General features: G+C 43.5%; 66 protein-coding genes and 1 tRNA gene (2 of these 67 only partly in view). 59 read left to right on the forward strand and 8 right to left on the reverse strand.

Going from position 1 to position 57,108, the window contains the following annotated elements; translation table 11 throughout:
• The 3 genes from H5647_RS10910 to H5647_RS10920 all read left to right on the forward strand — a co-directional run.
• Positions 1-1,983 carry the 3' portion of a DEAD/DEAH box helicase gene (locus tag H5647_RS10910; RefSeq protein WP_200911579.1) on the forward strand. It extends 837 nt beyond the left edge of the window, so 1,983 of the gene's 2,820 nt are visible here — the last part of the coding sequence; its start codon lies beyond the left edge, outside the window; the stop codon is at positions 1,981-1,983.
• An 85-nt stretch (positions 1,984-2,068) separates the two neighbouring features.
• Positions 2,069-2,632: a hypothetical protein gene (locus H5647_RS10915; RefSeq protein ID WP_162926361.1), complete on the forward strand. Its 564-nt coding sequence runs from the start codon at positions 2,069-2,071 to the stop codon at positions 2,630-2,632.
• 235 nt (positions 2,633-2,867) lie between these two features.
• Complete coding sequence (locus tag H5647_RS10920; RefSeq protein WP_162926362.1) at positions 2,868-3,044, forward strand: hypothetical protein; 177 nt, start codon at positions 2,868-2,870, stop codon at positions 3,042-3,044.
• Between the two features lie 212 nt (positions 3,045-3,256).
• Here the strand turns inward: H5647_RS10920 and H5647_RS10925 are convergent, their stop codons facing one another.
• Positions 3,257-4,060, reverse strand: coding sequence for a LytR/AlgR family response regulator transcription factor (locus H5647_RS10925; protein ID WP_162926363.1), 804 nt, complete (start codon positions 4,058-4,060; stop codon positions 3,257-3,259).
• A 307-nt stretch (positions 4,061-4,367) separates the two neighbouring features.
• On the opposite strand from H5647_RS10925, the gene H5647_RS10930 reads away from it, so the two are divergent.
• From H5647_RS10930 to H5647_RS11000, 15 genes are all read left to right on the forward strand, one after another.
• Complete coding sequence (locus tag H5647_RS10930) at positions 4,368-5,546, forward strand: acyltransferase family protein (RefSeq protein ID WP_045858548.1); 1,179 nt, start codon at positions 4,368-4,370, stop codon at positions 5,544-5,546.
• Positions 5,547-6,749: 1,203 nt separating this feature from the next.
• Positions 6,750-7,181, forward strand: a complete 432-nt coding sequence (locus H5647_RS10935; RefSeq protein ID WP_045858553.1) for a hypothetical protein — start codon at positions 6,750-6,752, stop codon at positions 7,179-7,181.
• 591 nt (positions 7,182-7,772) lie between these two features.
• A complete protein-coding gene (locus H5647_RS10940) occupies positions 7,773-10,760 on the forward strand; it encodes a bifunctional serine/threonine-protein kinase/formylglycine-generating enzyme family protein (RefSeq protein ID WP_052692022.1) in 2,988 nt (995 codons plus the stop codon).
• A gap of 240 nt (positions 10,761-11,000) precedes the next feature.
• Positions 11,001-11,792 (forward strand): sigma-70 family RNA polymerase sigma factor, encoded by a 792-nt coding sequence (locus H5647_RS10945; protein ID WP_162926364.1) that lies wholly within the window; start codon positions 11,001-11,003, stop codon positions 11,790-11,792.
• A gap of 77 nt (positions 11,793-11,869) precedes the next feature.
• On the forward strand, positions 11,870-12,571 hold the full coding sequence (locus H5647_RS10950; RefSeq protein WP_045858556.1) for a hypothetical protein: 702 nt from the start codon (positions 11,870-11,872) through the stop codon (positions 12,569-12,571).
• Between the two features lie 7 nt (positions 12,572-12,578).
• Positions 12,579-13,961 carry a PP2C family protein-serine/threonine phosphatase gene (locus H5647_RS10955; protein ID WP_052692023.1) on the forward strand — a complete coding sequence of 461 codons (1,383 nt, stop codon included), beginning with the start codon at positions 12,579-12,581 and terminating at the stop codon, positions 13,959-13,961.
• A 205-nt stretch (positions 13,962-14,166) separates the two neighbouring features.
• A complete protein-coding gene (locus H5647_RS10960) occupies positions 14,167-14,985 on the forward strand; it encodes a formylglycine-generating enzyme family protein (protein WP_052692024.1) in 819 nt (272 codons plus the stop codon).
• Positions 14,982-15,620 (forward strand): hypothetical protein, encoded by a 639-nt coding sequence (locus H5647_RS10965; protein WP_045858558.1) that lies wholly within the window; start codon positions 14,982-14,984, stop codon positions 15,618-15,620. Before H5647_RS10960 ends, H5647_RS10965 begins: the two co-directional genes overlap by 4 nt.
• 2 nt (positions 15,621-15,622) lie before the next feature.
• Positions 15,623-17,284 (forward strand): FHA domain-containing protein, encoded by a 1,662-nt coding sequence (locus H5647_RS10970; protein ID WP_052692025.1) that lies wholly within the window; start codon positions 15,623-15,625, stop codon positions 17,282-17,284.
• 5 nt (positions 17,285-17,289) lie between these two features.
• Positions 17,290-17,652, forward strand: coding sequence for an FHA domain-containing protein (locus H5647_RS10975; protein WP_045858560.1), 363 nt, complete (start codon positions 17,290-17,292; stop codon positions 17,650-17,652).
• Complete coding sequence (locus H5647_RS10980) at positions 17,649-18,485, forward strand: MotA/TolQ/ExbB proton channel family protein (protein WP_045858562.1); 837 nt, start codon at positions 17,649-17,651, stop codon at positions 18,483-18,485. Before H5647_RS10975 ends, H5647_RS10980 begins: the two co-directional genes overlap by 4 nt.
• A gap of 13 nt (positions 18,486-18,498) precedes the next feature.
• Positions 18,499-19,161, forward strand: a complete 663-nt coding sequence (locus H5647_RS10985) for an FHA domain-containing protein (protein WP_052692026.1) — start codon at positions 18,499-18,501, stop codon at positions 19,159-19,161.
• Position 19,162: 1 nt separating this feature from the next.
• Positions 19,163-20,026: a PP2C family protein-serine/threonine phosphatase gene (locus H5647_RS10990; protein ID WP_045858564.1), complete on the forward strand. Its 864-nt coding sequence runs from the start codon at positions 19,163-19,165 to the stop codon at positions 20,024-20,026.
• A gap of 198 nt (positions 20,027-20,224) precedes the next feature.
• A complete protein-coding gene (locus tag H5647_RS10995) occupies positions 20,225-20,989 on the forward strand; it encodes a hypothetical protein (RefSeq protein ID WP_045858565.1) in 765 nt (254 codons plus the stop codon).
• A complete protein-coding gene (locus tag H5647_RS11000) occupies positions 20,989-22,737 on the forward strand; it encodes a M4 family metallopeptidase (protein ID WP_045858567.1) in 1,749 nt (582 codons plus the stop codon). Before H5647_RS10995 ends, H5647_RS11000 begins: the two co-directional genes overlap by 1 nt.
• A gap of 65 nt (positions 22,738-22,802) precedes the next feature.
• Here the strand turns inward: H5647_RS11000 and H5647_RS11005 are convergent, their stop codons facing one another.
• Entirely contained in the window at positions 22,803-23,261 is a 459-nt protein-coding gene (locus H5647_RS11005; RefSeq protein ID WP_052692027.1) for a DUF4124 domain-containing protein, read from the reverse strand.
• 128 nt (positions 23,262-23,389) lie between these two features.
• On the opposite strand from H5647_RS11005, the gene H5647_RS11010 reads away from it, so the two are divergent.
• The 3 genes from H5647_RS11010 (at position 23,390) to H5647_RS11020 (ending at position 25,679) form a co-directional block, all read left to right on the forward strand.
• The gene (locus tag H5647_RS11010) at positions 23,390-23,896 is read left to right on the forward strand and encodes a CinA family protein (RefSeq protein ID WP_045858569.1); all 507 of its coding nucleotides are present in this window, start codon (positions 23,390-23,392) and stop codon (positions 23,894-23,896) included.
• A 135-nt stretch (positions 23,897-24,031) separates the two neighbouring features.
• On the forward strand, positions 24,032-25,078 hold the full coding sequence (recA, locus tag H5647_RS11015) for a recombinase RecA (protein WP_045858570.1): 1,047 nt from the start codon (positions 24,032-24,034) through the stop codon (positions 25,076-25,078).
• 106 nt (positions 25,079-25,184) lie between these two features.
• Positions 25,185-25,679: a regulatory protein RecX gene (locus H5647_RS11020; RefSeq protein WP_045858572.1), complete on the forward strand. Its 495-nt coding sequence runs from the start codon at positions 25,185-25,187 to the stop codon at positions 25,677-25,679.
• A 26-nt stretch (positions 25,680-25,705) separates the two neighbouring features.
• On the opposite strand, the gene H5647_RS11025 is transcribed toward H5647_RS11020, so the two are convergent.
• The gene (locus H5647_RS11025) at positions 25,706-26,743 is read right to left on the reverse strand and encodes a YheT family hydrolase (protein WP_236074872.1); all 1,038 of its coding nucleotides are present in this window, start codon (positions 26,741-26,743) and stop codon (positions 25,706-25,708) included.
• Between the two features lie 101 nt (positions 26,744-26,844).
• On the opposite strand from H5647_RS11025, the gene H5647_RS11030 reads away from it, so the two are divergent.
• From H5647_RS11030 to H5647_RS11065, 8 genes are all read left to right on the forward strand, one after another.
• On the forward strand, positions 26,845-27,711 hold the full coding sequence (locus tag H5647_RS11030; RefSeq protein ID WP_082087034.1) for a M23 family metallopeptidase: 867 nt from the start codon (positions 26,845-26,847) through the stop codon (positions 27,709-27,711).
• A gap of 96 nt (positions 27,712-27,807) precedes the next feature.
• Entirely contained in the window at positions 27,808-28,008 is a 201-nt protein-coding gene (locus H5647_RS11035) for a Trm112 family protein (protein WP_045858574.1), read from the forward strand.
• 83 nt (positions 28,009-28,091) lie between these two features.
• Positions 28,092-28,445: a histidine triad nucleotide-binding protein gene (locus tag H5647_RS11040; RefSeq protein ID WP_045858576.1), complete on the forward strand. Its 354-nt coding sequence runs from the start codon at positions 28,092-28,094 to the stop codon at positions 28,443-28,445.
• Positions 28,446-28,532: 87 nt separating this feature from the next.
• Complete coding sequence (alaS, locus tag H5647_RS11045; protein ID WP_045858578.1) at positions 28,533-31,127, forward strand: alanine--tRNA ligase; 2,595 nt, start codon at positions 28,533-28,535, stop codon at positions 31,125-31,127.
• A 129-nt stretch (positions 31,128-31,256) separates the two neighbouring features.
• Positions 31,257-32,483, forward strand: coding sequence for an aspartate kinase (locus H5647_RS11050; protein ID WP_045858580.1), 1,227 nt, complete (start codon positions 31,257-31,259; stop codon positions 32,481-32,483).
• Positions 32,484-32,742: 259 nt separating this feature from the next.
• The gene (csrA, locus tag H5647_RS11055; protein WP_045858582.1) at positions 32,743-32,937 is read left to right on the forward strand and encodes a carbon storage regulator CsrA; all 195 of its coding nucleotides are present in this window, start codon (positions 32,743-32,745) and stop codon (positions 32,935-32,937) included.
• A gap of 202 nt (positions 32,938-33,139) precedes the next feature.
• Positions 33,140-33,229, forward strand: a tRNA-Ser gene (locus H5647_RS11060).
• 518 nt (positions 33,230-33,747) lie between these two features.
• Positions 33,748-34,056, forward strand: coding sequence for a hypothetical protein (locus H5647_RS11065; protein ID WP_045858583.1), 309 nt, complete (start codon positions 33,748-33,750; stop codon positions 34,054-34,056).
• A gap of 224 nt (positions 34,057-34,280) precedes the next feature.
• On the opposite strand, the gene H5647_RS11070 is transcribed toward H5647_RS11065, so the two are convergent.
• The 3 genes from H5647_RS11070 to H5647_RS11080 form a co-directional block, all read right to left on the reverse strand.
• On the reverse strand, positions 34,281-34,421 hold the full coding sequence (locus H5647_RS11070) for a hypothetical protein (RefSeq protein ID WP_162926365.1): 141 nt from the start codon (positions 34,419-34,421) through the stop codon (positions 34,281-34,283).
• A gap of 144 nt (positions 34,422-34,565) precedes the next feature.
• Positions 34,566-34,721 (reverse strand): hypothetical protein, encoded by a 156-nt coding sequence (locus tag H5647_RS11075; RefSeq protein WP_200911580.1) that lies wholly within the window; start codon positions 34,719-34,721, stop codon positions 34,566-34,568.
• Positions 34,722-34,793: 72 nt separating this feature from the next.
• Positions 34,794-35,027, reverse strand: coding sequence for a hypothetical protein (locus H5647_RS11080; RefSeq protein ID WP_052692030.1), 234 nt, complete (start codon positions 35,025-35,027; stop codon positions 34,794-34,796).
• Positions 35,028-35,041: 14 nt separating this feature from the next.
• On the opposite strand from H5647_RS11080, the gene H5647_RS22420 reads away from it, so the two are divergent.
• Complete coding sequence (locus H5647_RS22420; RefSeq protein WP_121495368.1) at positions 35,042-35,302, forward strand: transposase; 261 nt, start codon at positions 35,042-35,044, stop codon at positions 35,300-35,302.
• A gap of 173 nt (positions 35,303-35,475) precedes the next feature.
• On the opposite strand, the gene H5647_RS11090 is transcribed toward H5647_RS22420, so the two are convergent.
• A complete protein-coding gene (locus tag H5647_RS11090) occupies positions 35,476-35,718 on the reverse strand; it encodes a helix-turn-helix transcriptional regulator (protein ID WP_045858585.1) in 243 nt (80 codons plus the stop codon).
• A gap of 3 nt (positions 35,719-35,721) precedes the next feature.
• On the reverse strand, positions 35,722-36,135 hold the full coding sequence (locus H5647_RS11095) for a hypothetical protein (RefSeq protein WP_045858587.1): 414 nt from the start codon (positions 36,133-36,135) through the stop codon (positions 35,722-35,724).
• Positions 36,136-36,859: 724 nt separating this feature from the next.
• Here H5647_RS11095 and H5647_RS11100 point away from each other — a divergent pair.
• From H5647_RS11100 to H5647_RS11240, 29 genes are all read left to right on the forward strand, one after another.
• Positions 36,860-37,237 (forward strand): ankyrin repeat domain-containing protein, encoded by a 378-nt coding sequence (locus H5647_RS11100; protein ID WP_162926366.1) that lies wholly within the window; start codon positions 36,860-36,862, stop codon positions 37,235-37,237.
• A gap of 122 nt (positions 37,238-37,359) precedes the next feature.
• Positions 37,360-37,614, forward strand: coding sequence for a hypothetical protein (locus tag H5647_RS11105; RefSeq protein ID WP_045858591.1), 255 nt, complete (start codon positions 37,360-37,362; stop codon positions 37,612-37,614).
• A gap of 165 nt (positions 37,615-37,779) precedes the next feature.
• Positions 37,780-38,121: a hypothetical protein gene (locus tag H5647_RS11110; protein ID WP_045857954.1), complete on the forward strand. Its 342-nt coding sequence runs from the start codon at positions 37,780-37,782 to the stop codon at positions 38,119-38,121.
• An 81-nt stretch (positions 38,122-38,202) separates the two neighbouring features.
• Positions 38,203-38,526 (forward strand): hypothetical protein, encoded by a 324-nt coding sequence (locus tag H5647_RS11115; RefSeq protein WP_045856755.1) that lies wholly within the window; start codon positions 38,203-38,205, stop codon positions 38,524-38,526.
• Between the two features lie 583 nt (positions 38,527-39,109).
• Complete coding sequence (locus tag H5647_RS11120; RefSeq protein WP_162926367.1) at positions 39,110-39,583, forward strand: hypothetical protein; 474 nt, start codon at positions 39,110-39,112, stop codon at positions 39,581-39,583.
• A 91-nt stretch (positions 39,584-39,674) separates the two neighbouring features.
• Entirely contained in the window at positions 39,675-40,103 is a 429-nt protein-coding gene (locus H5647_RS11125; RefSeq protein WP_045858597.1) for a hypothetical protein, read from the forward strand.
• A gap of 540 nt (positions 40,104-40,643) precedes the next feature.
• Entirely contained in the window at positions 40,644-41,729 is a 1,086-nt protein-coding gene (locus H5647_RS22155) for a CHAT domain-containing protein (protein ID WP_121495369.1), read from the forward strand.
• Between the two features lie 85 nt (positions 41,730-41,814).
• Positions 41,815-42,276: a hypothetical protein gene (locus tag H5647_RS11135; RefSeq protein ID WP_162926368.1), complete on the forward strand. Its 462-nt coding sequence runs from the start codon at positions 41,815-41,817 to the stop codon at positions 42,274-42,276.
• A gap of 87 nt (positions 42,277-42,363) precedes the next feature.
• Positions 42,364-42,792, forward strand: coding sequence for a hypothetical protein (locus H5647_RS11140; RefSeq protein WP_045858600.1), 429 nt, complete (start codon positions 42,364-42,366; stop codon positions 42,790-42,792).
• 539 nt (positions 42,793-43,331) lie between these two features.
• Positions 43,332-43,925, forward strand: a complete 594-nt coding sequence (locus tag H5647_RS11145; RefSeq protein WP_045858604.1) for a cytochrome c oxidase assembly factor Coa1 family protein — start codon at positions 43,332-43,334, stop codon at positions 43,923-43,925.
• Positions 43,926-45,584: 1,659 nt separating this feature from the next.
• Entirely contained in the window at positions 45,585-46,007 is a 423-nt protein-coding gene (locus H5647_RS11150) for a hypothetical protein (protein ID WP_045857268.1), read from the forward strand.
• Between the two features lie 610 nt (positions 46,008-46,617).
• Positions 46,618-47,196: a cell cycle checkpoint control RAD9 family protein gene (locus tag H5647_RS11155; RefSeq protein WP_052692121.1), complete on the forward strand. Its 579-nt coding sequence runs from the start codon at positions 46,618-46,620 to the stop codon at positions 47,194-47,196.
• 96 nt (positions 47,197-47,292) lie between these two features.
• Positions 47,293-47,730 carry a DUF3592 domain-containing protein gene (locus tag H5647_RS11160; RefSeq protein ID WP_045856527.1) on the forward strand — a complete coding sequence of 146 codons (438 nt, stop codon included), beginning with the start codon at positions 47,293-47,295 and terminating at the stop codon, positions 47,728-47,730.
• 113 nt (positions 47,731-47,843) lie between these two features.
• A complete protein-coding gene (locus H5647_RS11165; RefSeq protein ID WP_045858609.1) occupies positions 47,844-48,260 on the forward strand; it encodes a DUF4279 domain-containing protein in 417 nt (138 codons plus the stop codon).
• A gap of 96 nt (positions 48,261-48,356) precedes the next feature.
• Complete coding sequence (locus tag H5647_RS11170) at positions 48,357-48,599, forward strand: hypothetical protein (protein ID WP_045857270.1); 243 nt, start codon at positions 48,357-48,359, stop codon at positions 48,597-48,599.
• A 157-nt stretch (positions 48,600-48,756) separates the two neighbouring features.
• Positions 48,757-49,134 (forward strand): hypothetical protein, encoded by a 378-nt coding sequence (locus H5647_RS11175; protein ID WP_045856711.1) that lies wholly within the window; start codon positions 48,757-48,759, stop codon positions 49,132-49,134.
• A gap of 96 nt (positions 49,135-49,230) precedes the next feature.
• Complete coding sequence (locus H5647_RS11180; RefSeq protein ID WP_045858610.1) at positions 49,231-49,623, forward strand: hypothetical protein; 393 nt, start codon at positions 49,231-49,233, stop codon at positions 49,621-49,623.
• Between the two features lie 151 nt (positions 49,624-49,774).
• Complete coding sequence (locus H5647_RS11185) at positions 49,775-50,080, forward strand: hypothetical protein (RefSeq protein WP_045856761.1); 306 nt, start codon at positions 49,775-49,777, stop codon at positions 50,078-50,080.
• A gap of 126 nt (positions 50,081-50,206) precedes the next feature.
• Positions 50,207-50,563 carry a hypothetical protein gene (locus H5647_RS11190; RefSeq protein WP_045857974.1) on the forward strand — a complete coding sequence of 119 codons (357 nt, stop codon included), beginning with the start codon at positions 50,207-50,209 and terminating at the stop codon, positions 50,561-50,563.
• Between the two features lie 528 nt (positions 50,564-51,091).
• Entirely contained in the window at positions 51,092-51,379 is a 288-nt protein-coding gene (locus tag H5647_RS11195; protein WP_045858613.1) for a hypothetical protein, read from the forward strand.
• 116 nt (positions 51,380-51,495) lie between these two features.
• Positions 51,496-51,768: a hypothetical protein gene (locus H5647_RS11200; protein ID WP_045858615.1), complete on the forward strand. Its 273-nt coding sequence runs from the start codon at positions 51,496-51,498 to the stop codon at positions 51,766-51,768.
• Positions 51,769-52,406: 638 nt separating this feature from the next.
• A complete protein-coding gene (locus tag H5647_RS11205; protein ID WP_045858617.1) occupies positions 52,407-52,787 on the forward strand; it encodes a hypothetical protein in 381 nt (126 codons plus the stop codon).
• A gap of 140 nt (positions 52,788-52,927) precedes the next feature.
• A complete protein-coding gene (locus H5647_RS11210) occupies positions 52,928-53,488 on the forward strand; it encodes a hypothetical protein (protein WP_045858619.1) in 561 nt (186 codons plus the stop codon).
• Positions 53,489-53,627: 139 nt separating this feature from the next.
• Complete coding sequence (locus H5647_RS11215; protein WP_045858621.1) at positions 53,628-54,128, forward strand: rod shape-determining protein; 501 nt, start codon at positions 53,628-53,630, stop codon at positions 54,126-54,128.
• 152 nt (positions 54,129-54,280) lie between these two features.
• The gene (locus H5647_RS11220) at positions 54,281-54,847 is read left to right on the forward strand and encodes a hypothetical protein (protein WP_045858623.1); all 567 of its coding nucleotides are present in this window, start codon (positions 54,281-54,283) and stop codon (positions 54,845-54,847) included.
• Positions 54,848-54,912: 65 nt separating this feature from the next.
• Complete coding sequence (locus H5647_RS11225; RefSeq protein ID WP_236074873.1) at positions 54,913-55,377, forward strand: outer membrane protein assembly factor BamE; 465 nt, start codon at positions 54,913-54,915, stop codon at positions 55,375-55,377.
• Positions 55,378-55,525: 148 nt separating this feature from the next.
• Positions 55,526-56,122 (forward strand): glutathione S-transferase family protein, encoded by a 597-nt coding sequence (locus H5647_RS11230; protein WP_045856337.1) that lies wholly within the window; start codon positions 55,526-55,528, stop codon positions 56,120-56,122.
• 170 nt (positions 56,123-56,292) lie between these two features.
• On the forward strand, positions 56,293-56,589 hold the full coding sequence (locus H5647_RS11235) for a hypothetical protein (RefSeq protein ID WP_045858627.1): 297 nt from the start codon (positions 56,293-56,295) through the stop codon (positions 56,587-56,589).
• Positions 56,590-57,065: 476 nt separating this feature from the next.
• Positions 57,066-57,108, forward strand: partial view of an AbiJ-NTD4 domain-containing protein gene (locus H5647_RS11240; protein ID WP_045858629.1) — the start only. It continues 1,022 nt past the right edge of the window; only the first 43 of its 1,065 coding nucleotides appear in the window; the start codon lies at positions 57,066-57,068; its stop codon lies beyond the right edge, outside the window.

Consider the following 57,108-nt stretch of genomic DNA (forward strand, 5'->3'; position numbering starts at 1 on the left):
TGGGATCTAGTTATATTTGATGAAGCCCATCGTTTAAGTCGACGCCAGTACGGAATGCGTTTTGATTCATCGCAGCGATTTGATTTAGCGAATAGATTACGCCAAAGAACAAAAGCAATGGTGCTTTTAAGTGCAACGCCTCACCAAGGGAAGCAAGATAAATTTCAAAGCTTACTGATGCTTCTAAATCCAGATCGGAGTTCAGATATTGAAACTATAGGGTTAAATCCAGAAGTGCTATCTGAAATGATGATTCGAAATAATAAGTCTGATGTCACTGACGCTGAAGGAAATTTCATATTCAAAGGTAAGACATCTACAGCGCTTACAGTAGAAAGTAATGATCAAATGAGGGTGTTTGATGAGTCATTACAAGCCTATTTAAGGCAAGGCTATTCGGCAGCTGAATCACTTGGTCAAACAGGTAATGCAATTGGGTTTGTGATGACTGTATATCGAAAGCTAGCTGCTTCCAGTGCAAAGGCAATTCACACCGCATTGCATCGTAGAAAACAACGTTTAATTGATGAGTTTAATGAAGAAAACAATAACCCTTTACTGGAAGTCACCGATGAACGTTACTGGGGGGAATTTGAAGAACGCTTAGAGTCTTCGAATAGGGAGTTCTTTGACGGTGAAATGGATTTACTTGATGAACTTATTCAAGAAAGCGAGTCTGTTCTTGGGAATGATCTAAAAATTAAAAAGTTTAACGAGGTTGTTATTCCTAAAATACTAGGCTCTAACCCGAAAGAAAAGGTTCTAATTTTTACAGAATATCGTTCTACTCAGGAATATTTGAAACAAGCGTTAGAGGAAAAATATGGCGATGACTGTACTGGTCTGATCAATGGGTCGATGAGGCATCAGGATAGAAAAACAGCGATACAGCATTTTGAAGAAGGCGGTCAATTTTTAATATCGACAGAAGCCGGTGGTGAGGGTATTAACTTACAGCGCAAATGTCACATTATGGTTAACTACGATCTACCATGGAACCCAATGCGCTTAGTTCAGAGAATAGGGCGTTTGTATCGATACGGTCAACAAAAAAGGGTGGTTGTATTTAATTTACACTCGCCCGATTCGGCAGATGAACAAATAATGGAGTTAATGTATGAGCGAATTGGGCAAGTTGTTGAAGATTTAGCTCAGGTAAGTGGAGAGTATAACGAGCGGTTAGGTGAGGATATCTTGGGTGAAATCGCCGACTTGGCGGATATAGAATCGATTCTTCAGCAAGCAACTACCGAAGGGATTAAGCGAACAACTGAGCGTATTGAAGAAGCCTTGAATAAAGCGAAAGGGGCCGCGAGTAAACAAAGAGAGTTATTTGAGTACGCCGCAGCGTTTGACCCCAACGAACAAAAGAAAGAGCTTAATATCACCTCTGATCATGCAATGTCGTTTGTTGAGGGAATGTTTGAGCTTTTCGGTGTGGAAATTATAGAGAAGACGCACAAAGATCAGGTTTGGCATATTCGATTACCAGAAAATATTAAGCTTGATTTGGGGGTTGGAAAAACTCGCTTTGAAGTTACATTTGACCGATTCATTTCGATCAATCGCGAGAATACGGAAATGATGGACCTTGATAACTTTATTTTTAAATATCTTTTATTCAAGGCCAAAGATTTTGATTTTGATGGTTTGACAGCCGTTATAAAGTCTGATCAATTTACTGGTGATGCAATTATCTGTTCCTATCTGCAATGGCAAAATGAGCTTGGAATTCGACAAAGGCAGGAACTTTATGCATGGCAATCCGGAGGAGAAGACGAGGTTATCGAATGCTTTAATGAACTCGATGAATGGCTTAAAGAGAAAGCCGTACCAGGCAGTGTTGATATAGTTAGAGATCAAAATAAAATAGCTTATGAATCTGTTGAAAATGTAGCTAATAAACAGCTTTCTTTAAAGTCGAATAAATGGCTATTTCCGGAAGGTGTTCATCCAGTATCTGCTGCTTGGGTGGATAAGTAGAGGGTTGATTCACGTAGTAATATCAGAGCATAGAACTATAAAACTAAGGAAAAGGTAAATTGAAAAATTTTAGGATTGCTAATCAATGACAGCCAGAGTTCAGATGATAATAGAAACCTTAGAGGCTAATTCTGATAGGCAATTCACCGCTCGCCAATTAGCTGAAGAGTTCGTGAATCGATACCCCGAAGAAATAGCTGAAAAAAGTAAAAACCCTAATTACGACACTCAAGAAAAGCTGCTAGGACAATTGGCGGCGGAAGTGGCAGGGCAACGTATCAGAAGGGCTAAAGCTATTTGCCCAAATGTGGGTACACGTGATGAACCAAGGCCACGCCTTTATTATTGGCTTGAAGATGCAGACGTGAATCGTGATGCAGTGTCTTCAGCCGAAGCCGCAAGCAGTGTAGACGATGACATTGATCAACCGTTGATTGCATTAAAGCAGGGCGAATTATCTGAAAAAGATTTGTACCCTTTGCTATCAAAATACTTAAACGAAGATTACGGTCTGTATTGTTTAAGGATTGATGAGAAGCGATCTAGAAACAGTAAGGGTAAAGGTGGTAATCACTGGTTGCATCCCGACTTGGTGGCGTTCGAAAATAATCGGACAGCCACGTTACCCATGCGGCCACGCATCTGGTGATGAACCGATTGATTTTGATCTGGCATCTGCCAAACAAATCGGCTTCGTATTGCTGATTTCCGCGGCTGGTGGGAAGGTAGGAAAGATTCTTTCGAAGAATCCAAAATGGAAGAAATACTTTAAAGAGAGAACATTGTACAGAGGAGTATCAAATGTTCGGCGACAATCGGTACCTTGTTTCCAATGTGGAGTTCAAGGTGCCTGGTTTACACATCACCAACCGACAAGAGCGCACATGAAGACTGACGTGGGCAAATATATGCGCTACTACAATGTACATCGTTTTCATTCGGCGAATGAAGATTTATCGCCAATAAAATACGAAGAATCCAAGTATGTTCTGCAAAATGGAAGAGTCGGTTCTGCTCGAACAGAGCAGGTTCGACACTTCGATTCTGCAGTCAACAAGTGAAGCGTGTTAGCAGGGAATTTATAAAAATAGGTGTCCGGTTTTACTTGACCAGAACAATGGTGACGGTGTTGTTTAATTATATCTAAGCACTCATTCTTTGAATTTTGTAAGAATAGCGAAATTAGACATACTTAACTGCTTGGTAGATATTGAGGCTAATGTAAAAACTTTTACTCCTCGGTCTGTTAGGTGATGCGTTGATTGCTATACCTTTAATGAAAGCTCACAACAGCTTTAAATTTCTCACGGTATCGGCGGGACAAATTGAGGTCTTTGCCATTATTAAGTGTTACCTCAAAGTCACCCGTTTCAAGAGCTTGAACTTCCCGGATCTGACTTAGGTTGACAATATGAGAGCGGTGAATCCTAATAAACTCCTGAGGGGGTAGTAATTTCTCGAGTTTGGCCATTGTGATGCGCATTGGGTATGTACGGTCTTTGATGTGTAAATTGGCATAGTTACCGCAAGCCTCAACCCATTCGAGGTCTCGAACCTGGATAAGAAACTCTTTGCCTAGTTTCTTTACCAATAAGCGTTCTGGGTGTTCGCTCTCTTCCTTGTTGTTGGTCGTACTTTCTCCCATTTTATCATTCTCGCAGGGTTCCTCCAGTTCACTCGGCGCTAGATAGCACGCCTCTCCCTGTACGCGTCGCAGGACAAATCGATAGCCAAAGATAACCACCAGAATCGTAATATATGTGAGTACGTCCTTGCGATACTCATACAAAAATTCATAAGGTAAGCCTTGCAGGCTGTTCACGAAAATATAGTGGCTGTCATTGATCAAGTAACACGCTTTACGAATTGTGACCATGCCTGCGACATGAATTATTGAAAATGGCACAGTAGCGATTAGGTGTAATAAAATCTGGTTACGTAAAGAACTGGGCTCGATATATTTGTCAGTGACGGCAATGATCAAGGGAATTAGGAGCAATATCATAAGGCTGCTGGAAAATTCCCAGCAAAATGGCATCCACCATTCAAGGTTTCCTGCACCGCGTGAATTTTCCATAAGGACGCTAGTCGCGTTTACTAACGCCCCCATCGTCACCCAAGTGATTAGGAGCCACTTACCTTTATACTTCAAAAATAACGGCGGAAAATTTTGCTTTTTTGAGCCGTGCATTGGCATTAAACCTCAATAGAAAAATCCAGTTTCTTATTTTAACCACCCAATACAGGCAATCTCATCACAGCTATTGTCCGCTTATCACAACTCTTTGTGTATCAATCACTTAGCCATCTCAATCAAAGCCATTCTATGTGAGGCTTATAGATATCGCAAACGACATCACTATCCATTTGATCAGGAATTCGGCATGCAAGCATCAAGCACAGCAACATCCAATTGGGTAAGCAGAAGGCATTTAGAGTTAGATTGGCTACGTGTTTTGGCCTTCGGATTACTTATTCTTTTTCACATAGGAATGCTCTATGCTCAAGATTGGGGCTGGCACTATAAGAGTGGCTATCGAAGTGAATTTTTACAGAACATTATGCTCTGGTCTAATCAGTGGCGAATGTCCTTATTGTTTCTGATTAGCGGCGTTGCCATCTCCTACATGCTAGAGAAAATGACTTTCTGGCAATTTTGGCGAAACCGACACGCTAAGATCTTAGTCCCGCTGCTTTTTGGCATGGCAGTTGTTGTCGTGCCACAAGTTTATATAGAACAGCACTCCCTTGGTGAGCTTGAAGGTACGAGTTACTGGCGATTGTGGCAGACCTATTTTGACGTTGAGCAAGGCTTAATTACTTGGAATCACTTGTGGTACTTGAGCTATATTTTTGTGTACTCGCTTATCATATGGCTTTTATATCCCATTATCCGGTCAGCGTTCTCGCGACAGCTGTTCTTAAAATTGAGTACAAAGATAGCTCCATGGGCTCTTATTGTAGGGCCAATATTCACCCTCTATTTATGCGCGCATTTATTGTACGAAAAATACCCTAGTACAGGGGCACTTATCGATGATTGGTATAACAACGCGCGCTACTTCAGTGTATTCCTACTGGGTTTTGCACTAGTTCGTGCTCCGCACTTATGGACTAGCTTCGTAAATATGCGACATGCGTTATTAGCGTTGGCCATCTGTAGTTATTGTTATATTCTCTACAGCTTTAATGGCGGGAGTATTCCTGAAGGTAAGGTATATGATGAGCTATCTAGTCTTCTATGGAGTGCGAATAGCTGGTTATGGATAGCAACAATCGTTGCTTGGGCACAAGCTAAACTAAATTTTTCGAATGCGTATATTCGTTATTTGAATGGTGGGGTGTATTGCTACTATATTCTACACCAAACACTTATTCTCATTGTTGCGTTTTATCTTGTTCCCCTCTCTTTGGGGCCTATAGTCGAACCTTTAGTTATTGTCGTCGCTACATTTAGCGTTTGCCTAATCAGCTACGAGTTGATTAAACGTATGCCAATACTTAGACACGCTTTTGGGGTCAAGGTATTAAAAAAGCAGCGTAATGAAGGTGGTTTTCAATAGATTGTTATTCGGCCGTATCTATAGGCGGCAGTCTAGACGCTCTTGATGGCGTTCATATTGGGGGCGTTATCAGAACGCTATTTACTGGGTAGTGAAGTCAATGTATAAATTTCGCGATGACCGTAGTTGGAATGAAAAGATAGTTGTCTGTAGGGGGATGGCATTGGGGTTTGATAAAACATATTCTGGTTATGATATCGATCGCCAACCCAATCCCAGTCTACACGCCGTTTAGGTGACGAATTCCAATGTTTAGATTGGGATAGGGCTGTGCTATCAATTAGCTTGGCCTTGTTACTGCGTTTGCCCCTGGTAGTGAAGTCCATATTCACCTTGGCAATAACGGCTTTTGGCATGGTTGTGTAACGCTCTTCGGCATCCTTTCGCAGGAACGGATGCACATTGGTCAGCCTACAGCAAACTACGGTTAGTTAGCTCATCGTTGGCGCAATTGGATTCGTTGAGAGAGTCTATTTGTGGGGTGTAGCTGTATTTCTATGGATTAAGGGCCGTTTTCTGTGAGGCGAACCTGGTTTGAGCTCTTTCGGGTGAGAGTAGTTATGACACTCATTTGGCACCCTAAATCCCTCGTAATCAACCTGTCAGAGCCGTTTGTAGCTCTTAGTCAAAGTATGTGCTCAGAGTGAGTGAGGGGCTTTTGGTCGCTCAAAAGTCAATAGAAGTGCTGGTTCGTTCTATTGGAGCGTAAAACGTGAAGGCATTATATCAATGAAAATGAGCAGGACAGTTTTCGCTGTTGCGAATAGTGAACAAACATCGCAAGTGTGTACTTTTAGGGTGTTTTGGCGTGCGCATGTTTAATAAGGAGATATGTATAGTCGCGAACAGCTGTGGAGCTAAATTCTAGTACTACAAATGCCGAAGACCTCGGCTAGTATATCGCTTTAAGGGGCGTGACATTTGGCTACTACCCCGTAATACGTTTTGTGGCGCCCCGGCGTTATGGGGGCGGATGTTGGGTGCCGCCGCGCGGCATGGACATAAATCATAGATTGGAAGGCCCGCGGTGTCTTCCAATGTTTGCCGTGAATATGTACGTTATTACATTTAATCTTTGTTGTAGCTTTTAAATTGTTTTGTTTAGTTTCGGCTGTCCGGTGTTAATGTTGGGTGGCACGGCGATTATCTGGCGTCGTTTTTTTAGCAAAATGAAGGAGAGTTTTCTCCATAGGTAATGAGTGTATGAATGTCACCATTGAAGGGTATGTGAGTTATACCTGCACCCGCTGTAAAGAAAAGTATAACGTTGATGGCCAGTCTTTAATCTTTCACGAGGATGCTAGCCCAGAATCAGAAGATGATGACTATATACGGTATATCACGCAGTTAGAGGCTCCTTGCACGTCCTGTGCTCAGCATATGCTTGTTACGTTAGAGGTTTGGGAATATCCGGAATCTGTTGCTAATTACTCTTATTTTTGTGGGGAAAGTGTAAGTGCCGTAGCGTGCGAATTTACAATTGAGCACTATTTTAATGACGAAACAGCGATGAAAGAGGGTGGTCACGACGATCCAAGGGTGGACGCTTTAAGTGAAGAGGATACCGAGGATAAGGTATTCAACGAATCAACCAAGGAGCAGGGTTATACCGATCAATATGATTTTGAAGACTAAGTTTCTTCAGCGTTTGTTGGGGGCTTAACGGCAAGATTACTTTTGTGGGTAGCGCAAAAGACCAGAAGTGATGGACTGCTAGCAGCGGAGACCGTATATGCCGAGGATAAGCGGTGCAGCAGGTTAGGCGGTGTAGCACTGTCTAGTGGGGGTAGAGCGGTTTAGGGTGGAATGGGTATAAATGAGCCTTTAATACAGCCGTACGGGCTTAGCGGCAGTTCTTGAGGTTTTTATTTACAGGGTTAGGCGGAAGATTCTACACGTTGTCCGTCTAAGAGGTACAGCGTCTACTATATAAAGGGCGCGGCTTAAAAGTTTGTTTGTTTTTTTTGATCTTTCCCGGTTGCTGTAAACCACTACGATGGTTTCAGAGTGGGCGAAATTGGTGCGCAAACGAGTGGGTTTTGGGGGAGATTGCTTAAATTGGAACTTTGTTCTTGGCGCGATTTCCCTTAACATGCTTTACGGTACGGTGACTTTTTGAGCATGTATTTGGGTTAGCAGTTGTGGGTAGCTCAGATGGTGGTTGAATAATAGTGTGCTAAAAAGCGCAAACGGCGTTAATACGATAGCTTTGGGGAAATGGGAACGATGAATTTACACGCTTTACAGCCTGGGTATATGTTGGGCGAATACCAAATTGAAAAACTGTTGGGTGAAGGTGGTTTTGGCCTTACTTACCTTGCCGTTGACACTAACGTAAAGCGTAAAGTTGCGATAAAAGAATATATGCCTAGCGATTTTGCTTGGCGAAAAGACGGTACAACGGTCGTTGCGAAAACCCAAGACACTGAAAACGACTATCGTTGGGGTTTAGATGCCTTCCTTAAAGAATCCCAGACGGTTGCTAAATTTGACGACCCTAATATTGTTCGTGTGCATCGTTTTTTTCAGGCGAATGGTACAGCTTATTTGGTAATGGAATATTGCGAAGGGGGTTGTCTTTCCGACCGTTTCTCCAAGGGGAATTCCCTTAGCGAAGAAGCGGTACGCAGTATTTTAACGCCGATTATGAACGGGCTACAGTTGGTTCATGATGCTGGCGTACTTCATCGAGACATTAAACCTGACAATATTATGTTCCGTACCGACGGTACGCCCGTGCTTATTGATTTTGGCGCTGCACGCCAAGCTATCGGGGCGAAAAGTCGTTCTATTACAACCATTATTAGCCCTGGTTACGCACCAAGAGAACAGTATGCCAGCAAAGGGCAGATGGGCGCTTATACCGACATCTACGCCTTGGCCGCTGTGGCCTACGCCTGCTTAACGGGCGGCGAGCCGGAAGATGCAATGGATCGTATGGATAACGATACAACGGTTAAGTTTGGAGAGCGCCCAGGCGCGTCTGCTTTTCTAAAATCGATTGATTGGGGGCTGGCTATGTCGCCAAGTGCGCGTCCTCAAACATTGGGTGATTGGTTTGCTTCGTGGGGAGGCATGGGTGGTCAAGGTGAGAGTTTAACTTCGCTTATCGATATCGCTGGGGCCGACGGTATTATTACATCAGCCGAAATGAACTCTATTTTAACTCAAGCTGAAAAGCTGGGTATTGAACAGGCTGCGGCACAGCAGCAGGTTGTTGCAAGGGCAAGAGCCAAAGGTTGGACCTTAAAAGGGAATGGGGTGAGTAGCCCAGCCCCTGCGCCAAAAGCTAAAGCAACCGTTAAGTTATCGACGCCGCAAAAGCCTGAAAAAACAGGCGGTGCAGCAGCCGCTGTTATGATTGTGCTCATTATTTTATTCGCGGGCGCAGCAGCGGCAGCCGTTTATTACTTTAAGTATATGAAGCCGGCTCAACAATACATGGCGTTTTTAATACACAGTACTGATGAAAGCTACCTTGAAAGTGATTTTGCACTGCTTGATTTTGACAAAGGGTTGGTGGTTGATGATTCGGGCTACCAAAATGCCGAGCCATATATCGTTTCGCGTACCGATAGCCAATTAATATTTACCGTTAATGTTGATGGCGAGGAGATGCGCGGTCGCATCAGTAAAACAGACGATGGCTACTTCGCAAAAGTTGACGGGGATGAAGAAATTTACGCCGCGGTGCCGATGGAAATCGCCGATGCCGCGTGGAAAAGTGATCATACTGACGATTATTTTTCTTCTGATGATTATATTGATGATGGCGAAGAAGTGTGTGTTGATCATCGTTACAGATGGTTGTCAGAGACGAATTTGGAAACGGTCTATGAAAATGGCGGCAGTATAAATTCTGAAAACTATACGAATGAAAATGATTTTATGCGGTCTCCCGATGGCGAATTTTATATTCGTGAGTATTACGATGCTGAAAAAGCCGTAATTGTCTCTCTGGAAGATTATGTGGACGATAGCGATAGAACAGAAATAGACTACGAAAACCTAGAGTTTTATTTTATGTTTCGTTGTGACCGTGTTGGTGGCGAATTTGTGTTGCCAATGGAGTACGCCATGCTATCAACCAGTATGGATGATGAAGAAACTTATGAAGAGGAGGCTACACCGCCACCTACGCCTAGCCCTACCCCAGAGCCTCTTTATAGCCTATGGATAGAAACTACGCCAAATAACGCGCGCGTGGTATTACCAGATCAACCTTCAAATGTTACCTATTACGACGGTATCGATTTATCGGCGGGTCAGCATCGTGTTGTCATAAAGGCAACAGGGTATCGCTCGCAAACACTGACGGTAGATTTGAGTTCAGAGAGTCGTTCTATTGCGGTTGAATTGTTGCCTTTGCGACAGGATTACGAGCCCATAATGGTGAATATTTCGGGCGGTAGTTTCCGTATGGGGGATACAACGGGTGATGGCCATGATGACGAAAAACCTGCTCATACGGTCAATGTTTCAAATTTTAGTATGGGTAAGTATGAAGTTACGCGGGGGCAGTTCCGTCAATTTGTAGATGCAACGGGTTATGTCACTGATGCTGAAAATAATACCGGCGATGTTATTGGTTGCGATACCGCTAGAGATGGGCGTGATGATTGGTGGGACTGGACGAGCGGAGTGAATTGGAAAAATGCTGATTTTGAGGAAGCGCGTCAAGGCGGCGATAATCATCCGGTTGTGTGCGTGAGCTGGAATGATGTAAACGCTTATATCGACTGGCTAAACAAAGGAACGTCTGGTGGTTATCGATTACCTTCAGAAGCTGAGTGGGAGTATGCCGCACGTGCAGGCTCTAGCAACAAGTTCCACTTTGGTAACGAAGTAACGGATATTTGTACGTACGGTAATATTGCCGACACCACAGACTTAGCTAATGACTTTAATTGGTCGAAAAAGATTGAGTGTGATGATAACTACTCTTACACCTCGCCCGTAGGGCGGTATGCGTCGAACGGGTTCGGGCTTTACGATATCTACGGAAACGTATTTGAGTGGACAGCCGACTGTTGGAATGAAAACTACGAAGGCGCACCTACGGATGGCAGCGCTTGGGATTCGGGTAACTGCGGTCGTCGCGTTCGACGAGGGGGTTCTTTTGATACCGTTAATATCGGTTCTTCTTACCGTAACTGGAGTGGTAGAGCATTCCGGTCGAGCCGCTATGGATTCCGAGTGGTACAAGATAAATAGGGTGTAGCCCTTCGGGTGTTTATTCGACTCTTTTTAAAACGCGCTTTTTAATGGCGCGTTTTTTTTAGGCGATAAAAGCGTTTGGTTTGATCGTTGAGTGCGGTGTTGGTAACCGAGGGGGTTTTTACCTAAAGAACCTGTTTACATGAGGGCGGAAGTGAAAATGAGTGGCGGCGGAGAGCCTCAATAGTTCAACTTGTTAGCACGGTATGCTAGTCTCTGCTGTCACTAAAAGAACGTATGAGTATGGATTGGCAAGCCTTTATATTTGACCCTTCAGAGAACTGGATCCATCGTTTGGAGCAGGTCTGTCGCAAGCGATTTTTCGATGATGTTCTTGCCGAAGAAGCTTTTGTTTGGGCTTTTGAACGTCTTCAAAACGAAGAGTTTTCGCGGCTTCACCGATTTCAAGGGAAATCTAGCCCCAGCACCTTTCTAATAGCGGTTTTCCGCAACCTAGTCGAAGATTTTGCCATAAGCCGTTTTGGTAAGTGTCGTCCCCCTGTTTGGGTGCAACGTATGGGCGAGTTGTGGGGGGCGCTATTTAAAAAACTGTGTTGTGAGCACCGAGAACCGAATGCTATTGCCGAGATGTTTCCTTTAGCCGAGGGTGGTGAAGAAAGTGTTCTATCAATATGCCAGACGATAAAAGCACGCCACGCAAAGTGTGGGCATAAAGTTACGGAAGTGAGTGTTGATGGCGAGAGAGGCGGCCAATTATTGGATGAGCATTCAAGCCAGTCGCTCGAAGACGAGCTTGAATCCAGCGCTTTCGACCAAGTACTAATGGCGCTGAATCATTGGCTCTCCGCCGATGTATGCGCTAAAAATGACACCCACGGGCCGCTTCTAAAGCACCTAAAATCAATTCAGTTAGAGGCCGATACGATGCTGTTGGTTCGCTTGGTGTATCAGGAAGGTGTGCCGGTATCGAAGGCCGCAGCTGATCTCGGCATTCCTGCACACTCCGCGCGACGACAGCTTAAAAAAGCATTGGCATCACTCAATGATGTACTTAAATACTATCAATAATCGTTGTGATCACATTAATGTTGTTCATATTTCGTGGCATGTCCGTCTAACCAATAACACCTGTAAAGTTGAGAGCTATGGCAAAAGACAATCGTGATACTGCTGCTGCACACTTGCTGGTTGCGGCTAAAGCCGATGGTGAGCGGTTAACAGAAGTGGACCTCGAGCTTCTATCAGCCTTTGTGGATGGTCGTTTAAACCGTGAGGAAGCGAATAAGGTCAAAATACTATTGGCGTCTGAGCGTGCATGGTACGAAAACTGGCGTCAATTATTGCAGGCCAAAGGCGTTGCGGCCCCCTTAGTGGAAGCCTCAATTCCCTCAAAAGCGAGAGGCACGGGCCTATGGCGTTGGTGGCTTGGCAGTGGTTTAGCAACAGCATGCGTGTTATCCGTTGCGCTTATGATACGCCCGCCGAGCTTGTCTTCAGTAGAGAAAGACCTGGCCTTTTTAGAGTCTGAATACCCAATAACATTGGGAGCGCCTTTAGCGTCGGCAAAAGGGGCTTTTAGCGCCATTGACGCTGAATCTTCTAGTCTTACGAGAGTCGAGCGCCTCTATAGCCGTTGGCAGCGTTTTACGTTAAAGCATTGTGCTGCGGAAACGGATCACAGCAGCCCGTTATGGGTGAAACTAGAACACATTTATCAAACGCTGCAAATTGAGGACAATTCCAATCTGCAGCGCCTAGTGTCACATGGTCGCAAGGCGCTATGTGCAATAACCAATTCAGACGTACCGAAAACGTCTTTTCCGTCTTCAACGGAAAAACAGGAGTAATTGTTTAATGGGTAAAACTTTATCCCACGGTGGCCAGCTTAGCCGCGATGTTTTTGCCGGCCAGATTATTGGGGCACGAAATTCACAGCAAGATACTTATGCAGAGCCGTTAAACTTTTCTTTTGGGCATCGCCAAGCGGTTCTTTATGTTGTATCCGACGGTATGGGTGGCCATGCCGGTGGGGAGTTGGCGAGCCAAACGGTCATTGCCGCTTTCACGGATGTATTTGCTCGTGGTGGCGACAGCCTAGAAACGCTGTTTGATGATGCTTTGACAGCTGCGAATAGCCAAGTCGCAGCGGAAGGCCAGCGTGATGCGGCGTTAGACGGAATGGGGGCAACCGTTGTCGCGATAGTAATAGTGGATGATGAGTTATATCTATTCAGTGTGGGTGATTCCCCTCTTTGGTTAATACGAGAAAGTGAGATGTCTCGATTAAACGAAGATCATTCGATGCTACCTGTATTGATGAAAATGGCGGATATGGGCGAAATTTCGGCTGAAGATGCTCTCAATGATCCAAAGCGCCATGTTTTACGTTCGGTGATTCATGGTAAAGAAATAAAACTGAAAAATAGGACGAGCGAGCCACTTGTGTTGCAGCGTGGTGATTCGTTGGTGTTGGGTAGTGACGGCATAGAATCACTTTCTGAGAGCAAGCTAATTGCGTTAACGGAAAATAGGCCGCGCTATTGTGCCAAAGCCGCCGTTGAGAGTGTTTTGGACGAAATCGAACGATTGGCTTTACCCAATCAAGATAACGCCACGCTGGTAGTGGTGCATATTGGAAAGGGCCGAAAAACGAGTGTTATTAAACATGAAACTGAAGTGCAGTCAGCACCGCCCAATAAAAATCTTCTTATTGCCGGTATTGCTGTTCTCGCCTTGCTCATTGTGCTCGCCATAGCAATATTCACGCGTTCTGATAAAAAAAACGAGGTACTAAATAACGATGATCCTGCTGAGGTGGGTGTTCAGGTATTACCTGCCGAGGGTGCAGGTTCGTCAGAGAATACACAAAGTAGCTCTCGCCCCACGCGTCGTGATCCTAATGTTTTGTCTTCACCGCTAGAAGGGAATGCAGGCATTGACGCTGGCATCGATTCCAGTGGCGATAAGCCAAGAGTAAAACCCAGTATACCTATAAAAAATAGCTCGCTTTCCAGCGACGATGCTATGACGAGTGATAGCGAGTCGGGTTCTGTTGAATTGGATGAGGGCGAAAAAGAAGTGCACCCTCGCCGTGCGGCACAGAACGAAGAACTGCTCGATAACACGGAGAATGAAAGAGACATTATGGATGACAGTGTTGATGTTAGCCCTGAAGTTAAAAAGGAATCTGAGGGCAAACCGGTGAAAAGTAGTGACGGCAACTTGCCGCCATCTTAATGAGTATTTTAAGTGTGAAAGGCAAATAAGCGGGCTTTCTCGAGCGGCCAACAAATGAGGCGTATAGGGAAGAGGTTGGTGTGAGGAAAAAGGCAATTGGACAATTGGGATTGTTTTTTCGTGGTTTTTCGCGCCAAAATGACAGGTTCAAATGGATGAACCTACACAATAAACAAAGGTTTTGATTTAAATGAGGTTGCCCTGAATGAATCGTTTACTGCCCGTATTGGGCATTTGTCTATTGGCATTGTCTGGATGCACCCCATCAGAAGAGCCGGCCGCTGTGAAAATTCCAGTACTCGTTAGTATTCCGGCGGGTATATTTATTATGGGCGATCAAGCGGCTATAGGTGATACCGATGAGCGTCCCGCTCATACGGTCAGCGTGCCCGCATTCGCAATGAGCCAATATGAAGTGACGCAGTCTGAATATGCTGAATTTGTACACGACACCGGCCGCACCACTACGCTTGAGTTTAGCGATAGCGATGCCCGTCATCCGGTCGTTAATATTAGCCTGCGAGATGCGTATGATTATGCTCAATGGCTTTCGGATAAAACGGGAAAATCTTTTAGAATTCCGAGTGAAGCACAATGGGAATACGCGGCTAAAGCCGGCAGTGTAAGTTTGTTCTCAACGGGAAATCGCGAAGAAGACGTATGCAGAGTAGGGAATATTGCCGACGAGTCAGTGAATGAGGCTGGTCTAAATTGGTCGAGCATAACGGCGTGCAACGACACGGCAGTGTCGGTCTCAGCCGTTGGCCAATATGCACCCAATGTTTTTGGTTTATACGATATGCATGGCAATGTGTGGGAGTGGATTTTGGATTGTGCAAATGAAAATTACGAACAAGCGCCTACCGATGGTACTGTTTGGGAAGAGGGCGATTGCGCACGTAGAGGTATAAGAGGTGGCAGTTTTGAAACACCTGCGAGCAGTGCACGCTCGAGTAATCGTGAATTTATTGCGCCTAGAACGAAAAGCCCTCAAATAGGTTTTCGTGTGGTGAGGCAAGGATGAAAAGACAAAACCGCGAAATAAATATTTTCTCTATGTCGGCGCTGGACCTATTCGCGTCTGCGATGGGAGCCTTTATTTTAATTACCCTTATTTTGATGCCGTACTACCTGAAGAAGACACCGGCAGAGCCGGTTCAAGAAACGCAGCAAAGTTGTCCCGAACCTATTTTACCTGCGTGTCCGGTTTGCCCTACGCCACCGTCTCCCGAACCGACTATTACGTGCCCACCACCGCAGCCACCCGTAAAAGAGGTTGTCGATAATTTGCTGATTATGCAAATGGAATGGTCGCGTGAAGCCGACGTGGATTTACACGTTCTAACGCCTGATGGCCTTTATAAATATGACCAGCGAACAATACCGGGAAAACCGGGTAAATTTACACTGGACAACACTAAAGGCGGAGAAAAATCCTTAGAAATTTGGATGGCTTATAATCCAACGCCAGGCAACTACGAAATTTGTTATCACTTGTATTCGGGCTCTCCTCCTGTTGCAGTTAAGGGACGATTGGATAAACCTCATGGCCCCGCGATTCTCCCAGTGCAAACTTTAAGGCAAACAAAGCAAAAATTATGTCCCTTAAAATTCAGAATTGGTACCGATTATACCTACCACGAAATTAGTCGAGGATAAGCGTGAATATTATCGAAAAGAGAAACGTGTTTACGCGTGTAGCGTTGTTTGTTGTTAGTTTGGTTTTTTCGTTAGGAGTTTCGGCCAGCGAGTTGTGGACGTGGGTAGACGAGTGTCACTCTCGTGAAAATAAAACACAGTGTTCCGTTTGGTTCGATAGTGCTTTGGCGGTTGAAAATATCTCGGCTTCCTATAATGGCCAAGTGTTGGACGTTCAGGTTGAGCCATTTGCTGCCAATGACGAGGAATCGGTTAATATCGTTTTCGTGCAACTTGATAATGTCAGGGGCGAGGGATCGGTAGCAAGTGTAAAAAAAGGTTTGAAGAATTTTGTGAATTCTCACGCGGCCAACCAATTAGTGGGGATTTATGCCGATGGAGACAACCTTCAGGTTATCGCCGCTCTGGGTTCTAATCGTTCCGCTTTAGATGCGTCGATAGAGACGTTGGCATGGTCGGAGGGTTCACACAATACAGCGGGTCACCTGCAATCGTTGGTCGCTATTTTAGATGGAACACCGCATAAGCGGAAAGTCATTCACTGGGTAACAACAGGTTTAAATCTCAACGACGATGAAATACATCGCGTAACCTCTATTTTGAATGATGCTGGTATTCATTTAGCCGTTGTGTTGCTCCAAAAAAGTGAGCTCGATAGCAATTTAAGCGCACAATTCAATCCGGTACTTTCAGTTGTTAACGGCGTATTAGTCAGTGGAACGCCTAATACTTGGGACGCTATTATTGAGATCTCTGCGCCGTATAGTAATAACGGCGCACATCTTACTATCGCAACGCCTGAATTTTGCGGGGACCGTCTACTACAATTTGCTGCTACAGCAGGCGAAGCTATAGAGCGTTCGGTATTGGTTAACTATACGGCGTGTGAAGTTCTGGCCACATCTGAGCCTGTACCTGTGTCGACATCCGAGGCTGTTGCAGAGGTTACCCCAGTAGAGCCAAGCTCGTCATCAAACGAAGTTGCTGCAGACGTTAGCGAGGGAAATGGGAGCCTAGTTGAGGGCGTAGTAGATGGCGGAGTAGAACGTATCGATACTGAAGCCCCTGTGCCTGTGGACGAAACGACAGAAGAGGGTGTGAATGCTGACGAGCCGCTAGTGACATCGCCGGAAGGGGAACAGCCTGAAGCAACTACGCTAGAAGCAACGCTAGAAACAACACCGGAATCCGATGTGACACCCGAGTTAGATCCTAATATGCCGGTTGAGGAAGAGCTGCCGATAGACGGCGTGCTGTTAATGGAGGACAACACAACTGTTATTGTCGTAGCGAGCGTACTGCTTTTGGCTGTATTGATAGGGGGCGTGCTGTTAGTTCGAAAAAACAAGAAATCTACCGATAGCCCTGTGGTTTTCGCCTACCTCTATGAATACGCGAGCACGGGAGAAATTAAGCATGAAGTGTCTTCTACTACTACGCGTTTAGGTAGAGGGAGTAGTAACGATATTGTGCTGATGGGCGATACGGTATCGTCAGTTCATGCCGTGTTAAAGCGCGAGCGAGATGATTCGCTTACACTCGTAGATCTTAATTCGAGCAATGGAACCAAAGTGAATAATCGCCCCATAACGCAAGAGACAATTGAGTCAGGTGATGTGATTATGTTGGGCGAATACAGTATTAAAATTCAACGAATAGGGTAATCGTTATGACGGCTTATACAGTAGGGCGCGGTGAAGATGCGCATATCGTAATCAACGACGCTAGCGTGTCATCTCGTCATCTCACGGTCGAACGAGTGTCCGAAAATTATGTGAGAGTTATAGATTTGGGCTCAACTAACGGTACCTATGTGTCGAGTGGGGCAGGCAAAGAAAAAATCACGCAAATTGACGTACAGACTTCCGACACCTTATTCCTTGGTGCTTTTAGTATAAAAGTGGCCGATTTAATGGGCAAAATTGCACAGGCGGATGTTAAACCGTCCGCCGCGGGTGAAAGAGATAACGAAAAAGGCTTCAGTCGTTATATTCGTACTGAAGATGGGCGATACGTAAGGAAAGAATCATGAGTATTTCTAACGCGGTGTTAATCCGTATTTTAGGTTTTGTCGTCGCAATTTTGTGGCTTGTTTTATTAAGTTTTGGTCTCCCCAATACGATGGAAGAAGGTAATCTTGCAGGCTTTTCTTGGCATCAGTTTTTAATTGCCACGGACGACCCTATGTACCCACTTAATGTTCAAGTACTTATGTGGATAGCGTTTTTCTATTGTCTTTCCGAAGTAGCCATAAAGTGGATGGGTCAAATGGAACAGTCACAATGGTTGGGAGAGTTTTCGCTTTTTCGCAACCCTTCCTCTGTGAATGTATACACGCCCAAGGGCGAAATGCGTGTCGATCTAGACTCCAATGAGGCACTTAAACCTGAATTGCTGGCAGCAATATTTTATGCGAAGCGCAAGGCGCTGCATCCCAACGCCTTGATCACCTCAATATTTAAGAAGGTGAATCATCAGTTTCAAAGTACGAATGATGTTGGCGATGTGTACAGCGTAGTGAATGCGAGTTTAGAGCTGGAATTGCATAAAGTTGATATTGGTTACACGGTCATTCGTTACTTAGCGTGGTTAATTCCAACGCTGGGTTTTATTGGTACCGTGATAGGTGTTGCGCTTGCGTTAGGTAAGGCCGCAAGCATGGGGTCTACAGACCCACGATTACTTGAAGAAGTGATTCCTCGATTGGGGACAGCTTTCTATACCACTTTATTGTCTTTGCTGCTGTCGGCAATCGTCATGATTTTAATTCAAATTGTACAGGCTAAAGAAGAAGCTCTGGTTAATAAAATTGGTAGCTTTTGTATGGACAATATTGTAACTAATTTAAAACCGAGAGCACATTAAGAGGATACCGAGCATGAGCAGATTTGGTGGTAAGAGCGGCAATGATGCACCAACACGTTTGGTGAGAAACGACCCAACAAAAAAAGTTGGCTTCGGTGGGGATGATGGCAATGATGGTGCCACACAGAAAATTGATGCTAGCGATAATCTAATTCGAAATAAAGTCGACATTGATAATAATCTCCGCTCTGCGGTCAACGCCGCACAAGCGAATGAGAATACAGGGAATATTGGTGGTTCTACTTTTGAGTCAGTCGCTAAATCGGCAAACCCAAAAACGGTTGTATTCCGCCCGAGTGAGGGCGATAAGGTTGCGACCGCTACCGACTTGCCGGTTGTTGCATGGTTAGTGGTGGTGGAGGGTGCAGGAAAAGGCAAAGGTATTGCCCTGAGTTATGGTATGCAAAAGATCGGGAGAGAAGCATCCCAAAACGTTGTGCTCGATTTTGGTGACGAAACCATTTCCCGCGAACATCATGCCGCTATCGAATATGACCCTAAAACGCGCACTTTCTATTTGAGTAAGGGCGAAAATTTGGTGTATCTCAATGGTGCTCGTGTTGGTCAAGGCTCTGAAGAAAACTTATCGGTCGGCGATATGATAGAAATCGGTAATACCAAGCTTAAATTTATGCCTTTTTGTGGCCCTGACTTTTGTTGGCAGTCGGATAGTTAGTATGCAAGCACTTTGGAGTGTTTCCCAAATTCAGGGAAAACGTGATTATCAGGAAGACGTATTTGCGGCCGTTGAAAGTGATTGTATCTTCTACGCGGGTGAACAATACCCTCTCGAAAATGGGGTGTTACCTGCGCAATATACTTTGCTTGTTATTGCGGATGGCATGGGTGGTATGGGCCACGGAGATATAGCTGCATCTATTATTGTGGAATCGTTTATCGAATGCTTTCTGAATATATTCAATCAAAAAAATAGTATGGAAGCGCGCTTTAGCGAAGCATTGGAGTCAGCGAATACTGCCGTCGCAGACAAAATTAGAGAAAACGCTGAATTTGATGGTATGGGGGCTACGTTAATTGCCGTACTTTGGGACGCGCAAGATAACAAAGCGTACTGGGTAAGTGTTGGCGATTCGCTATTGCTAGCCTCTACAGCCTCTCGACCTTTGCTACAGGTTAATGAAAAACATACGTGGGGCATGCAAGCAGAGGCATTGCGTGCTCGCGGAAATACATTGCCAGATGATGTGTTGCAGAAACGTTTTCATGCACTTTGCAGTGCTGTGGATGGGCAGCCAATGGCATTTGTTGATTTGCAAACCGAAGGTTGTCACCTCACCGACGGTGACTTTCTCGTGCTCGCATCGGACGGGGTTGAATCACTAGATTCAGACGTGTTACAGGAAAGTGTTCAGGCGGCGAGACGTTCTTTTATGCAATACGAAACGCTTAAAGAACAAAGTGATAGTCTCGCTGCCTGTACGTTAGCGTTGTTAGAAGATACCGAAAATTCAGGCAATGAGTATCAAGATAATACGACAGTCGCATTATTGGGCGTAACGAAGGTTACTACCGTTTCGTAGCCGTTCTTTCTATGATTTTTGCAATCGCATATATAATGCCGGTTGCATGTATCGTAAAACGGCGCTAGTGCACTACAGTTGTTCAGCCCAGCGCGAATAGTCATAATGCCGCTATGTTTTACTGGTTTACTTGTAATTGGGTAGGCCTACCTCTTCAGTTGTTACTGCACTATAAATATTTTATGGAGATTAAGCACAATGAAAAAACCGTTAATAGCTGGGGCGTTAATTATAATTGTGCTTTTAATTGCAGCGGCCATTTGGTTTAGTGAAAGTAGAAAAAGTTGTGCTACCCAACATGGCGATTGCGGAGCAGTGCAACTCGAGGAAAATACAGCAGCTCACGCTGACGGAGCGGAGCCAGCTATTGAAGGGCTTGCTCCGGGTAAGTCGCCAGACCATACCTCCCCCGACACAGACAAAGACACGTCAGCCATTGTTCCAGGTGAACAGGGGCTGGTGGGCGCGCGTACTATTAGTATCCCAGCGGGCACATCGGTAGCCTCTGCTGACGAAGCCCAGTCGCTTGTAGATGCTCAAGCTCAGGGCCTCGGCTTAAACGTTGTTACAGATAGCCGCGATAATTATGGCAATAGTTATTATCAGCTTACTCAGCGTATTAACGGTGTTCCTGTCTACGGTGCGAATGCAGTGCTTGAAGTTATTCAGGGTGATGCAGAATCTATTTACGGCGCTTGGCAAGACGAAGCCGATATAGATGTAACCCCGACATTTACGGCTGAGCAAGCGCTAATTCAAGCGGCTGAAAATATGGGCGGCACAGCCGAAGTGAATGTTAAATTAACACGAGAACCTGAACTTGTAATCTATGTGTCAACGCAAAAAACGCATTTAGCATGGCATGTTACTGCGTTTATCTCGCCTACCACTCAAGAAGAAGTTGTTATTGTCGATGCAAACGAACCGCAGTTCTTGTTGCGTACTACAACGAGGGTTCATTAATGCGTTTTTTAGTTGCAAGCTTATTATTGGTTGCGAGTGTTTGTACGGTAGCATCTGACTATAAAATTTATCATTTAGATCTCGACGGCGAATGTGTTGATGGTGAAACCGTACACGGTATTTGGGAATTGTGGGCCAGCTCTTACGGAACGTCTGCATTTAGAGAATCGTTAGGCGATTATGATGTTACTGATGGTTCCGGCATGTCCCCTAAATCTCGATTTGCACTGGAGCAGCTAGAGTTAACGGTTAAATTCTTTGAGAAAGAATTAGATTGGAACGTTATTGGTGGCCGAGAAAAAATATTATTAGTTTCAAACTTTGAAAGCGGCGATGGTGGCGGCTGTAGCGGTTTAAATGCTTTCTATAATGGCTACAATGGGTTTCATCTGATGGGGATTGAATTGGGCCATCAGAATAGCCGACAAAGCATGGCGGACGATCTCGATAATGCGAGCCATGAATATGGCCACGGTTACTATCGAGAATACAAACGCGAGCAAACCCATGAAGATGAAGCGATAAATGAATCCGTCGCCGACATGTTTGGAGCTGCCTTTAAAGCGTGGGCTCAGTCTGGAAAGAATTTAAGCACCACACGAATTCGAGAGAATACTTTTTGGGTGGGAGAAGTATGGGCGCAACTCGTTAATAATTATTATGGCGGTAATGTGCAGTTAATGCGCGACATGACCGACCCAGCCAGCGGCGGTGATCCAGATTATTACGACCGTCGTGAGGCCGCGAATACTGAAATTCACTCCTTGGGTGGTGTTACTAACTTAGCATTTGCCCTAATGGCGCAAGGGGGTACACACCCTACTCACGATACCGGTATTAATGTGCAAGGTATTGGTATGGAAAAATCAATTAAGCTTGTTGCGTATATTCTAAAGCACCGTATTCCATTTAATTCGATGCCAGAATTTGGCGATGCAATGCGCAAGGGCGCAATGCGAATACACGGTCGAGATAGTCAGGAACTTCGGTCTGTGGATGCGGCCTTTCGAGCAGTGGGATTGAACTCTTCGCTTCCAGAACCCAGACAAGAACCTGCTACAGATACCACGCCAGAGGAGACCGTCCAAGAACAGGGCGCTCAAAGGGAAACACCAACCGCTGCACCAAGGCCAACGGTGGCGCCTACTCCTATACCGGATACGCATGGAAAGCTCACAATAACGGGCCCTACTTTTATCATTGTATTGCTAGCGGGTATTAGCCTTATCATCGCTGTTGTAGTGATAATTGCGGGGCGCCGGACGAAATCCATTATGCCAATGGTTGATGAAGCTGGCCAAGCACCACCACCACCAGGGCCTAACTTATACAAAAAAACATCACAACCCTCGGCTGAAAAGGTTGCAACTGAGAAAATAACACCGGTAAAAGTGGTTGCTACGGAGAAAATATCAGAGGAGCGATCGGCGGCAATAGAGGCTGTATTGGCTGTTGGCGGTCAATCGTTTCCACTTGAACTGGATGCTACCCAACTTATTTTGGGGCGAAGTAGCGAGCTTGATTTACCGTCAAAACTCTTACGCTTGCTGGGTGACGATACTTACATTTCTCGCAAGCACTGTGCTATTTGGTATAAAAGCCATACAGGAGAGCTTTATGTTCAGTCGGTCAGTGACAATGGCGTTACAGTGAACGGTAATAAAGTTAGTGGCAAAGCCAAGCTTAAGTTTAACAGGCCAATATCAATCAAAATGGGTAAAACAACGGTGGATATCTCGCCAGCCTAAAATGCTTTTAGGCGTTGGGGCGGGATAGCTCTCCCGCTTTGCCCCTTACCGCAGTAGTGCAACGATTATTCTGCATCGATAATGGCTTTTTGCCTTTCGAAACGCTCGTCGAGAATACGCTGTACATCTTTAGCATCTTCGAGTAATTTTTGGGCGCCGGTAGGAGTGTAAGGTGTCACCAATGTATCGTTAGACGGGGTGGCAGTAGGGGCGACCCCTTCCGGTACGTCCAACCCTTGTATTAGGTTAACGTTTGGGTCTACTTCTAGTTTTTTGACCTGCTGTGTTGTTTCCGGTGGTGGTTCAGAGGAATAATGAACAACGCCCTTCTCATCGGTCCATTTGTATGCGGTGTCTTTAGTGCTAGGTAAGGCTGAGTCTGTATTCAGAATGGAGGGTATGGAGAGTGACGGCATTTCCGCGCTAAAGGGCGATTTTCCGGTCATTACATACATAATGTAATTGGATACTCCAAACATTAAGCCAACCATTACGAGTATTTTTGCTACAAGCTTGTAAACCATTCCAACGCCTCTTAGATTATTGTTCTAGCCGCAGCGAGATTGTAGGCGAATATTGCACTGGGTGCGAGCTGGCGTATTCCTGCTAGAAACGCATTGCATATTCCGTCCTATTCGCCTATTTTCCTTCCATGAATACATCAGCGACTCTACATAATCTGGCAACCCTTCTCGGTGAAACGTTAGCAAACAGGGGCTGGCAAGCAGCAACTGCAGAATCTTGCACTGGCGGTGGTGTTGCCCAAGCCATCACTGATGTTATGGGTAGTTCCGCATGGTTTCAATTGGGTTTGGTCACCTACAGCGACCAAATGAAAACCGACCTTTTAGGGGTTTCCCCAGCATTACTTAAGCAGCATGGGGCTGTAAGCGAACCCGTGGTGCGCGCGATGGTACAAGGGGCATTGACGCATTCTAAGGCGGATATAGCAGTAGCGGTGAGTGGAATCGCGGGGCCAGGTGGCGCGGTGGAAGGTAAACCCGTAGGTATGGTGTGCTTCGCTTGGGGAGGTTCTCAAAACTGCGAATCGAGTACACTGTATCTAAAGGGTGATCGACGGAGTGTTAGAGAGCATTCTATTGGTTATGCGCTCGAGCGTTTAATCGCACTTGGGCAGAGCGAAGTACTGTATAAGTAACTATTACTGTTTGCGTGTACAGTATTTTTGTCGTATGCTGCATTCGTACTTTGGCGAGGGGTGTGTCTCGCAGATTATCATTCTTCATGGCGGACGGGATGTCGGCTCTGAAAAGGCATATTTAAGGGGTTATTTATGGACGCAAATAAAGAGAAAGCTTTACAGGCAGCGTTAACACAGATCGATCGCCAATTCGGCAAAGGCACAGTAATGCGCATGGGCGACAAAGAACTGGAAAAAATTCCTTCCATTTCAACGGGCTCATTAGGGCTCGATGTTGCACTGGGTATTGGCGGGCTACCAAAAGGCCGAATAGTAGAAATTTATGGCCCAGAATCATCGGGTAAAACAACGCTCACATTACAAGTAATTGCTGAAGCTCAGAAAAAAGGTGGAACATGTGCGTTTATTGATGCTGAGCATGCGTTGGATCCTATTTATGCTGGCAAGCTGGGTGTTAATGTCGACGATCTAATTGTTTCCCAACCAGATACTGGTGAGCAGGCATTGGAAGTGGCGGATATGTTAGTGCGTTCTGGTGCAGTCGATGTATTGGTTGTGGACTCTGTTGCAGCCCTTACCCCGAAAGCAGAAATAGAAGGCGATATGGGCGATCACCATGTTGGGTTGCAAGCCCGCTTAATGTCTCAAGCACTTCGAAAAATAACAGGCAATATCAAAAATGCAAATTGCTTGGCGATTTTTATTAACCAAATTCGCATGAAAATTGGCGTAATGTTTGGTAACCCAGAGACCACTACGGGTGGTAACGCATTAAAATTTTACTCATCCGTACGTTTGGATATTCGCCGTATTGGATCTGTGAAAGATGGCGACGAAGTTACTGGGTCAGAAACGCGCGTTAAAGTGGTTAAAAATAAAGTAGCTCCACCTTTTAAGCAGGCAGAGTTTCAAATTCTTTACGGTCACGGCATTAACCGTTATGGCGAAGTAATTGACTATGGTGTAAAGCTAGGTTTGGTCGATAAAGCCGGTGCTTGGTATAGCTATAATGGCGATAAAATAGGGCAGGGTAAAAGTAATGCAATGCAGTACTTAAAAGAACGCCCGGAAATTGCAGAGTTCTTAGAGGCAAAAATTAAGGAAGAATTACTTGGTGATTTGGAGCCTGTAAGCGAAACTACAGATGATATAAAAGGCGAAGATGTCGTCGAGTCTTAATTAGGGCTATTCTGTAAAAATAAAAAAGCTGCCAGCTGCATAGCTGGCAGCGTTAGTTTTTCGCCTTACAACTTTTTTATTACCATTCTACGTTACAAGTTTTTTCATGCCTGAATATCCTCCCAGTTTTGATGCCGTGTTCGAAGAAGCGGAAAAAAAAGCCTATCATGCGGCAGTTGTTTTACTGACGCGTCGCGAGCATTCGAAAAAAGAGATTTCCGTAAAACTGGCCTCCAAGTTGGCTTCTATAGCGTGTGATGCAGATAGCGTCATTGCTTCGGTAGTCAGCCGTTTAGCCGCGAATGGGTATTTATCTGATGAGCGTTTTGCCGAATCTTATTGTCGTGCCCGAATACAAAAGGGATTTGGGCGTGAGCGGCTGGAAATGGAGCTGTCTGAAAAAGGGGTGGGCTCTTCTCTTATCTCTCTTGTTGTCGAACAGTTCGATACGGATTACCCCGCTGTTTTAGCAAAGGTCTGGCATAAAAAATTTAAAAACTTTCCCGTAGATCACGCAGAGAAAATAAAACAGCAAAATTTCTTACGCTATCGTGGGTTTTCGTTTGATGAGATCGATGCGCTATTTCGTTCCATCTCGTAACTCACAGGCAAGTGTTGTAAGGGTTTTTAGCTTTGGCGAAAGCAGTCTTCAAAAAAGGCTTGTGCGTATGTGTCGGCCCAGCTTGGCTTTTTTATACCTCGGATAAATGCACAGTGCGAGCCATGCGCTTGCAGAGATACGGATAAGTGTGCGGGACGCGCAATTTTGGATAAGTCGGCCGGCGGGATTACGGGGTCGTCCTGTGTCGCGATGATGCTGGTTTTACTGAGTGTGAATGCGAGTTTATGGCCTGTAATAGTATAGGACTGAAAGTAGTCCTCTACCGTTTGGTATTGAGTGTAACGTGGGATAAAGAACTCATTCATTTCTTTCAGGCGTGACATTGGTGTTAAAGCTTTTGCGTAATCATAGTCAGGGAAATACTCTAGCTTTTTAAATAAAGAGCGCTTCCATTTTTTTACAAAGTATTGTTCGTACCAGAATGGCCCACTTTCCAGCACTTTCATTGTTTCGGCGGGATCGAGCACAGGGCAAATCGCTAATATGGCGTCTAAAGGCTTCGCGAGAGATTGAGGCAGTAAGCCAACACGTAACGCAAAATTCCCACCTAACGAAAACCCCATTAATCCTGTTTTACTATACTCATACGTTAATTGAAGCGTCTTGATCGCGCCTGCAACCTCCTCTACGAGAGATGAGTTGAATAGGCCGCGGTTTAAGTGATGGCTGTTACCGTGATCACGCAAATTTAATCGGCATACGTCGTGTCCGGCCGCTAGAAATTGCGCTGCTGCAGAAAGTATATAATTTGATCGGCTGGAGCCTTCCCACCCGTGGAGCAATATAATCAATGATTGAGCGTTAGAAGACGTTGTAGCGCGATTGAGTTCAGCACTAAGTCTTACCCCATTTCCACAATCAAGTATGAGTTGCTCTGCATTCTGCTCTAGGGTTGGGTGTTGTAGGGTGAGATAATGCTTACGAATACGTGAACTTGATAATATCGCTTGGAGATGAGGGTTCTTTAGGTACCAAGGTGCGCAGAAATACGTAGGTTCGGCGCCGAACTGAGGGGCTTGATCTGATGAGTTACGAATATTCACAATAAGATGAGTCTACTTTTCTGTGAAGGCATGTGTTGTAATTTTATTTGGCACGAATTTAAACGCGTTAGCGATTTTTCGCAATTTGAGTATGTATATAAATGGGTATCGATCACAAAAACAAAAGTTGGAACGTAAGGCAGCTTGAATTCACCGCCAGCGTATGCGCGGCGATTCTGGTCATTATACCGGTTGTAGCGAGTGCATTCGAGGTGAGTGGCGATTGGTTGCCTGGCGCGCTGTTGCAGGGTAAAGCGACGCCGCACGCAAAAGTTGAAGTTTTAGGCAGGGTCGTTGAAGCCGATAGCGACGGAAATTTTGTGTTTGGGCTTGGGCGAGATACCCAAGGAGAAGTGATTATTCGATTGGAGGCGGCGGGCCAGTCTAAGCGCTTTGCGTACGCAGTAAAGCCACGTGAATATAAACTCCAGAGGGTAAATGGCGTAGATAAAAAGTATGTTTCGCCACCGCAAGAAGTGAAGGCACGTATCAGTCGCGAGGCTGCACAAATTTGGGCTGCGCGACAAATAGTCTCTACAGAGCCTAATTATCGACAAGGTTTTATTTGGCCCGCAGAGGGGCCTATCACCGGTGTTTACGGCAGCCAACGCGTGTTCAACGGTGAACCCAAAAGGCCGCATTACGGTTTGGATATTGCGGGCCCTGTTGGCACGGAGATTATCGCGCCAGCGTCCGGCGTCGTTACCTTAGCGGAAAGCGACCTGTATTACTCGGGCGGCACACTTATTATCGACCATGGATATGGTATCTCATCGACATTTATTCACCTTAGTAAACTATTGGTTTCGAAGGGCCAAAAAGTTAAACAAGGCAGCCTTATTGCGTTGATGGGCGCTACTGGTCGTGTAACGGGGCCGCATCTTGACTGGCGTGTTAACTGGTTCAATCAAAGGCTCGACCCTGAATTACTGTTACCTGTAAAGCCCTCGGCACCGCATTCTCAATGAGGCCCATAGCGGGCCGTCTGCAGACAAAAGAGACTTTGCGGTGTAACATTCCACCCGATTTCCTATTAGATGAAAATAGTGTTTGTAAGGTAAATTATGATCGATCAAAAATTGCTCAGCATTCTTGTGTGTCCCGTTACCAAGGCTCCTCTGGACTATGTAGAAGAAACGCAAGAATTAGTTTGTGTTGCCAGCGCTTTAGCTTATCCCATTCGCGATGGCATTCCTGTGATGCTAGAGAGCGAAGCTCGACAGTTGACCATCGAAGAAAAAGAAATGTACCAACAAAAACATTAGATGTGCCCTTCATTCAGAGACATCGTCTCGTAACAAAAAATGGATAGTAAGCGCGCTTAATCAAGTCTTCTAAGGAGCGGTGTATGAGTGAAGAAACACTATTTACAAAAATTATAAACGGAGATATTCCTGCCGATGTACTGTTCGAAGATGAACAGTGTATTTGTATTAAGGACATTCATCCGCAAGCGCCTACCCATGTGTTGGTAATTCCACGTAAACCAATCCCTCGACTATCAGACGCTAGCGAAGCAGATAAAGCCCTCTTAGGGCATTTAATGTTACAGGTTGGTGAGATAGCCCGAAAGTTAGGGGTAGACGATGCTTTTCGGGTTGTGATTAACAACGGAGAATCGGCGGGCCAAACGGTCTTTCATCTGCACCTTCATATATTAGGGAATAAAACATTTGATGAGGGATCGTTAGGCATGCATTAGGTGTGCTGTAGGCATCTTTCAAATACATAATACCTGTGAACCACCTGTATCGATTTTATCGATAAGTTAACTGATTAAAGAGATTGTATGAAAAGCTCAGAAATTCGAGAAGCGTTTTTAAATTACTTTGCCGAAAACGGCCATGAAATAGTGGGTAGTAGCTCATTGGTTCCTGGTAATGACCCAACGTTGTTGTTTACAAATGCAGGTATGGTGCAGTTTAAAGATGTATTTCTAGGGGATGACAAGCGTAGTTATCGCCGAGCGACCAGTTCTCAACGTTGTGTTCGTGCTGGCGGAAAGCATAATGATCTCGAAAATGTCGGTTACACCGCTCGTCACCATACGTTTTTTGAAATGCTGGGCAACTTTAGCTTTGGGGACTACTTTAAGCGTGATGCGATACGGTTTGGCTGGGAATTTTTAACTAAAACACTAGGTTTGTCGCCTGAACGTCTCTGGGTAACAGTACATACTAGTGATGATGAAGCGGCTGATATTTGGCTAAATGAAATGGGTGTGAGTGCTGAGCGCTTTTCTCGGCTAGATGAAGATAATTTTTGGCAGATGGGTGATACAGGGCCATGCGGGCCGAGTTCAGAGATATTTTATGATCACGGTGCGCACGTACCGGGCGGCCCTCCCGGAAGCGAAAACGATGACCTTGATCGGTATATCGAAATTTGGAACCTTGTGTTTATGCAGTATGAGCGCCAAACGGATGGCACTCTTATTCCGTTACCTAAGCCTTCCGTTGATACGGGAATGGGGCTCGAGCGTATTGCAGCCGTTATGCAAGGCGTACATAGCAATTATGAAATTGATCTGTTTCAAGCGCTATTGAAAGCCGCCGCTAGTGCAACGGGCTGTACCGATTTAGAGAACAAATCATTGCGTGTTATTGCAGACCATATCCGGTCGTGCTCGTTTTTGGTGTGTGATGGTGTGCTTCCGTCAAACGAGGGGCGCGGTTATGTCTTGCGTCGAATCATACGAAGAGCCGTTCGACATGGTCATCAGCTAGGTCAGAGTGAGGCTTTTTTCAGTACGCTAGTAGCCGCTCTCGTGGAGCAAATGGGCGAGGCGTATCCGGAACTTGTAGAACTGCAATCACAAATAGAGCGTGTTTTGCGCGCAGAAGAAGAGCAGTTTGCAAAAACCCTTGATAAGGGAATAGGTGTGCTAGAAGAGCATCTAAAAACGTTGAAAACATCGGTCATTCCTGGTGAAACGGTATTTACGCTTTACGACACCTACGGCTTCCCCGTCGACCTTACCAACGATATCGCTCGGGAGCGCGATCTAACGTTAGATATGCCAGCCTACCAGGCATTAATGGAAGAGCAGAAGCAACGGGCGCGCGCCTCTGGCGCTTTTAAAGTCGATTACACGGAGAATTTGGCCGTGGATGGAGACACCGCATTTGTAGGCTATTCTAATTTAGAAAGCGTGGGCGACGTCACGGCGCTGTTAAAAGGCGAATTGTCTGTAACACAACTAAACGAGGGAGATGAGGGCGTCATTGTTCTCGCTCAAACCGCGTTTTACGGCGAATCTGGCGGCCAAGTTGGCGACACAGGCTATATCTCAACTGTTGCGGGTAAGTTTGAAGTTAGAGATTGCCAAAAAAGTGGTAACAACCATTTACATATTGGCGTGATGCTAAGTGGCAGTATCGGTATGGGCAATACTGTAACGGCAACCGTGGATGAAAACGTGCGTGGGGCGACGGTCTTAAATCACTCTGCGACGCATTTGTTGCACGCGGCCCTCAGGCAGGTTCTTGGGAGTCACGTCGCCCAGAAAGGTTCGCTTGTAGACTCCCAGCGTTTACGTTTTGACTTTTCTCACTTCGAAGCGGTTAGTGCCGAAGAGCTTGCAGAAATTGAAACGATCGTAAATGCGCAAATACGTGCAAATACACCGGTTACTACTGACCTGTGTGATATGGACGCCGCCCAAGAGAAGGGCGCAATGATGTTGTTTGGTGAGAAATACGGAGAGGAAGTGCGGGTGTTATCAATGGGGAATGGTTTCTCTGTTGAATTGTGTGGAGGAACTCATGCAAAACGAACGGGTGATATCGGCGTAATGCGTATAACGGCTGAGTCTGGTATTGCTGCTGGCGTTCGACGCATAGAAGCGGTTACAGGGGCTGAAGCATTGGCTGTTATCGATCTTCAGGCGAATGCACTGCACAACGCCGCTCGTAGTCTTAAGGCTTCCCCAGAAACATTATCGGAAAAGCTAGACCAGTTAGTTAGCCACAACAAGCAGTTAGAAAAAGATTTGGCTGCATTGAAAAGTCAATTGGCTGCAGCTTCTGCTGATGATTGGTTAAGCGAAGCTGTTGAAATTAAAGGTATTAAAGTTTTAGCGAAAACCTTAGACGGTGTAGATGCAAAATCACTTCGCGATACGCTAGATCAACTAAAAAATAAATTGGGTACTGCAGCGGTTATTCTTGCGGCCGTTAACGAAGGGAAGATTTCTCTCGCGGCGGGTGTTAGCAAAGATGCTACATCTCGTATTAAGGCCGGTGATATTGTTAAGTATGTAGCGAGCCAGGTGGACGGAAAAGGGGGCGGTAGGCCAGACATGGCGCAAGGTGGCGGAACAAATGTTGATGCGCTCCCCACGGTAATGGCTGGTGTTGTGAGTTGGATAGAAAGTAGTCTTTAAATTTAATGTGCGGCTCGATATTAATACGTTAAATTTAATTAATGTAACAAGTTAATGTTTAATTTTCGCTCTATCACTTTTTAGTGAAAGGGCTATTAATAATTTAAGTGTGTCGAGTGTGTTAACAGTATGAGTGTATTCGTACAAAAATTTGGTGGTACCTCTGTTGGCACCACAGAAAAGATTAAGGCCGTTGCGGAAAAAATAATCAATTTTCGTCAGCAGGGTCATGAAATTGTCGCAGTAGTTTCCGCAATGAGTGGAGAAACCAATAGACTCATCGCGTTGGCAAGCGAAATGCAAGGACAACCAGAGCCAAGGGAAATGGACGTACTCGTCTCCACTGGCGAGCAAGTGACCATTGCGCTCTTGTGTATGGCATTGCGAGAAAAAGGCTACGACGCGCGGTCGTATACTGGCGGTCAAGTCCGTATTCTTACGGATAATGCGCACATGAAGGCGAGAATCCAAGACATAGACGTGGCCAATATGCGGGCGGATTTGGATGCAGGGCGTGTAGTTGTGGTTGCTGGCTTTCAAGGCGTGGATGAAAGGGGCAATATCACGACATTAGGCCGAGGAGGCTCTGATACAACAGGTGTTGCTTTGGCGGCTGCATTAGATGCGGATGAATGCCAGATTTATACTGACGTTGACGGCGTTTATACCACGGACCCACGAGTGGTTGATGGCGCTAGACGGCTTGAGCGTATTACATTCGAGGAAATGCTAGAAATGGCCAGCCTTGGATCGAAGGTGTTGCAAATACGCGCTGTTGAGTTTGCCGGAAAATATAATGTACCGCTTAGGGTTTTGTCTGCCTTTGAAGATGGGCCCGGTACTTTGATCACAACTGACGAGGAAGACGATTCTATGGAACAGCCCGTTGTCTCTGGTATCGCTTTTAACCGAGATGAAGCGAAAATATCCATACTAGGCGTACCCGATACGCCGGGCGTGGCCTCGAAGGTGTTGGCGCCAATTGGGGACGCTAATGTTGAGATTGACGTAATTGTTCAGAATATCTCCGCCGATAAAACGGCTGATTTAACGTTTACTGTCAATCGTACAGATATGCAGAAGGCTAAAGGGGTACTGGATACTGTTGCGAAAGAGCTTGGTGCTCGAGAGGTAGTTGCTGACGACAATATTGCAAAGATCTCAATTGTAGGTGTCGGAATGCGTTCTCATGCAGGAGTTGCTTCTAAAATGTTTAAAACATTGGCAGCAGAGAATATTAATATTCAAATGATCACAACATCGGAAATAAAAATTTCCGTCATTATTGCAGAGAAGTATCTTGAACTCGCTGTAAGGGCATTACATTCCGCTTTTGAGCTAAATGTAGAGGTTTAAGGGAATAAAAAGAGAAATATTGAGTAATTCCTTGGAAAAAGATGACAGCGCTGTCATCTAATGTGACAATTCGCCCATTGTGATTCTCAACTAAAAAAAGTTGGCTGGTTTATATCTATTGTCCATGCTAAAACTGTCTTATTAGGCTTTAGTAACTAAAATAAATTTAGGACTGGTTAAGAAAACCAACAGCGGATGCCAACTGCACGACAATAATACCGCTGGCACGAGCAGGATGAATCGAAGGAGATTAGTAATAATGTTAATTTTAACCCGCCGTATTGGTGAAACCTTAATGGTTGGCGACGATGTAACCGTCACTGTTTTAGGGGTAAAGGGCAACCAGGTTCGTATCGGCGTAAACGCACCTAAAGAAATTGCCGTTCACCGAGAAGAGATCTATCAGCGTATACAGAAAGAAAAGCAAGAGCAGGCAGAACCCGGAAATAGTTAATACGGGCACTCACGCCACTAAGCTAGCGTTCGTGCAACCTAATAAAAGCCAAAGTGAGTGATCCTTACTTTGGCTTTTATTTGAAAAAAATGAAGACAAACCTTTGATTTTTCTGAGCAAATTGCTATTATCCCCGCCCACGAAAAGCTTAGTTATAAAAGTTTAGTTTTTAAGCATATTGTGGCTAAGCACCAAAAAATACGGAGAGGTGGCCGAGTGGCCGAAGGCGCTCCCCTGCTAAGGGAGTATACCTTGATCGGTATCGAGGGTTCGAATCCCTCCCTCTCCGCCATATAAACCCGTGTAATACGGGGCTTTCAGGGTAGAAAGCATTGAAACAGGACTATATTGGGACTGTTTCGGGACTACCCACAAAAAAGGCTGCCGTTTGGCAGCCTTTTTTGTGTAGGAGGCTTTTATCATTGCCGCCATCGTTCAAATCTTGCAGCGTTTTACTCTCTGGCTTGCACGCTTAAGCCCATCACACCCTCTTATTGAAAAAAACCGATTAGTTGGCCTTTGCTAAGGGGGTTGTCTTACGGATAAATCAAAAAAGTGAAGTAGAGTTTTTACGGTCGTGGCTGAGGGTAAAACCTGAGTGCCAGCGTGACAGCCGAACGAGCTCAATATACACGGTGATTAATGAGGTTCTTGCCGACGACCGTTTAATTGCCAGCGAGTGCCTCTAATTACACACAATTCTTAGTGACTTTTGCGATTAAGTAATAGATCGCGATAACCCTCAGCACCCAATAATCAAACTTAAGCTCGCCCCGCCTACAAGCCTTGACCTTAACGCGCCCAAAGCGGGTGTCGATATTTTTTACACCGAAACCAGAAAAAGAGAAGAGAAAAGGAAGCGTTAAAGACAAAGTAAGCCAGCCTGTAAACCTAGCGTCAGGTGATGACCTTGAAATGAGCTATTGTAGTGCCGAGGGTGATATTTCTGAGCGAATAATAATCTACCGTAAACCAAGCGAAAAAAACGGCCACACTTATATTGGCGGTATTGGCACTATGCGTCACAGTTATCGAACGTTTCGTGCCGACAGAGTGTTATCTGCCGTTCATATCCCTACGGGGGAGTGGTTTTTTGGCTTTGAGACTGCTCTAGCCTAGCCAAGCCCCAACGGCTTATTGGCAATCTCAGCAAAGCTCACAGGCTGGTCTTCTTGAATAAATATACCGTAATGGCGCCGGATCATTGATTCCGATGAGTGCCCTACCTGCGAAATAATCCAATTTATCGGCATGCCAATAGTTAACATCTGGCTTATAAGTGTGTGCCTGCACTGGCTTGGGCCTCTATACCTCACCTTTGCATTGATTAAGTGATTATTCCATCACTTACGAAAGCCTTGATTGTGACCAAAAGGCTCGTCGGAGGATGTCTTTATCCAAACCGGTCGGAAGTTTAATTCACGCACTGTCCTGTTATCTCTGTCGGTCATGGTTATCTCAATAGGGCTTTCGTGGCTATTCATATCATACTGCCGTCTCAAGGCGTCCAGAGCCGGTTTAAGGCGCTCAACAGCGCGTCTAGGTCGGCGGTTTTTCGTGGTTCTATATTGTCCAGGCACTAAGCTCATTTCATAGCGAACGATTTCGTTTTCAAGATCAACCGCATCTCAGCTCATAGCCATCAACTCAGCAAAGCGAGGGCCAGACCAGAGCCAGTACTCGGCCATATTCAGTTCGTTTCGTCTTTGAGTTGGGGTGGCAACAATAAGATTAATCTCGCGCCGGGTAAAAACATCGGGGGCATTCGGGTCAGGCTGGGCCACCTTCACCGCCTTTGTGGGGTTGTAGTGCAATCGCTTACGAGCGCCAAACAAATAAAACACCTGCGACGTTATTTACACACTGTCTTTAATGCTTTTACTGGACAGTTTCAAAAGGTCGTCGCTTATCCAAAGCGCTATGTCAATAGTGTCTATTTTTTCAATCAGCCGCTTACCCCATTCTCTAGAATGCCACCGGTCGTAAGCCACATACGTGAGACCACCGACCTTCCGTTTTTTTATAGTCAGCCAAATATCATCGTAATGAACAAGGGTGAGCTCTGCCAGCAAAAATAATTGGGTACCCATGCTAACGTCATTGTATGTGCAATCCAAATTCTGCGGATACTTGTGAAGGACGTGGCCGACAAGTATCCGTTACATATACCAACGGCAAGACGCTGAGCGACTGGACGCGCAAACGTGCTGATAGTAAAAAAGGAACGCTGTATTACTGTCACCGAATGTCGGTTGTAGAACCGGTTTTTGGAAACATTGGAAAGAATGAAGAATTAAATCGTTTCTCTTTGCGCGGAAAGGAGAAGGTGCAAGGGCAGTGTTATTTATTTAGTTATGATACATAACATTGAAAAGATTAATAATTACGGACAATAGCGTAAATGCACGGACATAATCACTCTTATGCGACGTAAACTCGCATAAGAGTGATTATGTTAACGAAACCTGCTTAAATAGAAGACAATTAAAATAATTGAAGCGCCTTGTGGATAACTGATTATGTTTTTCTACAGGCTCGTTATGCAATCGTTTCTCCATCAGGTTGAGTGCCATAACTAAATACATCTGTAATTGGTACTTTAAAAACGAGAGATATTTTAAATGCTACCTCTAAACTGGGAGAATATTTGTTTGACTCAACGGCGTTGACTGTCTGTCTTGTTACGCCAACTAAATCAGCTAATTCTTTTTGAGTCATCTCCGCGGCCAAAAATCTCAACGTTCGAATTCTATTTGAAATAGTAAATTCTGAGTTTGGCATTATTTATATACCCTTACGGTAATAAAATACTTGAACTGCCTTGTCTACAACTTCAGAGATCACCAAAAAAAGAATTAAAAGATTAAGAGTAATAAATAAGTTTTGTAGCTTTAGACTGCCTAATATGGCAATTACAATGCCTGCAGCTAGTATAAATGCTTTGATTTTAGTGGCTTTTAATTCTATCAATTTGTCTCGCTCGTCTTCATTCTCTGGTTTATTAAAGGCCGCAGCCAAAACGTGTCCCAGAATGTTTAAGATGACGAGTGCTACAATTAACCAAATGAAACGAGGGATTAAATTAGACGGAAGGCTTTCGGTAATCGTGTAATCTAAATTTAGAAAGTAACCTCCAAATACTAATGAAAGAGTAACTATCTGAATCCAGAGGCTTTTTTCTTTAAACGTAATACCCATGATTTTGTCCAGTATTGTTGACTTGGTGTAAAATATATTAGACGTTTCGCGCTATGTCAAATATTTTTTACACGCACAAAAATAATCGCCACAAAAATAATCGGACACCCATGTTAACGCCGAGTTAAAACTAAGACGCCTAATAAAAGAACATAACGGGCAATGGGATCGCAGTCAAAAAGCGTGGTATTTACCACATAAACAGGTGCGTACACTTGGTTTAGAGCACAAAGTGGTATTAGGCTTAAACGCGCCCTCAATTCACGAACTTTAACGTCGTACTGACATATATCCACGCTGTATAAATACTATTGCTATATGCCTAGATTTAGGTATATAAGTATAAGTGTTGTGGAAATGCGTCTTAACGACGTTGAATAAACTGTTAAAGGCTGTTCGTGGTTTTAGGGTTTTCCACCAACGAGTTAGCAGTGATCGTCCGCCTCTTTCAGTCCGTGTGTTTAACCGGTAAAGTGGCTTGTAATAAAGACCGCGTCAACGTGGCACCAATGGAGGGTTTAGCGTGTTGTATCCATCTCAATCCATCCGTTCCCTGTGTTCCGTTTTGTCGTCAACTAATAATCAAGGGCAGTGCTTCGCATTTGTTTGTGCCGGGCTAAGTCCAGCACAATTAGCTAATACAGTGCTGCCCTTAACAAGTTTAGCCATGCGACGCCCAAAAGGCGGGCGCACATGCTAAAGGCGTTAAATGTACGAGGCAAGCATGAACAAACTATTGCTATTACTCTTAGTTTTTCCATTTCCCGTTTGGGCCGTGGATTGTGATAAGGCAAAGCTCTCATATTTGCTGGAGAGAGTAACAGCTCAGGAAGATATTTATGCCGTTCAATTTGCCCTAGATTTAGGAGCGAATCCAAATGGAGTAACTGAAGCGATTTCAATAAAGTGTTTTGCGGGAATGCCAACATCTGCACCCTTAATGCATGCAGCCTTTCAAGAGGATACAAAAATTCTTGAGCTGTTATTAAAAAGTGGTGCATCTCCAAATGTAGGTTGTTGTGATGCTACAGCTCTCCAAATAGCAAAAAACAACAAGAATCCAAATGCAGCTAAGTTGCTAAAACAATATGGTGCCAAATAAAACATTTAACAAGTTTGTCCAGTTGACGTATTGGTCTACGCTTCGTTTTGGCGTGGCTGCGCCACTTTACGCCAAAACTACACTACAACCAAAACGCAACTGACAAAGGCGTTAAGTGTCTTATGAGAATATCTCAATCTAAGAAAGGATTTTGGCTGTCATTTATTGTTTTGTTATTAGTTATGTTTTCTACGGGTGTCGCCCTACATGATTGGTTGGCTGCTATATTGGTTGTTTTTGTAACTATGTCTTTCGCAATTGGGGTGGCATTTAATAAAGATAAGCCACGTATGGCTGGTGCGTATGGTGGTGCTGTTGCGGGTTTGGGAATTTCACTACTTTTTCTATTTTTTGGTCCGATCCAGTTTTACGGCTAACCACTTAACAAGCACAGTCACGATCAGCCAGCAAAAACACGCTGGCTTGGACAGCCTACACTCCGCGCCTTTTGTGTATTCGCTGTGCTCATTTTCACACAAAAGGCGCTACATTACGGCTGCCCGTGCTGTGAGCGTTATAACCACTCAACATCAGAGTAATCTATGTCAACCGCCGAGGAAATATTTGTAGGATATGTTGCAATTCATTCATCACAACAGATGTACTGCGAACATGGCGCCTGCATAGTGGCTGGAACACAATCCTTTATGAATAAATATTTAAAGGCATCGTCCAGCGAATCAAAAGAGTATCAAAAACGTAAGACATTGTTCCATCAAATAGTTGACGGTATGGAAATGGGTGGAGCATATGCATTTGATCTAGAGTCATATAAAATATTTAACTCATTGGCCAAGAAAGTTGGCTTAAATTTAATTCAAGAAGATAAGCCTCCTGCTATTTCAGGCCAGAGCTTTATCTTTATTAGTTTGGAAAAGTTATAACAAAAACATCTTGCCGATATTTTGGCCAACGCTTGAAAAGCAGCGTTAACCAAAATACGGCAAATGTTGGCGTTAAGTGGCATGAGCATCGAAGAGATTAAAACTGAAAATATAAATGCTATCGTGGAAGTTGGCCTTCATGAATCTTGCATGAGAGATCGTGACGGCTACTATTCTGGTGTTCGGCCAAATCATTGGATGCCTGGACGTGACTATTGCTTTATGGGTCAGCTGGACTTCATTAATACTGATCTTTTAAAACCAGGAGATACTTGCAGAGCAAATGGAAGATTTATAATTGCATCACAGGATGTTCCCGAATTTAAGCCTGGTTATTGTTGGCATATTTGTGAGGCAAACAAAATAATGGGCTATGGTAGGGTCGTTGAAATCACAGGCACTTAACAAAGCAAATCAGCATCAGTCGCTGCGCTCCTTGGACAGCCTTGCCGTCGCTTTTTTTATGCATGGCTTCGCCATTTTCGCACAAAAAAATCAACAACAAGTCTGCCGCTGTTTGCGGCGTTATACGTTTTTATCGAAGTATGAATAAATATTTAGTTTCAGTGCTGGTAATTTTCCTTAGCATCTTTTCAGCTGCTCTGACTTATTATCACTACATACATACGGGTGACACTGTTGCCAATTACGTAGGCTATTTCGTTTCATTGGTGGTGTTGCCCATTTTGTGGGCTGTTATTCCCGCTTTGGTAATAATTGCAATAAAATTTAGTGCACTTAAAAATATGCAAAAATGGCTGCTAATTTTGTTTCCCCTGATTCTACAGTTAATACTTGTAGGTGGAACATTTTGGGTTCTTCAATATGCTCAGCATTAGTACCTTACGTATAACAAGGCTAGCCAGCTCCGCCCCTCTGGGGCTGGACCTCCGTTCCGGCGATTGTTTTTGTGTTGGACGCTACGCTAACACAAAAACAATCACCTTCACTACGGCCGCTGCTAGCGGCGTTATACATCAGGTGCTAAATGAAGAAGTTCATACTACTGTCTATCCTTTGCTTTTCAATGCCATTAATTGCCGGTGAATGGCGAACGCCGCATTCTTCAAAGGATATATCTAGGTTTCTTGAAAATGGTTCTGACTTAGAAGGGAATTTTGTAGGTGTAACTGGAAAAGTGCTCAAAACAGCTATCGGTCACAAAGGCAAACCTCTATTCTTAATTTCCGTCTCTGACGATTTCGGATCAAAAACGATAGCTGTAGGCTCTCTTTTGAATGCAGAGCTTTCGGTTGGCGATGTTTTAGAAATATTAGGTGACGTAATACCAATACAAGAAGGCGATACGAAAATTTCTAAAATCACGAATGAAAAGGTCATGGTGTTAGGGCTTTGTATCGTAAATAAGACAAAGGGGTATGCTAGTGGCGCTGAACCCGCACAGGCGCTATGTAATGAGTGGTATTTAGAGAGCTTTCCTCGGTCGTACAAAGATGTATAACAAGGCAATGAAAATCGCCCACAAAAAAACGTGGGCTGGACTCGCTAACGCTCGCCTTTTATTGCAGCGTTAGTGCTCAATAGGAATCAACATGGAAATGTCGGAAGCTTTATCTTTAGGAATCGGTGTTATTGGCACAGCTATCGCTATTTATCAGGCGGCGGTAATCAGGGAGAATAAAAAAAGGAAAAGAGAAATTCAGTATCTCTTAGCCGGTGTAAATAATGCGGCCCTTCAAAAGCAAATTTCGTGGCAAAATAGAATTAGCACCTTGCCAAAATTGGAAACTGATAAAGACTGGGAGTTAGGGAATACCCTGATGCGTGCCAGAGATGACTGCCAAGAAATTGCCAGCTTAACCGTAGCATTAGAGGGTGCAATCGATGTAGATTATTCTGCAATCAAAGCTATGATGCAAAAATTTATCGACACAACAAAACAGAATAATGAATTACAGGCGGAAGGGCTTAAAAATCCGACCCTTAAACATAATCGTGAGTCTAGCGAAGAAAAGCACTAACAAGGCAAGCAAACGGACGGTTTCACCGCCGCTTCTTTTGGCGTTACTTGTCTATTAAAAAAAGTTTGGTGTGTGTTTAAGTATTGGTAGGGTGTTCCTAAATTCGTCACCCTCCGTCAAGTTTAGGTAAGCCACCTTTGGTCGCTTACAACGTGCTTCGTAAGACACAGATTTGGTAATCCGGTAAAGCTTCGTTGCAGAAAGCGCAACCAAGCTTTACCTAGTAAAGGGAACTTGCGGCTTATTCCTCCCGTTTGTTCCTTTCTGTTGGTTGCCATAATCACTTGTTGTTTTGGGTCAATTTTATGCCTTCTGTTTTGGCTATCCCACGGTTATAGTTGGGGCTAACCAAAGCTTCAGGCTTTTTAAACAAATAAAGCAATTGGCGTAACAGCGTAGTTCAAAGTGAGTAGGTGTTTGGTACAAGTAACAAACCAAGCCAGAAGGACTTACTTTGCTGTCGCTTCGCTCCAAAACGCAAAGTAAGCCTCTGCTTGGGGCGTTCAGTATCAGCCTGAATTTCACCTTAAGGAGTAGAGAGTGTCATCGTTAGATTCATATCGTAGAAATGTGACTAAAAAACGAGAGGAAATTTCTAAGTTGCAGCAGGGAAAAGCAAAAGAGCAAACAAAGATTGCCAATCTTTCCAGTAAGGTAAATTCTGCTTCACAAGCGTTATCTCGAACCAGCAGTACAAGCACCGCGAAATCGAAGCTACGTGAGATAGAAAGATATCAAAAGGATCAGGCGACATCGGAAAAGAAAGTAGCTGATTTTGACAGCAAAATTGCACGAAAGCATAAAGAACTTTCTGATGAGCAAAAGAAAGTGTCAAGGGAAGAGGAAAAAGAGAGCAAGAAAAGGCAAAGGGAATCAGAACAACAGGCTAGATCACACCAGTCTCAAATGAACCAAATAAGCAGCACGCTGGACAAGCATGAGGATATGCACCAGAGCACTATTGCTACTCTGAATACACTTCAAGACCTTCCTGAAAAAATTGTAGTTCTATTTTTAGCTTCAAATCCAGCTGATGCTCAACAGCTGAGGTTGGATGAAGAAGCACGCTCAATTGGAGATATGATTAGAAAGGCCAAACACAGGGATTCAGTTTCATTTGAGAGTAGATGGGCAGTTCAGCCAATGGATGTCCTGCAAGCAATAAATGAGTTAAATCCTACAATAATTCATTTTAGCGGCCACGGCTCAGACTCTGACGAGATAGTATTTCAAGATGCTAGTGGCAATGCAAAGCTGGTTAGTAAAGAGGCTATTGTACAAACCATGATGGCCTCATCAAGCTGTATTCGCTTAGTTTTCTTTAATACATGCTATTCATATAACCAGGCAGCAGCAATCACTCATCATGTAGAAGCAGCCATAGGCATGAATACTAGTATTGGTGATGAAGCGGCTAGAGTATTTTCATCACAATTCTATTCTGCAATAGGGTTTGGTCTTTCGGTAAAAAAAGCATTTGAACAGGCTAAGGCTTTGGTGATGATGGAAGGACTTAACGAAGAGAATACGCCAGAGCTTTTTGTGCAAGAAGGTTTGGATTCAAATAACTTAATTATTGTGCGTCCAGAAGGTCTAGAAGAAAAGTCCTTGAAATCTGCAGAATAAATACTGAACAAGGCCATGCACCAGACTGCGGCGCTGAAGCGCCTCCGCTAGTGATGGCAGCGTTATGGCTCTACGAGGAAATAAGTTGAAAGTTCTATCGTTACTAATATTATTTTTGGTATCTTCATGTACTGTCGGTACAGTTTATGAATTCGAGAGTGTTTCTGATACTAAGGAAATAGAACTTTATTCTGATGAACATATCGTGTTGACTGTCCAGCCGCTTGTTGGAAATAGAAGTCTGATTAGAATATTTTCGCTTGAAGATAGCGTGTCTGTAAAAATTGAATCGATTCGTATTTCTGTTAACGGAGATGGTCAAGAGTTAAAATCTAGAGATAGTACAGTAATTCCTGGGGCTCGCATTCTTAAAAGAAACCAGAGTTACGAGCTGGTGACGAATTATGAGATTTCTAAATTGCCGAAAACTATTCATGGCTATTTTTATGTAAAGATTCAAATTAACAGAAATATGTACGAAAATACGCATAAGTTTAGTATGCGTAAAAGAAACATAGGGTATTTTGAAGCTTTGCAAAGCATCTAAAATGCCATAACAAGCGCATGTTGTCGGACTGGTTTTCCGCTGCGCTCCAAACCAGCCGCAAATGCGGGCGTTAGGCATAGAGAAGATATGGAAATTTATAACACACCAGAGTCAAACGTCGAAATTGATAAGTTTCAGTCAGCACCAAGTGTTTTCTGGAAAATATTTTTTTGGATTCATATTGTTTTAATTCTATTTGTACCCTTTGCATTTATCGAAAGCAAAGAGCTTCATTACCTAGATTATATTGATGCAGCAATATTCCTCCCTATAGTGGCCTTTTGCCTTTATTGCTACGCATATTCAAAAAGGCCTATTGGTAGTAAGATTTATTCAGTGCTCTTTTACTCATATTTTTTATGGGCAATATTTTATGAGGGGGTTGCACCTTATATATTGGAAGTTCCATCCTACGGAGAAGAGGCTTTTATTGATTTATGGGTTATTATAATTCCGGTTTTCCTTATTCCAACGCTGTTTGCTCAATACATGCTTACAAAGCCAATAAATGCCTAACAAAGCTATCAAACTCATTCCAGCGCTTCGCGCTTCCACTGGACAGCCAAAACTGCGTTTTGTCTGCCGTTTATAGCGGCGTTAGGAGGCAAGTTCGAGTGTTGCTGATGTTCATATTTTCTCTCTGCTTCGTAGTTATCGGTTGGTCTGGAATATTGACGGCCAGATACTATTCTGCTGTAAAGAAGCATGAACCCGAAATTTGGAAGAAAATTGGTGAACCCAATATCATAACTATGAGAGCGACATTTTATGGTTTAGAAAATTCGCCCCTCTTTCTGGAAATAGAGAGTAAAGAAGTTTTGTCGCTAGCTAAGCGAAGTAAGCAATCTCAGAAAGTAGTATTGGTTTCCTTTTTTGTGCTTTTCTTAACAATAGGCTGGAGCGTACTAAATGTCTCCTAACAAGTTACTCCACCCGACGTTTTGGTCTACGCTCCATGTTGTACATGGCCTTCGGCCATTTTGCACAACATTCCACTTCAACCAAAACGCGGCTGAGTAAGGCGTTAGCTGTTTTCGTGAAACTAGAGATTTTCTATGGATAAAGAGATACCTGAACACTTAAAAAAATGGAATTGGGGTGCGTTCTTTTTAAACTGGATTTGGGGTGTAGGAAATAACACCTATTCTGCGTTTAAAATATTTATTCCGGTATATGGGTTCTACTATATTTTCAAGCTTGGTGCTCACGGTAGCGAATATGCATGGAAAAACGGGACATGGAGAGATGAAGATCATTTTGTAAAAGTACAACGAAACTGGTCGCGAGCGTCATTTGCGTATATAGGGCTCTGCTTTCTTCTCGCACTACCATTATTTTTCATGGTTGGTCATTTGTTCAGGAATTCTGAACCTTACATTATGTCAATGGCGCTGCTCGAAGGCTCGCCAAAATTTAAAGAAGAGATCGGAGTTCCTTATGACGCAGGTTTTATAACCGGAAACCTGTCTACTTCTGGGCATCAAGGAAGCGCAAATATGTCATTTGGAGTTGATGGGGCTAGAGGCGAAGCAAAAATTTATATTAAAGCTGAAAAAGACATGGATATCTGGAAATTACTTTGTGTCAAAACAGAATACATAAACAGTAGCACAGTCGAACTTCTCGGTGAGTGCGCAAATGGCAGCTAACAAGGCGCTCAATAGGACATTTTTTACTCCGCTTTTTTTGCGGTGGCTACGCCACTTTACCGCAAAAACGCTACGTAAAAAATGCCTATTAGCTTGGCGTTATGAGCTACCAGCGAGTTGTCGCCAAGGTCTGTTTTAAGGCCTAAATTGGAATTATTTTTATACGTGCTATGGAATGGCTATCTCCCTTTGATTTCCACTTTCATTCCATTTAGAAAAGTAATAGGCTAAAGCCAATTACAACGCGCTTTCGTAGCCTTTGTTTGGCAGTTTTAATCCGGTTTAACTAAATTGTAAAAACACACAAATTAGTTAAACCTCGTTGGTGCTAGTCATCAAGTTTGTGCCTGTTGGGTAAATAGTCTTCAGGTGTGTATTATTTATTGGCTTTTAGGCAACGCTGCTTTAAGTAAGGTCAAAAGCATCTATGGGGTACTAATCTATTTGGTTAGTATAAAAAATAAGGTGTTGCAGGTGCAGTTAGTGGTCTCTCATAACAATGCCCATCAGGCTCGCCCGCAAGCGGGCTGGACCTCCGTTCCGGCGCTTGCTTTGCGGTTGTCGCTTACGCTACCGCAAAACAATCACCTACACTGCGGCCCCTGTGGGCGGCGTTACTTGTCTATTAAAAAAAGTTTGGTGTGTAGTTAAGTTTCAGTAGGGTGTTCCTAAATTCGTTACCCTCCATCAAGTTTAGGTAAGCCACCTTTGGTCGCTTACAACGTGCTTCGTAAAAGGTAGATTTGGTAATCCGGTAAAGCTTCGTTGCAAAAAAGTGCAACCAAGCTTTACCTAGCAAAGGGAGTTTGCGGCTTATTCCTCCCGTTTGTTCCTTTCTGTTGGTTGCCATAATCACTTGTTGTTTTGGGTCAATTTTATGCCTTCTGTTTTGGCTATCCCACGGTTATAGTTGGGTCTAACCAAAGCTTCAGGCTTTTTAAAAAAATACAGCAATTGGCGTAGCAGCGTAGTTAAAAGTGAGTAGGTGTTTGGTACAAGTAACAAATCGCTGCACACGGACGCATATTGCTACGCTCGTTTTTATGTATGTCGCGGTGCTCCATTTTACATAAAAACGCTCTCCGCAATATGCGCCGGTGAGCTCGGCGTTAAATAGCTCGGCAACATACTATTTATACGGCGTGAAGATTTCAGTTTTAAACTTACATTTTTAGCTGTGTAGTGGTTTTAAATATTATGCTAGTTTCATAACGAAACAGTTCGTTTAGCTCTACCAGCATTAAACCGTGCAAACCACTCTAAAAGTCTGTTTTAGTATTTTAAGCTTTACTGGTTTCAAGCATATTTTAGTAACTCGTAAAAAGTGTTATTTTCGAGCGGGTAGTTTTAATGAAGAAAAAAGCAGAGCGGGGTAGTGGTGTAAAGTTTACCGGTCGTTCTTCTTAGGGTTTTCAGGTTTAGCGTTTACGGGTGTTCATGTAGCGTTGTTCGCCACTTTGGTAGCAAAGCTCCATTTGCGTTCCGCAACGCAGTGTTGGTGTTGTTTGGTGTATCGCCATTTAACAAGGCCATCATGCTGCGCCAGCAAGCTGGCTGGACAAATTTTCCGTTGTTTGTTTTGTGCTTTAACGCTACGCTAGCACAAAAAAACAACTCCAAATTTGCCGCATATGGCGGCGTTAGCTGTAAGGCATAGAAATGAAGAGTATCGCTATATTATTTGTATTGTTATTTTCATGCTCGTCTTTAGCTGAAGATTTACGGGTTTGCCCAAAGCAGGAGCCATTCCCTGCACACTCGGAAAAGCCTGAACTCTCCGAAGATGATTATGAGTACGAGAAGCATATTTATGAGCTTAAGTATGACGAAATTAATGATATCTCATATAAAAAATACCAAGCAGCATTTGAGTATCTAGAAAATGACTTGCCTAGACAATTAAAGGTTTATGGTGATTTCACTAATTCATCTGAGTTGTCAGGAAACTTCCGTTACCATACTTCAGCGATTAATGCCTATACGCTTAGGAAGCGAGCACTTGTGGAATTCTACCAATACGGTAAGGGTGAAAAGATCAATGAATTTTGTAAGTATCTATCAACACTGGAGTATCACCCATAAATACAGCTAACAAGGCGTGCCAGCTGACATTTTGGTCGGCGCTTCGTTTTGTGTATGGCTACGCCATTTTACACAAAACTACACACCAACCAAAATGCAGCTGCACTTGGCGTTATGCGTCTTAACGGCTGGTAGAGTAGGGCTTGGAATTCATTGGTGTTGTTTACTGTAAAAGTCTCATCTGGTTTCGAAGAGTTTACGTGCATCCTCCGTTTACTTTAGCAATCAGCACAACAGCGTCAAAACGCTACCAGTATTCTAGTCTTCACGTTTATAGTTTTTTGGTTTTTCTTGTATTCGTAGTTGTAACTCTATTTTCGACGGGTACTTGGCTCAGATGTAAAGCTAGGTTAATCTCAATGGTTGTTGGTAGTGGCTTTGGGTTTTAAGTCTAAATCAAAGCTATTTTTACTAAATTTATGGCTTTGTTGTGTGTGGTGAACGGGGTGTTTTGTATATATAGAAAGTCGCATAACAAAGCTATCGTAGGGACATTTATTGCTACGCTCCGTTTTGGGGTGGCTACGCCACTTTACCCCAAAACTCCACTCCACAATAAATGCCCCACATAGCGGCGTTACGTGTCTTGGCAAAGTATGGAGTAATAGAATTGGAACAAAACGTAGAAACATGGCCTCCTTGCCAAGCATTTTATATAGAAAGCATGTTATCTATTACTTCCTCTGCGATTGATTCTACTGAGAAATTGGCAATAATTTTCAATCCAAACGAGGATTTGTCAGATTTACAACATGAAGAAATATTAGATTGGGTCCAAAATATCGTAACTCAGGCTGCCGCTTTGTCTCGCTACTTTTGGGCTGTTAAAAAGAAAGAAAAAATCCACAAACAACGTTCTCAGTATCTTCGTCGTGTATTTGGCATATCTGAAGAAAGCGCGATAAAGAATCGTGACTTAAGAAATCTAATTGAGCACTTTGATGAAAACCTAGATGTTTTTGTTAGCAAGCCAGTTGTAGGTACTATCTTGCCAAACTATGTGGGCGAGGAGCAAGACACTCAAGGTGTCCCACTGCATGTATTTCGTGCTTTCTACAATAGAATTGGAGTATTTGAAGTTCTGGGACATCGCTTTGAGCTACAGCCAATCGTAGATGAAATATACGAAATCCATAGAAAATTGGTTTCGTTTTCTGAGTCGGGGTATGTTTTTCGCAATGCAGTATAAAAACGTAACAAGTCAATCAATGTCGCCCCTGCGGGGCTGGACCTCCAAACCGCTGCGCGGTTTTCCGGCCCATTATTGAGGCGTTAGCTCTAAAGTATGGAAATAGAACTCGGAATATATGGGAAGATTATTTTTTGGTGTTTAGCGCTTTTAATATTCCTGTATGAGATTTATCAGGTTTTAAAAGGGAGAGCCTCCGATAGTTGGCGAGCACATACAGCAAAGGTCACAGACGTTCGTATCGATACACGGATAGATGATGGAGTCGAGGAGAGTAAGCCTAGTATCAAATATCATTACTCATACATGGGCTCTTCTTATAGAGGTAGTAAGATTAAGTATGGTGGTCTTTGGTCTAGTAAGTATGGCAACGCAACTACAATGCTGTCGGGTATCGTCAAGGGAAGTGATGTAACCATCTACGTCAATCCCAAACGTCCCTATCAGTCCGTTTTGTATCGCGGGTATCAAGGTAGTGCTGTCTGGTTTATTTGCTTTATGGCTGTGTTTTTCTTCATCGCAGTCCAGAGCTAACAAGGCAGTCAAATTGACGGCTATTCCGTCGCTTGTTTTGGTGGCGGCCGCTACGCTGCCACAAAAACAATCAACTACATAGCCGCAATTTACTGCGGCGTTAGAGTAATCTCATGCAAAACTATACCTTCAAAATATTAATACGAATTTGGCATCCGACAATAGATCCAAAGATAATTTCAGATAGCCTAAATATCGAGCCAAATAGAACTTGTACGAGCGGTGAACAAAGATCAACACCCAAAGGTACATTGTTGGATGGTGTATATTCTGAAACTTATTGGTATACCGACCCCTATAACCGAGGTGAGTGTGCTTCGACAGACTATTTAGTTGAAGATTTAATTGAAGAAACTGTTTCGCTGCTTGAACCTCACATTTCTTTTATGCATAAATTAATTGATGATGGCGGCAGAATCCATCTTCAGGTAAGTACATATGGAGACCGAAATTATGCAATTGAACTTTCTCCCTCCATGCTACAAAGGTTATCATCATTGAAAATAAGTTATCTTCAAGATGTGTACTAGAGTAAATTACTCTAACAAGGCAAATCACATTCGCCCTTCGGGCTGGACGTCGCTGACGCTCCGCCTGTGTTTGCGACGTTATGTGGAATATGTCGTATGAAGGAAAAATATCTTGTTTATCATGATTACGGAAAAGGATCGGTTTGGTTCTACTTATATTCAGGGTCGATAGAGGATATAGAAAAAATATACCCCGAGTTAAAGCTTGCAAAGGAAGAGCCTATTTGGTTTACCGATGAAATTAGAAAAAACTTAGAGGAAAAACTAACTTGTGATATTGACGACAGTTCCCATGAGATGTTGCAAGCATTACTAAAAGACCGTGTTATAAATGGGTAATGAACTTTCAAAATCACATAACAAGTTTGTCCATTTGACGTTTTGGTCTACGCTCCGTTTTGGGGTGGCTATGCCACTTTACCCCAAAACTCCACTACAACCAAAAAGCAAATGACAAAGGCGTTACATTCACAAACTGGGTTGTAGAAAATTTTAAATGAAAATAGCGCTTTCACTAATTCTGATTGTGGTCAGTATTTCAGCTAGAGCTAATACGCTGGAAGACTTCTATTATCAGCTCCCCATTTTTATTTGCTATGACGATGTGTATCTTGGGTGCAGAAACGGAGAAACCATTGAGGCGTGTACAAAAGGTTTGGTGCAACACCGAGAGCCTTGCGTAAAAAACAGGAACATTGATTCGATGGAGGTTTTAACCGAGGCTATGGGTTGTATGGTGTTAAAGCACTCAGACGTCGAAACTATAGAAGAATTCGAAGCTAAGTGTAATGGAGGTATGAATATCAATATTACCAAAGCGAAGGAAAAAGTCGAAAAAGCTGATCATGACTGGGTGCTCGAATTATTAAAATGAATGTAACAAAACAATCAACCGGACTTCGCTAAGCGTGGTTCGCTTTGCTCACAATACCACGCTTAGCTTCGCTCGGTTATTGTGGCGTTATAGCTTATGAAGATATTTTCACAATTTACCCGAAAAAATGTCATGGCCGTGGCATTAGGCCCTCTAGCAATTATTCCAGCTTCATTTTTGCTTGCATATGCTGAGGTGGTATTTAGGGGGCAAAGTGTGCAAGTAGCACTGGGAGAGCTATTTCCGCTTTACGTGGTAGTAGGTTTACCAATCGGTTATTTGGTAACCTTTATTGTTGGCATACCTACAGTTTTAGTTTTAAATAAATTAAACAAGCTTAGTCTTCTAAATATTACATCTGTATGGCTTGTTCCGCTTTCAATATTTAGTTTGTTTCAAGAGCCTATAATTCTTTTTTGGGCTTTTTTCACATTTCCAGCCTTTGCAGTTACAGTTGGCTGCTGGAGGTTGTATAAACTTGTGGTGTAAAAGCTATAACAAGTTACTCAACCACCGCTCCGCCTGCGGCTCCGCTGGACAGCCAAAGCGCCGTTCGTTTTGTGCATTTGCTTCGCAAACTTTCGCACAAAACGCTCGCCACTTTGTCTGCCGGTTAGTAATGCGTTATGTGTAGCTAATAATGAAGAAAGTTTTTATCTATAAGTTTCGCGGTACTTATTCTGGGGGGTCAGACTATGACTACCATGCACCAGTCGCAGGGCATACGCATAGCTGTTTGATCTTTATTGCTCAAGAATCCGCTGAAATTGATACATTATCAGCAAGAAATGAAATCGGCCGTTTTGGATTTGTAGATTTGGAAAGTGTTGATGGGAAGCGAATGAGCGTAGAATCACTTAATACTCAAATGTATCAAGGGTTTTCGGGTTTTTACGAAGAAGCGCTTCGCGAAGGTAGCTCTCTTGTATATTACCCCAACACATAACAAAGCTGTCATAAGGACATTTTTTGCTTCGCTTCGTTTTGGGGTGGCTTCGCCACTATACCCCAAAACTCCACTACACAAAAAATGCCTCATACAGCGGCGTTATGTGTCCAACAGGAGTTACGCTTGATCGAATATTTTGGGTGGTTAAGTACAAGTTATTTGATTGATGAGTCTGAAATGTTGGCTTCGATAAAATCTATCCAAGGTGAATTTCCTGCCTCGGTATCCTATGTTGAAGGTATGAGCCATATTTCGTTTAGCGCTAACCCTATTAATGGAGAGGTTGTTCTAAACAACTTGGTTGTATTTATATCTGGTTTAGAGGTGAAGTTTTCTGGGTGCATTTATATTAATAACCCAAATTTAAATCAGTATGAGTATTTTGAAGTAATAAAGATCGTGGAAGATCGTGCAACAAGAATTCAGGACAGAAATTTTACAAAACAGGAAGCAATGAGTATATTTGGTGTAAATACTTAAATTATCAAGCGAAGTGTATCAGGCACATAACAAACATAGCCAAGTCGACATTTTTTACGGCGCTCGTTTTGTGCCAGCGTAGCGACCAGCACAAAACGAGCGCCGTAAAAAATGCGCTTGCTATGGGCGTTAAGCATCTGAAGGAAACGAAGAAAATGGAGAATTCAAATGGTTGGCCGACGCGATCCTAGTGAGTACATCTATATTGAAGCGGTTCTAAACTGGGATTCGAGACGTGCCGAAATGAGACTTAATCCCGTATTTGGTCAGCCCTTTCCGGAAGATATGTACATTGAGTGTTCTAAAGAAATTAGGGCGCTGCATCCAGGAACTAGAATTAGGCTTAAAGTTGTAGAGAAGAACCCAAAAGGAAAACATCATCAGAAGCATTTATATAGTAGCTATAAATGGAACTATGAAGTTCTTGATTAGCGAAATGCTTAACAAGTCAAAGCAGCAACGCCACTACGTGGCTGGACGCGCTAACGCGCGCCGCTGTTTGAGGCGTTATGGAGCTACAGGCTGAGAGTGAAGGTTTTAACTTCAATATCGATAATTGTATTAGTTGCTGTAATTGCATACCTATTTACAGGTTGGGAGGAATGCTCCTTCGAAGAAAAGTATGCGACTGAGCGAATAATCGATGTGCTTAATAGAGCAAGCCTAGATCCAGCTTTCTTAAGCGCTCCAAGCTTTCAAAAAGAAGATTGCTCTTATAGCTATATGTATAAAGATGAAAGCAATAAAATACATTACATATTTACTGGTTGGGGTGAGGTTCACAAATGGGACTATGCAAATGGTGAAGGCCCATAACAAGGCTATCAAAAATCGTTCCGGCCAAAGAGCGGCCTCCACTGGACGCGCTAACGCGCGCCTTTTATAGCGGCGTTACATTTGTAATTACTAGCTCGTAGCTGATTGGAGTTGATATGAAGTTTATAGTGGTTATTGTTGGAGTTGTTGTATTTTATTCGTCAATAGATTTCTTCTCGGGCTCGACTTTTAAATCTCTAGTATCGCCAGTTTTATTCGGTGTATTTTTGATATACCTAATATGGTTAATTTGGGTCAAGTTATTCGGCGTATACAGAGCGCCAAAATTGACCGAAGGTGAAAAAGACACCATAAAAATAATTCGAAAATATCAACCATCAGGAATGAAGAAGTTCGGAAGTGGTAAGCTTGATGAAGATTGGGAGTAAGGTTCATTGCTCCCACATGAAAATGTAACAAGGCCATCAAAAAACGCGCTTTCAGCGCTGGACTCGCAACAAGTTGCTCGCCTTTTATGGCGAGATTAAATAGCTCGGCAACATACTATTTATACGGCGTGAAGATTTCAGTTTTAAACTTACATTTTTAGCTGTGTAGTGGTTTTAAATATTATGCTAGTTTCATAACGAAACAGTTCGTTTAGCTCTACCAGCATTAAACCGTGCAAACCACTCTAAAAGTCTGTTTTAGTATTTTAAGTTTTACTGGTTGCAAGCATATTTTGGTAACTCGTAAAAAGTGTTATTTTCGAGCGGGTAGTTTTAATGAAGAAAAAAGCAGAGCGGGGTAGTGATGTAAAGTTTACCGGTCGTTCTTCTTAGAGTTTTCAGGTTTAGCGTTTACGGGTGTTCATGTAGCGTTGTTCGCCACTTTGGTAGCAAGGCTCCATTTGCGTTCCGCAACGCAGTGTTGGTGTTGTTTGGTGTATCGCCATTTAACAAGGCCATCATGCTGCGCCAGCAAGCTGGCTGGACAAATTTTCCGTTGTTTGTTTTGTGCTTTAACGCTACGCTAGCACAAAAAAACAACTCCAAATTTGCCGCATATGGCGGCGTTAGGAAAACGAATGACAAGACTATTTATCTTTGTTGCAATTTTTATCGCAGCTTTTGTGTCTGGGGTTGTTGCGTCTTTGTACGTAAGCAAGACATTCGTCGATAATTCTTTAGAGTTCACTGTAATGCAACAAGAGATGTTCAACCACCCATCTAACGAACATCGGGAAACGAGTTTATGGGTAAGCACCGCTCTAACAATTATAGAGAAAACACGTGAAAGTGATGAAACTAGCTTATATCAGTATGCGTGTTTACTATTACAGTTTAATTACCCAAAATTAAATCCCGAATCGGTAAAAGACACTGGGCAGTACGAAGGTGCATTAGAGCAAAAAGGTAAAGCAGAAAGAGAGCTGAAATTATTGGAAGAATCGGAAAAATGTATTTGATTTTTAAATTTCCTAACAAACACTTGCAGGCCGACAGCTGGTACTTCGCGGTTTTTGCGTTACTCGCTATCGCTCAAACAATAACACAAAATCCACTCCATACCAGCTGCGGCTGAAGTGGGCGTTAAGCTCTAAATCGCATGAAGATTAGTACCAGTTACAATCAAGGGGATCGCGTAACCGTTTTAGTGGTAACTTTATTCGCCCTAATATTCTTTTTTAGGTTGCATATATTTATCACCATAATTCCTTTCGAGTGTTGGGATCTTCATGAGATCTGGGAGCATGAGCCATATTATTTTAGCCCGTTTTCTCTTTATGTAACGTGCTTATGCCTATTTCTTGTTTGGTCGCTAGTTGAGCTATGGATTGGTGTTTGCCTTAAGACGGGAGTGTATGTAAAAGTTGTCTCAGCACTATCTGCAGGTACAGTTTTATTTCTCATGTTTGGCTTTTTTCATTTTTGGCAATTTCTTCAGATCGAAAAAGGCGCTCTTCCAAAAGAAGCATACTTTTGGCAGATTTCCAAAAACATGACAACCCCTAAGCCTGTCCAGCGATACTCGGATTTTCCTACCTGGCACGAGTATGTTGTTGAGCAGCGTTGTGACCGAGGGCTGGCAATATCCAACATGTCTGACGAAGAGAAAAAAGCGTTGCGAGATAATTATTGGGGGTTACGGCAAAGTGTTGAGGAGTAAGCTTAACAAAGTTAGCCAACTTCGCCCGCAAGCGGTCTGGACCTCCGTTCCGGTGTTTTAGTTGTGTTTAACGCTACGCTAACACAACTAAAACACCTCCACTACGGCCGTTGCTAACGGCGTTAGCTATCAGGAAGATATGAGCATTATTAAATATATACAATCACTATTCTCCAGCGACTTATATATTCAGGTTTGGGAGAATAGGATAAAGATATCTAAAGTCGGAACACGTGATGTCTACGATGAGGAGCCGCTTATGGCGCTTAAAGATAATGCCAAGGGAGTTCCGATTGTATTTGAAATAGGTAACAAAGTTAAATACCTGAATAAGTCTGAAATAGACAAAGTAGTCAATCCGTTTAAGCATCCTAGGCTGTTAGTGCATGACTTTGTCGCTGCCGAAAAAATTATTCAGCATGCTTTTAGAGAAATACACAAAACTAAATGGATTTCACCTTCTCCGAGAGTTATTTTTCAGCCTATGGAAAAACTAGAAGGTGGGGTTACAGGCATAGAGGAGCGAGTTTATCGGGAGCTTTGTCTTGGAGCCGGTGCTAGGGAGATTTTATTACATGTTGGCGAACCTCTATCAGTAGACTCACTAAATATTAATGAATTTAAGCAGCAAAATAGCTAACAAAGCAAACCAGCATCAGTCGCTGCGCTCCTTGGACAGCCTTGCCGTCGCTTATTTTATGCATGGCTTCGCCATTTTCGCACAAAAAAATCAACAACAAGTCTGCCGCTGTTTGCGGCGTTAAATTACGGGCCTACCTACACAGGAATAATATGCAAAAATATATCAGCTTAATATTTGTTTTTATAATGTCTGGATGTGGAACAACATTTTCTAACCTTAAGCCTGTAAGTGATGGTAAGACTATTTCGATTAAGGAGACTTACTCATATAAACATGTGGCGGGACTAGCTCGTGAAACTTGGCATTATGGACTTGTTGAGGGGGATTATATCTCTACAGTCAGGAATGATTCAGGAGTATTCTACTTAGGGCCGCCACATTCTGTAATCATTTTGTATGATCAATTCGGAGAACGCTTTACTGAAACTGGAGTTCTACCAACCGAAGAGGAAAAGATAGCTTGCTGTCACGGTGCTTGGTTTAATGATACGGGAGGTTTTTGGGTTCCAGACGACAATAAGAAAAATCCGAAGTTATTTTTGATTACCAATTACAATGATAGTGGGGTAAAGGAACAGGCCGATAGCAACCTCTCTAGTATTGCACCTGCTGCGCACTTAACTGGAGGGTTGGCAAGATCTTTAATGCAGGGTAAGGTGGTTTGGGGGCCTGAAATTGAAGATGAAACATTATTGCAAAAGTTAGTTGTACATTGATAATTTAACAAGGGTAAGCACGCTCGCCCTTCGGGCTGGACCTCGTCGCTGGCGCTCCTCGGCCCGTGTTACCAACGTTAGTTGTCTTTATGGAAGTCTTGCCAAAAATAGGAATAAGCCAAATTAAACTTGGTATGAGCATGGATCAAGTTAGAAGAAAGCTTGGTGATCCAACCAATATCGAAACGTTTATACCTATAAAAGATCAACCTGAAGATCGAACAGTTGATTGGTTTTATGGGGATACTGAATATAGCTTTGGGGCAGAGGACGATTTCCTGCTGGGGAGTATTCAGTCATCATGTCCAAATTTGACTCTGAATAATTTACGAATAATTGGTATTTCCGTAAAAGAACTAAAAGCCAGATTTCCATTCGCGCAACTAGACGACGAATTTAACTTTGATATAGATGAATATCGTCATTCAGAGTTACAGTTATCATTCTGGGTAAGAGATGGGGCTGTCTATATGGTCACGGTATACCCTGAATATAATAAAGAAGGTACGGAGGTTATATGGCCTCAGTAAACAACTAACAATGTTATCAACCATCGCCAGTAAACTGGCTGGACCTACACTGCGTTGCTTCGTTTACGGTTTAACGCTACGCTACCGTAAACAAATCAACTCCGTTTCGGCCGGTTATAACGGCGTTACATGGCTAAAGGAGAATTCAGTGAGAATCTATGGTGATACCCAGTCTGGAAACTGCTACAAAATCAAATTACTCGCTTCTTTACTTGGTATCGAACATGAATGGATTCATATAGATATTCTCAATGGTGAAACTCACACGGCAGAATTTCTTGAGAAAAATCCGAACGCTAAAATCCCTGTTTTAGAGTTAGAGGATGGTCGCTATCTATCTGAGTCAAATGCAATCTTGAATTATTTAGCAACGGGTACTGAACTCCTATCAAGCGACCCCTATGAATACGGTAAAATTCAGCAGTGGCAGTTTTTTGAGCAGTACAGCCATGAACCATACATTGCAGTAGCAAGATTTATCGCAAAGTATCTGGGGTTGCCCGACGACCGAAGAGCAGACTATGAATCCAAACAGCAAGGTGGTCATAAAGCTCTTCAAGTTATGGAGCAGCAGCTGCAACAAACACCTTATCTCACAGGTTATAAGATGAGTACGGCAGATATATCATTGTACGGATATACTCACGTTGCAGACGAAGGTGGTTTTGATTTAGGCAAGTATCCAGCCATCATACAATGGATAGATCGAATTCAATCGCAACCCCAATACGTAGGCATGGCATAATCGCCGTGTAACAAGGCAATGGTGCGGGACTGCCTACACGCCGCTTCGCTTTGTTGCGGCAGCCCCACATTGCGGCGTTACATTTACCCATGAAAAAACATATTTCACTGTTAATACTGCTCTTTTCAAATTGCTCATTGTCATGTGATGATTTGGAGATCCCACAACGAATGGAGTGGTCTTCAAATAATGAAAAGATCGAATTGTTTATATCGGTTCCTGAGTATTACAAAGAGCATAAATATGTAAGTGGCACACTTACAAGTGGTAAAATACAAGTTGCCTTGAGCTTCACCAGAATAGATTATATTGGTTGGGTATCGACAACAGTTATTGGAAGCAAAGAATTCTTTAATGCAGCTAATTTGTCGGTAAATTACAAGAAACTTGGTAGCTACAATAAGGAAAGTAATAGTTTCTCGTTTGTTGGCTGCTATGCGGAGTACAATATCGAGCTAAAAATGTAACAAATCGCTGCACTCGGACGCATATTGCTACGCTCGTTTTTATGTATGTCGCGGTGCTCCATTTTACATAAAAACGCTCTCCGCAATATGCGCCGGTGAGCTCGGCGTTAAAGGCTGTTCGTGGTTTTAGGGTTTTCCACCAACGAGTTAGCAGTGATCGTCCGCCTCTTTCAGTCCGTGTGTTTAACCGGTAAAGTGGCTTGTAATAAAGACCGCGTCAACGTGGCACCAATGGAGGGTTTAGCGTGTTGTATCCATCTCAATCCATCCGTTCCCTGTGTTCCGTTTTGTCGTCAACTAATAATCAAGGGCAGTGCTTCGCATTTGTTTGTGCCGGGCTAAGTCCAGCACAATTAGCTAATACAGTGCTGCCCTTAACAAGTTTAGCCATGCGACGCCCAAAAGGCGGGCGCACATGCTAAAGGCGTTAGTGTTCTCTAGAGAGACCGAGATCGCAGAGAAGGAATTTTAAGAAAATGTTAACTGACATATTTGCCGATCGTTATCTCGGGATTGAAA

It is taken from the genome of Teredinibacter purpureus (assembly GCF_014217335.1).
GTDB classification, from domain to species: domain Bacteria; phylum Pseudomonadota; class Gammaproteobacteria; order Pseudomonadales; family Cellvibrionaceae; genus Teredinibacter; species Teredinibacter purpureus.

Coding starts and splice junctions, on each gene's coding strand:
- H5647_RS11095 (WP_045858587.1), bottom strand. CDS start 36,135: ATGGGTATTACGTTTAAAGAAAAAAGCCTCTGGATTCAGATAGTTACT.
- H5647_RS11050 (WP_045858580.1), top strand. CDS start 31,257: ATGAGTGTATTCGTACAAAAATTTGGTGGTACCTCTGTTGGCACCACA.
- H5647_RS11125 (WP_045858597.1), top strand. CDS start 39,675: ATGGAAATGTCGGAAGCTTTATCTTTAGGAATCGGTGTTATTGGCACA.
- H5647_RS11005 (WP_052692027.1), bottom strand. CDS start 23,261: ATGGTTTACAAGCTTGTAGCAAAAATACTCGTAATGGTTGGCTTAATG.
- H5647_RS11180 (WP_045858610.1), top strand. CDS start 49,231: ATGAAGATATTTTCACAATTTACCCGAAAAAATGTCATGGCCGTGGCA.
- H5647_RS11200 (WP_045858615.1), top strand. CDS start 51,496: ATGAAGTTTATAGTGGTTATTGTTGGAGTTGTTGTATTTTATTCGTCA.
- H5647_RS10920 (WP_162926362.1), top strand. CDS start 2,868: ATGAAGACTGACGTGGGCAAATATATGCGCTACTACAATGTACATCGT.
- H5647_RS11160 (WP_045856527.1), top strand. CDS start 47,293: ATGGAAATAGAACTCGGAATATATGGGAAGATTATTTTTTGGTGTTTA.
- H5647_RS11100 (WP_162926366.1), top strand. CDS start 36,860: ATGAACAAACTATTGCTATTACTCTTAGTTTTTCCATTTCCCGTTTGG.
- H5647_RS11030 (WP_082087034.1), top strand. CDS start 26,845: ATGGGTATCGATCACAAAAACAAAAGTTGGAACGTAAGGCAGCTTGAA.
- H5647_RS11145 (WP_045858604.1), top strand. CDS start 43,332: ATGGATAAAGAGATACCTGAACACTTAAAAAAATGGAATTGGGGTGCG.
- H5647_RS11020 (WP_045858572.1), top strand. CDS start 25,185: ATGCCTGAATATCCTCCCAGTTTTGATGCCGTGTTCGAAGAAGCGGAA.
- H5647_RS11215 (WP_045858621.1), top strand. CDS start 53,628: ATGAGCATTATTAAATATATACAATCACTATTCTCCAGCGACTTATAT.
- recA (WP_045858570.1), top strand. CDS start 24,032: ATGGACGCAAATAAAGAGAAAGCTTTACAGGCAGCGTTAACACAGATC.
- H5647_RS11080 (WP_052692030.1), bottom strand. CDS start 35,027: ATGGGTACCCAATTATTTTTGCTGGCAGAGCTCACCCTTGTTCATTAC.
- H5647_RS11210 (WP_045858619.1), top strand. CDS start 52,928: ATGAAGATTAGTACCAGTTACAATCAAGGGGATCGCGTAACCGTTTTA.
- H5647_RS11120 (WP_162926367.1), top strand. CDS start 39,110: ATGAAGAAGTTCATACTACTGTCTATCCTTTGCTTTTCAATGCCATTA.
- H5647_RS11205 (WP_045858617.1), top strand. CDS start 52,407: ATGACAAGACTATTTATCTTTGTTGCAATTTTTATCGCAGCTTTTGTG.
- H5647_RS11140 (WP_045858600.1), top strand. CDS start 42,364: ATGGAAATTTATAACACACCAGAGTCAAACGTCGAAATTGATAAGTTT.
- H5647_RS11070 (WP_162926365.1), bottom strand. CDS start 34,421: ATGAATAGCCACGAAAGCCCTATTGAGATAACCATGACCGACAGAGAT.
- H5647_RS11000 (WP_045858567.1), top strand. CDS start 20,989: ATGCGTTTTTTAGTTGCAAGCTTATTATTGGTTGCGAGTGTTTGTACG.
- H5647_RS11165 (WP_045858609.1), top strand. CDS start 47,844: ATGCAAAACTATACCTTCAAAATATTAATACGAATTTGGCATCCGACA.
- H5647_RS10950 (WP_045858556.1), top strand. CDS start 11,870: ATGGCAAAAGACAATCGTGATACTGCTGCTGCACACTTGCTGGTTGCG.
- H5647_RS10985 (WP_052692026.1), top strand. CDS start 18,499: ATGAGCAGATTTGGTGGTAAGAGCGGCAATGATGCACCAACACGTTTG.
- H5647_RS10975 (WP_045858560.1), top strand. CDS start 17,290: ATGACGGCTTATACAGTAGGGCGCGGTGAAGATGCGCATATCGTAATC.
- H5647_RS10990 (WP_045858564.1), top strand. CDS start 19,163: ATGCAAGCACTTTGGAGTGTTTCCCAAATTCAGGGAAAACGTGATTAT.
- H5647_RS11150 (WP_045857268.1), top strand. CDS start 45,585: ATGAAGAGTATCGCTATATTATTTGTATTGTTATTTTCATGCTCGTCT.
- H5647_RS10925 (WP_162926363.1), bottom strand. CDS start 4,060: ATGGAAAATTCACGCGGTGCAGGAAACCTTGAATGGTGGATGCCATTT.
- H5647_RS10940 (WP_052692022.1), top strand. CDS start 7,773: ATGAATTTACACGCTTTACAGCCTGGGTATATGTTGGGCGAATACCAA.
- H5647_RS10935 (WP_045858553.1), top strand. CDS start 6,750: ATGAATGTCACCATTGAAGGGTATGTGAGTTATACCTGCACCCGCTGT.
- H5647_RS11105 (WP_045858591.1), top strand. CDS start 37,360: ATGAGAATATCTCAATCTAAGAAAGGATTTTGGCTGTCATTTATTGTT.
- H5647_RS11220 (WP_045858623.1), top strand. CDS start 54,281: ATGCAAAAATATATCAGCTTAATATTTGTTTTTATAATGTCTGGATGT.
- H5647_RS11110 (WP_045857954.1), top strand. CDS start 37,780: ATGTCAACCGCCGAGGAAATATTTGTAGGATATGTTGCAATTCATTCA.
- H5647_RS10980 (WP_045858562.1), top strand. CDS start 17,649: ATGAGTATTTCTAACGCGGTGTTAATCCGTATTTTAGGTTTTGTCGTC.
- H5647_RS10995 (WP_045858565.1), top strand. CDS start 20,225: ATGAAAAAACCGTTAATAGCTGGGGCGTTAATTATAATTGTGCTTTTA.
- H5647_RS11185 (WP_045856761.1), top strand. CDS start 49,775: ATGAAGAAAGTTTTTATCTATAAGTTTCGCGGTACTTATTCTGGGGGG.
- H5647_RS10915 (WP_162926361.1), top strand. CDS start 2,069: ATGACAGCCAGAGTTCAGATGATAATAGAAACCTTAGAGGCTAATTCT.
- csrA (WP_045858582.1), top strand. CDS start 32,743: ATGTTAATTTTAACCCGCCGTATTGGTGAAACCTTAATGGTTGGCGAC.
- H5647_RS11090 (WP_045858585.1), bottom strand. CDS start 35,718: ATGCCAAACTCAGAATTTACTATTTCAAATAGAATTCGAACGTTGAGA.
- H5647_RS11035 (WP_045858574.1), top strand. CDS start 27,808: ATGATCGATCAAAAATTGCTCAGCATTCTTGTGTGTCCCGTTACCAAG.
- H5647_RS10960 (WP_052692024.1), top strand. CDS start 14,167: ATGAATCGTTTACTGCCCGTATTGGGCATTTGTCTATTGGCATTGTCT.
- alaS (WP_045858578.1), top strand. CDS start 28,533: ATGAAAAGCTCAGAAATTCGAGAAGCGTTTTTAAATTACTTTGCCGAA.
- H5647_RS10955 (WP_052692023.1), top strand. CDS start 12,579: ATGGGTAAAACTTTATCCCACGGTGGCCAGCTTAGCCGCGATGTTTTT.
- H5647_RS11170 (WP_045857270.1), top strand. CDS start 48,357: ATGAAGGAAAAATATCTTGTTTATCATGATTACGGAAAAGGATCGGTT.
- H5647_RS11040 (WP_045858576.1), top strand. CDS start 28,092: ATGAGTGAAGAAACACTATTTACAAAAATTATAAACGGAGATATTCCT.
- H5647_RS11175 (WP_045856711.1), top strand. CDS start 48,757: ATGAAAATAGCGCTTTCACTAATTCTGATTGTGGTCAGTATTTCAGCT.
- H5647_RS10930 (WP_045858548.1), top strand. CDS start 4,368: ATGCAAGCATCAAGCACAGCAACATCCAATTGGGTAAGCAGAAGGCAT.
- H5647_RS11235 (WP_045858627.1), top strand. CDS start 56,293: ATGGAGTGGTCTTCAAATAATGAAAAGATCGAATTGTTTATATCGGTT.
- H5647_RS22420 (WP_121495368.1), top strand. CDS start 35,042: ATGTGCAATCCAAATTCTGCGGATACTTGTGAAGGACGTGGCCGACAA.
- H5647_RS10945 (WP_162926364.1), top strand. CDS start 11,001: ATGAGTATGGATTGGCAAGCCTTTATATTTGACCCTTCAGAGAACTGG.
- H5647_RS11115 (WP_045856755.1), top strand. CDS start 38,203: ATGAGCATCGAAGAGATTAAAACTGAAAATATAAATGCTATCGTGGAA.
- H5647_RS11010 (WP_045858569.1), top strand. CDS start 23,390: ATGAATACATCAGCGACTCTACATAATCTGGCAACCCTTCTCGGTGAA.
- H5647_RS10965 (WP_045858558.1), top strand. CDS start 14,982: ATGAAAAGACAAAACCGCGAAATAAATATTTTCTCTATGTCGGCGCTG.